The sequence below is a fragment of the Pseudovibrio ascidiaceicola genome (assembly GCF_900114245.1).
Lineage (GTDB): Bacteria > Pseudomonadota > Alphaproteobacteria > Rhizobiales > Stappiaceae > Pseudovibrio > Pseudovibrio ascidiaceicola.
This window is the reverse complement of the sequence record NZ_FOSK01000018.1, coordinates 1-57671: the sequence shown is the minus strand read 5'-3', so window position 1 is coordinate 57671 and position 57671 is coordinate 1. Positions and strand designations below refer to the sequence as shown.

The 57671-nt window shown below is 52.0% G+C and carries 51 protein-coding genes, 1 tRNA gene and 1 pseudogene; 26 read left to right on the top strand and 27 right to left on the bottom strand.

What is annotated here, in order from left to right; all coding sequences use genetic code 11:
• The first annotated feature begins 92 nt into the window (after nt 1-92).
• Nucleotides 93-725 (top strand): hypothetical protein, encoded by a 633-nt coding sequence (locus BM231_RS24570; RefSeq protein WP_093523770.1) that lies wholly within the window; start codon nt 93-95, stop codon nt 723-725.
• A 106-nt stretch (nt 726-831) separates the two neighbouring features.
• On the opposite strand, the gene sctV is transcribed toward BM231_RS24570, so the two are convergent.
• Both sctV and BM231_RS24560 read right to left on the bottom strand, forming a co-directional pair.
• Nucleotides 832-2970: a type III secretion system export apparatus subunit SctV gene (gene sctV / locus BM231_RS24565; RefSeq protein ID WP_280142371.1), complete on the bottom strand. Its 2139-nt coding sequence runs from the start codon at nt 2968-2970 to the stop codon at nt 832-834.
• 149 nt (nt 2971-3119) lie between these two features.
• Complete coding sequence (locus BM231_RS24560; RefSeq protein WP_093523768.1) at nt 3120-3578, bottom strand: type III secretion system chaperone; 459 nt, start codon at nt 3576-3578, stop codon at nt 3120-3122.
• Between the two features lie 307 nt (nt 3579-3885).
• On the opposite strand from BM231_RS24560, the gene BM231_RS24555 reads away from it, so the two are divergent.
• The 10 genes from BM231_RS24555 (at nt 3886) to BM231_RS24510 (ending at nt 13435) form a co-directional block, all read left to right on the top strand.
• Nucleotides 3886-5118 carry a branched-chain amino acid ABC transporter substrate-binding protein gene (locus BM231_RS24555; protein ID WP_093523766.1) on the top strand — a complete coding sequence of 411 codons (1233 nt, stop codon included), beginning with the start codon at nt 3886-3888 and terminating at the stop codon, nt 5116-5118.
• 70 nt (nt 5119-5188) lie between these two features.
• Complete coding sequence (locus tag BM231_RS24550; RefSeq protein WP_063311704.1) at nt 5189-6121, top strand: branched-chain amino acid ABC transporter permease; 933 nt, start codon at nt 5189-5191, stop codon at nt 6119-6121.
• Entirely contained in the window at nt 6118-7395 is a 1278-nt protein-coding gene (locus tag BM231_RS24545) for a branched-chain amino acid ABC transporter permease (protein ID WP_093523764.1), read from the top strand. The genes BM231_RS24550 and BM231_RS24545 overlap by 4 nt, the downstream gene beginning before the upstream one ends.
• Nucleotides 7392-8162, top strand: a complete 771-nt coding sequence (locus BM231_RS24540; RefSeq protein ID WP_093523762.1) for an ABC transporter ATP-binding protein — start codon at nt 7392-7394, stop codon at nt 8160-8162. Before BM231_RS24545 ends, BM231_RS24540 begins: the two co-directional genes overlap by 4 nt.
• A 20-nt stretch (nt 8163-8182) precedes the next feature.
• Complete coding sequence (locus BM231_RS24535) at nt 8183-8878, top strand: ABC transporter ATP-binding protein (RefSeq protein WP_093523832.1); 696 nt, start codon at nt 8183-8185, stop codon at nt 8876-8878.
• A gap of 104 nt (nt 8879-8982) precedes the next feature.
• Nucleotides 8983-9795 (top strand): IclR family transcriptional regulator, encoded by an 813-nt coding sequence (locus BM231_RS24530; protein ID WP_093523760.1) that lies wholly within the window; start codon nt 8983-8985, stop codon nt 9793-9795.
• A gap of 200 nt (nt 9796-9995) precedes the next feature.
• The gene (locus BM231_RS24525; RefSeq protein WP_093523758.1) at nt 9996-11192 is read left to right on the top strand and encodes an acyl-CoA dehydrogenase family protein; all 1197 of its coding nucleotides are present in this window, start codon (nt 9996-9998) and stop codon (nt 11190-11192) included.
• Between the two features lie 9 nt (nt 11193-11201).
• Nucleotides 11202-12341 (top strand): acyl-CoA dehydrogenase family protein, encoded by a 1140-nt coding sequence (locus BM231_RS24520; protein WP_093523756.1) that lies wholly within the window; start codon nt 11202-11204, stop codon nt 12339-12341.
• Nucleotides 12338-13120 (top strand): oxepin-CoA hydrolase, alternative type, encoded by a 783-nt coding sequence (locus tag BM231_RS24515; RefSeq protein WP_093523754.1) that lies wholly within the window; start codon nt 12338-12340, stop codon nt 13118-13120. Before BM231_RS24520 ends, BM231_RS24515 begins: the two co-directional genes overlap by 4 nt.
• Before the next feature lie 54 nt (nt 13121-13174).
• The gene (locus tag BM231_RS24510; RefSeq protein ID WP_342029955.1) at nt 13175-13435 is read left to right on the top strand and encodes a TfoX/Sxy family protein; all 261 of its coding nucleotides are present in this window, start codon (nt 13175-13177) and stop codon (nt 13433-13435) included.
• A 60-nt stretch (nt 13436-13495) separates the two neighbouring features.
• Here the strand turns inward: BM231_RS24510 and BM231_RS24505 are convergent, their stop codons facing one another.
• The 4 genes from BM231_RS24505 to BM231_RS24490 form a co-directional block, all read right to left on the bottom strand.
• Entirely contained in the window at nt 13496-14809 is a 1314-nt protein-coding gene (locus BM231_RS24505) for a TRAP transporter large permease (RefSeq protein ID WP_093523750.1), read from the bottom strand.
• A gap of 23 nt (nt 14810-14832) precedes the next feature.
• Complete coding sequence (locus tag BM231_RS24500; protein ID WP_093523748.1) at nt 14833-15330, bottom strand: TRAP transporter small permease; 498 nt, start codon at nt 15328-15330, stop codon at nt 14833-14835.
• 45 nt (nt 15331-15375) lie between these two features.
• Nucleotides 15376-16380 (bottom strand): TRAP transporter substrate-binding protein DctP, encoded by a 1005-nt coding sequence (gene dctP, locus BM231_RS24495; protein WP_093523746.1) that lies wholly within the window; start codon nt 16378-16380, stop codon nt 15376-15378.
• Nucleotides 16381-16683: 303 nt separating this feature from the next.
• Nucleotides 16684-17355: a TetR/AcrR family transcriptional regulator gene (locus BM231_RS24490; RefSeq protein WP_093523744.1), complete on the bottom strand. Its 672-nt coding sequence runs from the start codon at nt 17353-17355 to the stop codon at nt 16684-16686.
• A gap of 65 nt (nt 17356-17420) precedes the next feature.
• Here BM231_RS24490 and BM231_RS24485 point away from each other — a divergent pair, with 65 nt between their 5' ends.
• Genes BM231_RS24485 through BM231_RS24470 form a run of 4 tightly spaced genes read left to right on the top strand, consistent with a single transcriptional unit; the run spans nt 17421 to nt 21359 of the window.
• Entirely contained in the window at nt 17421-18737 is a 1317-nt protein-coding gene (locus BM231_RS24485; RefSeq protein ID WP_093523742.1) for a flavin-containing monooxygenase, read from the top strand.
• A complete protein-coding gene (locus BM231_RS24480; protein ID WP_093523740.1) occupies nt 18734-19654 on the top strand; it encodes a bile acid:sodium symporter family protein in 921 nt (306 codons plus the stop codon). Before BM231_RS24485 ends, BM231_RS24480 begins: the two co-directional genes overlap by 4 nt.
• A complete protein-coding gene (locus BM231_RS24475; protein WP_093523738.1) occupies nt 19651-20589 on the top strand; it encodes an SDR family oxidoreductase in 939 nt (312 codons plus the stop codon). The genes BM231_RS24480 and BM231_RS24475 overlap by 4 nt, the downstream gene beginning before the upstream one ends.
• Nucleotides 20589-21359 (top strand): SDR family NAD(P)-dependent oxidoreductase, encoded by a 771-nt coding sequence (locus tag BM231_RS24470; protein WP_093523736.1) that lies wholly within the window; start codon nt 20589-20591, stop codon nt 21357-21359. The genes BM231_RS24475 and BM231_RS24470 overlap by 1 nt, the downstream gene beginning before the upstream one ends.
• Before the next feature lie 13 nt (nt 21360-21372).
• Here the strand turns inward: BM231_RS24470 and BM231_RS24465 are convergent, their stop codons facing one another.
• From BM231_RS24465 to BM231_RS24440, 6 genes are all read right to left on the bottom strand, one after another.
• Nucleotides 21373-22770, bottom strand: coding sequence for a glutamine synthetase family protein (locus tag BM231_RS24465; RefSeq protein ID WP_093523734.1), 1398 nt, complete (start codon nt 22768-22770; stop codon nt 21373-21375).
• Nucleotides 22771-22804: 34 nt separating this feature from the next.
• Nucleotides 22805-23791, bottom strand: a complete 987-nt coding sequence (gene speB, locus BM231_RS24460; RefSeq protein ID WP_093523731.1) for an agmatinase — start codon at nt 23789-23791, stop codon at nt 22805-22807.
• Nucleotides 23792-23805: 14 nt separating this feature from the next.
• A complete protein-coding gene (locus BM231_RS24455) occupies nt 23806-24624 on the bottom strand; it encodes an ABC transporter permease (protein ID WP_063305225.1) in 819 nt (272 codons plus the stop codon).
• On the bottom strand, nt 24621-25577 hold the full coding sequence (locus tag BM231_RS24450) for an ABC transporter permease subunit (protein ID WP_208860623.1): 957 nt from the start codon (nt 25575-25577) through the stop codon (nt 24621-24623). The genes BM231_RS24455 and BM231_RS24450 overlap by 4 nt, the downstream gene beginning before the upstream one ends.
• Before the next feature lie 8 nt (nt 25578-25585).
• Nucleotides 25586-26734 carry an ABC transporter ATP-binding protein gene (locus BM231_RS24445; protein ID WP_093523729.1) on the bottom strand — a complete coding sequence of 383 codons (1149 nt, stop codon included), beginning with the start codon at nt 26732-26734 and terminating at the stop codon, nt 25586-25588.
• Between the two features lie 90 nt (nt 26735-26824).
• Nucleotides 26825-27931, bottom strand: coding sequence for a polyamine ABC transporter substrate-binding protein (locus BM231_RS24440; RefSeq protein WP_093523727.1), 1107 nt, complete (start codon nt 27929-27931; stop codon nt 26825-26827).
• 187 nt (nt 27932-28118) lie between these two features.
• On the opposite strand from BM231_RS24440, the gene BM231_RS24435 reads away from it, so the two are divergent.
• The 3 genes from BM231_RS24435 (at nt 28119) to BM231_RS24425 (ending at nt 31750) form a co-directional block, all read left to right on the top strand.
• On the top strand, nt 28119-28799 hold the full coding sequence (locus BM231_RS24435) for a GntR family transcriptional regulator (protein ID WP_093523725.1): 681 nt from the start codon (nt 28119-28121) through the stop codon (nt 28797-28799).
• A 186-nt stretch (nt 28800-28985) separates the two neighbouring features.
• Nucleotides 28986-30377: an aspartate aminotransferase family protein gene (locus tag BM231_RS24430; protein WP_093523723.1), complete on the top strand. Its 1392-nt coding sequence runs from the start codon at nt 28986-28988 to the stop codon at nt 30375-30377.
• A gap of 23 nt (nt 30378-30400) precedes the next feature.
• Nucleotides 30401-31750 (top strand): NAD(P)/FAD-dependent oxidoreductase, encoded by a 1350-nt coding sequence (locus BM231_RS24425; RefSeq protein ID WP_093523721.1) that lies wholly within the window; start codon nt 30401-30403, stop codon nt 31748-31750.
• Here the strand turns inward: BM231_RS24425 and BM231_RS24420 are convergent.
• The 10 genes from BM231_RS24420 to BM231_RS24375 form a co-directional block, all read right to left on the bottom strand.
• Entirely contained in the window at nt 31742-33148 is a 1407-nt protein-coding gene (locus BM231_RS24420; RefSeq protein ID WP_093523719.1) for a GH1 family beta-glucosidase, read from the bottom strand. The genes BM231_RS24425 and BM231_RS24420 overlap by 9 nt on opposite strands.
• A complete protein-coding gene (locus tag BM231_RS24415) occupies nt 33129-34793 on the bottom strand; it encodes an amino acid ABC transporter permease (protein ID WP_093523717.1) in 1665 nt (554 codons plus the stop codon). The genes BM231_RS24420 and BM231_RS24415 overlap by 20 nt, the downstream gene beginning before the upstream one ends.
• A gap of 123 nt (nt 34794-34916) precedes the next feature.
• Nucleotides 34917-35669: a basic amino acid ABC transporter substrate-binding protein gene (locus BM231_RS24410; protein WP_093523715.1), complete on the bottom strand. Its 753-nt coding sequence runs from the start codon at nt 35667-35669 to the stop codon at nt 34917-34919.
• Nucleotides 35670-35732: 63 nt separating this feature from the next.
• On the bottom strand, nt 35733-36761 hold the full coding sequence (locus BM231_RS24405; protein WP_093523713.1) for a LacI family transcriptional regulator: 1029 nt from the start codon (nt 36759-36761) through the stop codon (nt 35733-35735).
• Nucleotides 36762-37113: 352 nt separating this feature from the next.
• Nucleotides 37114-37971 (bottom strand): carbohydrate kinase family protein, encoded by an 858-nt coding sequence (locus BM231_RS24400; RefSeq protein WP_093523711.1) that lies wholly within the window; start codon nt 37969-37971, stop codon nt 37114-37116.
• Complete coding sequence (locus BM231_RS24395) at nt 37968-39026, bottom strand: ABC transporter ATP-binding protein (RefSeq protein ID WP_093523709.1); 1059 nt, start codon at nt 39024-39026, stop codon at nt 37968-37970. Before BM231_RS24395 ends, BM231_RS24400 begins: the two co-directional genes overlap by 4 nt.
• Nucleotides 39027-39030: 4 nt before the next feature.
• Nucleotides 39031-40518, bottom strand: coding sequence for an argininosuccinate lyase (argH, locus tag BM231_RS24390; RefSeq protein WP_093523707.1), 1488 nt, complete (start codon nt 40516-40518; stop codon nt 39031-39033).
• Nucleotides 40515-41393 carry a carbohydrate ABC transporter permease gene (locus tag BM231_RS24385; RefSeq protein ID WP_093523705.1) on the bottom strand — a complete coding sequence of 293 codons (879 nt, stop codon included), beginning with the start codon at nt 41391-41393 and terminating at the stop codon, nt 40515-40517. The genes argH and BM231_RS24385 overlap by 4 nt, the downstream gene beginning before the upstream one ends.
• A gap of 1 nt (nt 41394) precedes the next feature.
• Nucleotides 41395-42288, bottom strand: coding sequence for a carbohydrate ABC transporter permease (locus BM231_RS24380; protein ID WP_063289273.1), 894 nt, complete (start codon nt 42286-42288; stop codon nt 41395-41397).
• A 192-nt stretch (nt 42289-42480) separates the two neighbouring features.
• Nucleotides 42481-43734: a sugar ABC transporter substrate-binding protein gene (locus BM231_RS24375; RefSeq protein ID WP_093523703.1), complete on the bottom strand. Its 1254-nt coding sequence runs from the start codon at nt 43732-43734 to the stop codon at nt 42481-42483.
• Nucleotides 43735-44049: 315 nt separating this feature from the next.
• On the opposite strand from BM231_RS24375, the gene BM231_RS24370 reads away from it, so the two are divergent.
• Nucleotides 44050-45099, top strand: coding sequence for an ROK family protein (locus tag BM231_RS24370; protein WP_093523701.1), 1050 nt, complete (start codon nt 44050-44052; stop codon nt 45097-45099).
• Nucleotides 45100-45108: 9 nt separating this feature from the next.
• On the top strand, nt 45109-47502 hold the full coding sequence (locus BM231_RS24365) for a PIG-L family deacetylase (protein WP_093523699.1): 2394 nt from the start codon (nt 45109-45111) through the stop codon (nt 47500-47502).
• A 54-nt stretch (nt 47503-47556) separates the two neighbouring features.
• Here the strand turns inward: BM231_RS24365 and BM231_RS24360 are convergent, their stop codons facing one another.
• Genes BM231_RS24360 through BM231_RS24345 form a run of 4 tightly spaced genes read right to left on the bottom strand, consistent with a single transcriptional unit; the run spans nt 47557 to nt 51248 of the window.
• Complete coding sequence (locus BM231_RS24360) at nt 47557-48687, bottom strand: ABC transporter permease (RefSeq protein WP_093523697.1); 1131 nt, start codon at nt 48685-48687, stop codon at nt 47557-47559.
• Nucleotides 48684-49601 (bottom strand): ABC transporter ATP-binding protein, encoded by a 918-nt coding sequence (locus BM231_RS24355; protein ID WP_093523695.1) that lies wholly within the window; start codon nt 49599-49601, stop codon nt 48684-48686. Before BM231_RS24355 ends, BM231_RS24360 begins: the two co-directional genes overlap by 4 nt.
• Complete coding sequence (locus BM231_RS24350) at nt 49598-50548, bottom strand: HlyD family secretion protein (protein ID WP_093523693.1); 951 nt, start codon at nt 50546-50548, stop codon at nt 49598-49600. The genes BM231_RS24355 and BM231_RS24350 overlap by 4 nt, the downstream gene beginning before the upstream one ends.
• Nucleotides 50541-51248: a CerR family C-terminal domain-containing protein gene (locus BM231_RS24345; protein WP_093523691.1), complete on the bottom strand. Its 708-nt coding sequence runs from the start codon at nt 51246-51248 to the stop codon at nt 50541-50543. The genes BM231_RS24350 and BM231_RS24345 overlap by 8 nt, the downstream gene beginning before the upstream one ends.
• Nucleotides 51249-51459: 211 nt before the next feature.
• Between BM231_RS24345 and BM231_RS24340 the strand changes: the two genes are divergently transcribed.
• From BM231_RS24340 to BM231_RS24330, 3 genes are all read left to right on the top strand, one after another.
• Nucleotides 51460-51549 (top strand) — tRNA-Ser (locus BM231_RS24340).
• Between the two features lie 143 nt (nt 51550-51692).
• On the top strand, nt 51693-52007 hold the full coding sequence (locus BM231_RS26895) for a DUF6538 domain-containing protein (RefSeq protein ID WP_139226399.1): 315 nt from the start codon (nt 51693-51695) through the stop codon (nt 52005-52007).
• 266 nt (nt 52008-52273) lie between these two features.
• Nucleotides 52274-52843, top strand: a complete 570-nt coding sequence (locus BM231_RS24330; protein ID WP_093523687.1) for a site-specific integrase — start codon at nt 52274-52276, stop codon at nt 52841-52843.
• A 241-nt stretch (nt 52844-53084) separates the two neighbouring features.
• On the opposite strand, the pseudogene BM231_RS24325 reads toward BM231_RS24330, so the two are convergent.
• Nucleotides 53085-53243: pseudogene (locus tag BM231_RS24325) on the bottom strand (IS6 family transposase); the annotation flags it as partial.
• 286 nt (nt 53244-53529) lie between these two features.
• Between BM231_RS24325 and BM231_RS24320 the strand changes: the two are divergent.
• From BM231_RS24320 to BM231_RS24310, 3 genes are all read left to right on the top strand, one after another.
• A complete protein-coding gene (locus tag BM231_RS24320) occupies nt 53530-55986 on the top strand; it encodes a hypothetical protein (protein ID WP_093523685.1) in 2457 nt (818 codons plus the stop codon).
• 478 nt (nt 55987-56464) lie between these two features.
• Nucleotides 56465-57097, top strand: a complete 633-nt coding sequence (locus BM231_RS24315; protein WP_093523683.1) for a tyrosine-type recombinase/integrase — start codon at nt 56465-56467, stop codon at nt 57095-57097.
• 158 nt (nt 57098-57255) lie between these two features.
• A partial coding sequence (locus BM231_RS24310; RefSeq protein ID WP_139226398.1) for a Crp/Fnr family transcriptional regulator occupies nt 57256-57671 on the top strand: 416 nt, incomplete at its 3' end.

The following is a 57671-nucleotide window of genomic DNA, read 5'->3' as shown; positions in this document are numbered from 1 at the left end:
CAGCTCAGGTTACTGATGAGGAGCAGGATGCGATTGGTGATTAGCCTGACGGTGATGACCAGCAAGAACTGAAAACCGGATCCCAGAAACAAGTGGAAACTAGCAGCCAGGTGCACGTTAAGGTTGAGGAAAAAGCTGAGGAACAAGGGACGGGTGACGTCCACGAGCAAGTTAAAGATGACGTGCAGGAGCCTGAGAAAATAGCTGCTCAAGAAAATGTGGAAGCAGAAGTTCAGGAGCCGTCTAAGCCTGAAGACATTCCTGCCGTTGATGGTGATGTCTCCAAACCAGATCTGATACTGCCGGAAGACGGAAGTCTGCAAGAAGCTTCGGATGTAATGGCCATAGCTGAGCGAGAAGTTGGATGCGGTGAAGGGGAAATCAAGTTCACCGGCTTCAGTTCTTGCATCGGTGTTACCGTGCGAGACGGCACCAAGGTAAAAGGCGTGCATCTTGCACTGATTAAACCAGACGGAAATCCATTCAACAAAGATGATGCAGCAAAAGTGCTTACGTCTTTAGGAACTTACTCAGAAGCAATGATTTTTGGCCAGATTGTATTTTGGAAAAATCCTGCAAATCAGGTTGCTGACGCCTTTCAGGTTCTGGAGGAGGGACTAAAAGCTGGAGCGACCAAAGAGGATGGTTATAAGGATTTTCAGTTTGATGACGGGGAGTACGGTGCTGAGATTAACGAGGATGATGATTTCTTCCCGACATTTTAAGAATAGGTGGAACCCGATGACCCGAAGTTGGGGCTTCTGATTATGGTTATTCGGGTTCCACCTTTACTGCCCGGGCAAAGGGCAGGCTTTACGCGGTATTCGGGGATCAGGCTGGTAGGGTGCCAACCTTGCCGCGTAAACTGATTTTCTCTAATGGTTGGATGTTGGCGTTTGGTGCCAGTTCCTGGAAGGACAGCACAGCCAGATCGGCATAGTCGCGCTCGATCACTTTTCTGAAAAAGCGGCGAATGTCCATTGGGACCAGAATGACTGGAGCTATGCCGTTGTGCGCCAGATTATCGCCAATCGCGCTGCGCATGACAGTGATGAGCTGACGGTGTGTATCCGGCGAAAGCGCGAGGTAAGATGCGCCACTGGTTTGCCTGATAGCACCGCGGACCTCATCCTCGATGTCCTTGTCGATGAGGTATGCCGGAATGATGTGCTGGCCTGCAGAGTATTTATGCGTGATATAGCGGCTCAATGCCATGCGGATATGTTCCGTCAACATGAGCGGATCTTTTTCCTTCTGGCCCCATTCGACGATGGCCTGCAGGATTGTGCGCATATCACGGATGGAGATGTCCTCTCGCACCAGACGCTTGAGAACATCGGCTAATGAGATGAGAGGGACGGCGCGGTTCACTTCGCGGACCAGCTCGTCAAAGTCGCCTTCCATGTGCTTGAGCAGGAACATGCATTCCTGAATGCCGAGGAATTCTGCGGCGTGCTGTTTAAGCACATGAGCCAGATGCAAGCTGAGCATGCCGGTGAGTGTCAGGGTCTGAATACCAGCGCGAGTTGCTTGCTCGAAGTGCCTGTTGTTCACCCAGAAAGACGGGGTGTTTGGCAGGAAGCTGTCGCCTTCCTCGTAAGGAATGTTGAACATAGCGAGGTTTGGCGGCGTCTCGCGGGCAATGAAATAGCCGGAGCGCGCTGCACCGCGGGCAACAGGAACTTCGTTGACGAGGATACGATATTCGCCTTCCGGCAAGCTCTCGTTGAGGCGTAGTTTGATGCCCGGGAAGGGAACGCCGAGGTCGAAATAGAGAGCTTTGCGCACTTTGGCGACTTCTCTGTCGAGCTTCTTTGGATTGAGCGTGGACCTGACAGACGATGAGATATCGACAATGAGCGGTACGGTGATTGTAATGGCCAGATCCTGAGCAGCTTCCACCTCGGTCGCCATGTCCTCATCTGGCATCATCATAGCTTCACCTTCAGGCGCTATGGCAGGCGCAAAGGCTGAGAGCTGCTGTGAATCCTTTCTTGCGGACTGAGACTTGGTCTTCCGCATGGCGAAGAAAGAGACAGAACCGAAGATTGCTGCAAGGAGCAGGAAGATGAAGGTTGGGAAGCCAGGAATAAGCGCGAAGCCGACCATGATTGTCGCTGCAATCATGAGCGCTCTAGGCTCACTGTTCAACTGTTTGGCAATGTCAGATCCAAGGTCGCTGGAATCTTCTGTGCTCACACGGGTGACCATGAAGCCAGCTGTGATGGAAATGAACAGCGCAGGGATCTGGGCAACCAGACCGTCACCGATAGTCAAAATGGTGTAACGATCCAGAGCATCAATTGCACTCATGCCATGCTGGGAGGTGCCGATGATGACGCCGCCAATAATGTTGACCGCGGTGATGATCAGGCCTGCGATTGCATCGCCCTTCACAAACTTCATGGCACCGTCCATGGAACCATAAAGCTGGCTTTCTTTCTCCAGCTTGGTACGGCGGCGCTTGGCTTCATCCAGTTCGATCTGGCCAGCGCGCATGTCGGAGTCGATCGACATCTGCTTGCCGGGCATTGCATCAAGGGAGAAGCGGGCGGAGACTTCTGCCACGCGTTCGGAGCCCTTGGTGATCACCAGGAAGTTCACGATGGTCAGGATCAGAAAGATAACGATACCGACGACCAGATTGCCCTGAACTACGAAGTTACCGAAAGTGTCGATGATTTCGCCAGCGTCGGCTTTGAGCAGGATCAGACGGGTCGTCGTGATGGACAGTGACAGGCGAAAGAGGGTCGTCAGAAGCAAGATAGAAGGAAAGGCCGAGAGGGCCACAACATCTTTCAGGTAGAGTGCAGCCATCAGCAGGATTGCCGCAAGGCTCAGGTTGATTGCAATGAGCGTATCCACGAGAACCGTCGGCAACGGAAGGATCATCATGAATACGATTGCGATCAAAAGAAATGCCAGGAGAACATCATTTCTCCCTGACAACATTTGAAAGATTTTTTGCACGTCCTGCTCCTGATTTCAGCCTGCTCTTGCTTTCAGGCCAATTCACCTTTCGCTTCTAACAATTGGAAAAAGCCACAGGTGTGCCGCAGCAAACACTTGAGTAAAAATTTAAAGGAAGATTTGGAGTTATCCTTGCTTGGAAACGCTTATCAGGCGGGTAAAATGATTTCGCCGGCGTTTTCTGTCAGGGAGATCTGTGGTCTGGGAGTGGTCTCAATCATGAGATTGAGTTTACTGGCTTCGCTCAGGAAGCCTTTGAGCGTGGTGTAGAGTTTGTTTTTATCCAGATTGTTGGTGTACTCGGTCTTGATCAATGCGAGGTCACCATCTTTCTCAACAAGGCCAACACGGTAGTTGTTTTCCGCCTGTTGTTCCCCTGAGTAGCGTAGGGCACTAAGATAAGTATCCCTTCGAGCTTCAGGCGCAGGGCTTGCTAAAATGGTAGAGATATGAAGGATGTTATTATCTTCGTCGCTTTCCAGGATGATCAGGAAATCTTCCAGTAGAACAGTCCAGGTTTTGGCTTCTGCGTACTCTGATATCTCCAAGGCTTCCAGAAGCGGTCCGACTTCAACCATCAAGTCGTGAATGATTTTGAAGTTGCCCATTCAGCTGTCCCTAACTCTACTGATTTAACTGGGATATTCTGTAGGGGCGGTATCAAGGGCGTGTTGTGCTGTTTGATACAAAGTACAATCAACTGAAGAATAAATTTGCAGACTGCATGCAATGTTTGTTGGGGGCAGCTTTTGGTGAAGTTTTGAAACAGATGACTCGGTGCTGTATTCGTCTGCGAAATTGCTTAAGTCACTATGCGGAATTGGGTTTTACTTATTGCTTGACAATATAGTCTGATGAATATCTCATTACCTTAATAAAATAATAATGAAAAATCATTTTGGGGGAGGGGTTGTTTTGTCTAAAGGTATTTTTGGGAAGTCTAGTCTAGCCGCACTTCTGCTTTCTGGCAGTGTTCTCTCTGCGGAAGCTGAGGTAATCAAGGTCGGATATATTGATCCGCTATCAGGTCCGTTCGGGAGTACGGGCGATGCTGGAGTGAAACACTTCCGGTATGCTGCTGATGAAATTAATGCGGCTGGTGGCATGGGCGGCATGCAGGTGGAAGTGATTGCGTTTGATAATAAAATCAATCCGAAAGAGAGCCTCGTACAGCTGCAGAAGGCGATTGATCAGGGTGTTCGCTTTATCGCACAGGGGAACGGGTCGAGCGTTGCAAATGCTTTGACCGATGCGATAGCCAAGCACAACAAGCGTAATCCGGGAGAAGAGGTTCTTTTCCTTAACTATGCGGCGGTTGATCCGGCGCTGACCAACAAGAAGTGCAACTACTGGCATTTCCGGTTTGATGCGCATGTAGACATGAAAATGGCAGGTCTGACTGACTGGTTGCGGGATCAGAAAGACATCAAAACGGCCTATATTCTGGCACAGGATTACTCCTATGGTCGGGCGTTTACGGCTGCTGCAAAGTCCATGATTGAGGAGAAGCGTCCAGATATCAAGATTGTTGGTGCGGAGCTTCATCCTATTGGCAGGGTTAAAGATTTTACGCCATACGTGCAGAAAATGATGAGTGCGAATGCGGATGTTGTGTTCACCGGAAACTGGGGAACAGACATGACGCTGCTTGTGAAAGCGGCGAATGCCTCCGGTCATACGGTGCCGTATCTGACGTTCTATGGCGGCGGTCTGGGGGCTCCGACTGCGATGGGGCAGAGTGCTGTTGGACTGGTGAAACAGATCACTGAGTTCCATGAGAATATTGAGGCCTCTGAAAAGCAGATGGCTCGGGTGGATGATTTTGAGAAAACCAATAATCTCGATTACTATTACGAGCGGGTTTTTACCTTGATGAACATGCTTGATAAGGCTGTTGATGCGGTCGGTTCCGTGGATGTGCCCAAGGTTGCGGCTGAGCTGGAAGGCATGACTTATGAGACGCCCTATGGGGAGGTTACCATGCGGGCGGATGATCATCAGCTGATGCAACCGCTTTATATCTCAACGTTTTCTGAGGGCGTGGTCCGTGATGTGGAGAATACCGGCTTCGGGTTTAAAACAGATATCACCATTCCGGCAGCGGCGACTGAAACTCCGACAACGTGCAGGATGCGTCGTCCTTCCTAACAATCTTACTTGAACAATGGCATGCTCGGGCAATCGGGCCTGAGCATGCTCTTTTCTTTTGAGGGATGTTATGGAGACGGTTGTTTTTGCTCTGCTCAACGGGCTGATCTACGGTCTGTTGCTCTTTATGCTGTCCAGCGGATTGACGTTGATTTTCAGTATGATGGGCGTTCTCAATATGGCCCATGCCAGCTTTTATATGTTGGGTGCCTATTTTGCTTTTACGCTTGGCCAGCATACCGGCTTTTGGTTTGCGTTATTTCTGGCGCCGATTTGCGTTGGAGCGGCTGGTGCCTGCGTTGAAAAGTGGGGCCTGCGCAAAGTGCATGCCAGGGGGCATGTGGCAGAGCTGCTGTTCACGTTTGGGCTGGCTTATGTGATTGAGGAGCTGGTGAAGATTGTCTGGGGCAAGTTTGCGGTTGCCTATGAGATTCCGCCGGAGCTCAATTATTCACTCTTTGAACTGTTCGGTTCTCAATATCCGGCTTACCGGATTTTCATGTTGGCTGTGTCCATCGCCATGCTGGCGGGACTTTGGTACCTGCTCAAGAGAACACGGATCGGGTTGATCATTCAGGCATCGCTGACACATCCACATATGGTGTCTCATCTAGGGCATAACGTTCCGCGGATCTTCATGCTGGTGTTTGCTGCCGGGTGTGCGTTGGCAGGTCTGGCCGGGGTGATTGGCGGCAACTATCTGGTGACTGAGCCGTCCATGGCATTTTCCATTGGGCCTATTGTCTTCGTGGTCGTTGTTGTCGGCGGCATGGGCAGTCTGGAAGGGGCGTTTATTGCCAGTTTGCTGATTGGCTTTCTTCAGACCTTTGCCATTTCAATTGATAGCAGTTTTGCCGAGATCTTTTCGTTTGCCGGATTGAGCGCTGATGGTGATATCGGACGTATTACGATTGCGTCTTTGGCTCCCATGTTGCCGTTCCTTCTTCTGGTGCTGATGTTGATGCTGCGTCCGCGTGGCCTGATGGGGGAGCGTGAGTTTTGACCGACTACAGTCTTGACCGGGTGCCTGATCTGGCACCGAGTGTACGCTACAAGTTTGCAACACGGGTTCTGCCGCTTTTGCTGCTTGCCTTGATCCTCTTGAGTATTCCACTGTTTGAGCCATCCAGAACATGGCTGTCGCTGTTCAATGCTATCGGCATCAATATGGTTTTTGCTCTGTCCTACAACATGTTGCTAGGGCAGGCGGGCATGCTTTCCTTTGGTCATGCTGTCTATTTTGGCCTTGGTGGGTATGCTGCCATGCATGGGATGAATGCGATTGAGAATGCCAGCTATGACGGGGGGCTCTGGGCAGCCTTTCCTATGTTTGCTCTACCACTGGTGGGCTTTGCGGGCGGAGCCTTGGCAGGTGCTGTGATTGGTTGGCCGTCCTGCCGGAGGGCGGGTGTGCCGTTTGCCATGATTTCGCTTGGCATTGCCGAACTTGTTGCTGCTGCCGGTTTCATGTTCATCAGCGTCTTCGGTGGTGAGGAAGGCATCACTGGCGATCGCATGAATGGTGTTGAGCTGTTCGGGTTGTCTCTTGGGCCTTTGGGCGAAGTGTACTGGTTTATCGCGTTCTGGACCTTTCTTGGAGTTGCGCTGATGTATGCGTTCACCCGCACGCCACTTGGCAAGTTGGCGCAAGCGGTGCGGGATAATCCAGAGCGGGTTCAGTTTGTGGGCTACAACCCAAACCGTGTGCGCTATCTGGTGTTTATTGCTGCTGGTGGTTTCGCCGGATTGGCGGGCGGAATGTCTGCGGTGAACTATGAGATCTTTACGCCAGAAAGCCTGAGCGTGATCCCGTCGGGCCTGGTGTTGTTAATGGCGTTCATTGGTGGTGCTCGCTACTTTGCAGGCCCTATTCTTGGGGCTGTGGTGTTGACTTACATGCAGTCCAACCTCTCAGATTATTCGGAAGCATGGCTGCTTTATCTGGGTCTTTTGTTTATCGGGATGATCTTGTTTGCGCCGGGCGGGCTTGCTGGTTTGCTTTTGAGCGGGACGACTGCCTTAAGGCAATCACTGAGTGGCAAGGGGCTTGTACGGGCTGGGGCGTTTGCTATTTCGGCCCTGCTGTCTGCAACTGGCGTCATTGTGCTGGTTGAGTTGGCTGTGAGGCATTCCAATGGGTTTGGAGAGGCTTTTGAACCGTTTAGTTTCCATCTTGCTCCTGACCAGATGATGCCATGGGCAGTTGGTTTGGTGCTTGCTGGTGTTGGCATTGGTTCGCTCAAAGTGCTTTCCAGGCAGGGAGGAATGGGCTCATGAGTGCTCCTGCTTTACAGTTGACGGACCTGCGCAAAAACTTTGGTCCGGCGAAGATCATTGAAGGGGTTTCGCTGGACATTGCCCGAGGGGAGCGGCATGCGATTATCGGTCCCAATGGAGCTGGCAAGTCCACGCTGTTCAATCTTATCTCCGGTCTGTTTCCGCCAAGTTCGGGAACAATAAGTTTGGCTGGGCGGCAGATCTCTGGTCTGAAACCTCACCAGATTAACCGGCTTGGATTGTCGCGTAGTTTTCAAGTCTCCAACATCTTCGCCAATATGTCGGTGCGCGAGAATGTGCGCTGCGGAGTGTTATGGTCGCTTGGGTATGGGCACAGTTTCTGGCGGAATATTGGTAACCTGAAGGAGGTGCAGCGCAAGACTGCTGAGGTGTTGGAGAAGGTGGGGCTGACGGATAAAGCCGATGTGCCTGCTGTGCTGCTGACCTATGCGGATCAACGCACGCTGGAGATTGCTATCACCATTGCAGGTGGGGCAGATGTGATTTTGCTGGATGAGCCGACGGCTGGCATGAGTCACTCAGAAACTGACAGGGCGATTAAACTCATCGAGATGGCAACGGAAGGTAAGACGCTCTTGATCGTGGAGCATGACATGGGGGTTGTGTTTGGGCTTTCTGACCGAATTTCAGTGCTTGTTTATGGTGAGATCATCGCAACAGGGACGCCAGAGGAAATTCGCGGCAATGCACGGGTGCGAGAGGCTTATCTTGGGGATGAGACAGAATTTGCGGAGATGAGCGCATGAGTGGAACTGCTGGAGGTGAAATGCTGAAGGTCCGAGATCTGCATGCGTTTTATGGTAAGAGCCATGTGCTGCGCGGTGTGAACATGGATGTGCCCAAGGGCAGTGTGACGGCGCTGTTAGGGCGCAACGGTGTCGGGCGGTCCACCACGGCCAAGGCGATTATGGGTGAGGTGGCACCCAAAGGAGATATCTGGTTCAAGGGTGAGGCTATCTCTGGTCTGCCGAGCCATAGCATTGCGTGTAAGGGGCTTGGGTATGTGCCGGAGAACCGGGATGTCTTCCCCCTGATGAGTGTGCGGGATAATCTTCTTCTTGGTATCAAGGACATGCGGAAGCCGGGTAGGTGGAGCATTGAGCAGATGCTGGACATGTTCCCCAATCTTAAATCTCGCGCTGATACGGCAGCTGGTGTGCTTTCTGGCGGGGAAAAGCAGATGCTCACCATCTGCCGGACGCTGATGGGAGATCCTGACCTGATTATTATTGACGAACCGACTGAAGGGCTTGCACCTAAAATTGTGACACAGGTTGGTGAACTGATTGCAGAAATCGCGCGAGCTGGTGTTTCTATTTTGCTCGTTGAGCAGAAGCTTTCCATTGCCCTGAAGATCGCCCGGCAGGTTTATGTGATGGGGCATGGGGAGATTGTTTATCATGGGACACCGGAGGAGTTCCGTGAGCGCGATGACATCCGAAGGGAATGGCTGGAGGTCTGAGCGGCATTTGTCTTGGAGAATTGCTGCTGGATGCCGTGCTGGTGTTCTTTGAGGTGAATGATGTGTGTTAGGCAAGGGATGTAAATGATTGGGGTGGGGTTTTAGTGTTGAGCGGACATGAAGAAAAAGACCGGCGGTTTGCGACAACGCTGGCGCGAGGGCTGCAGGTTTTACGGGCATTCCGGGCTTCTGATGATGGGCTGGGCAACCAGGAAATCTCTCAGCGTACCGGCATTCCCAAGTCCACGGTTTCCCGCTTAACTTTCACCCTTCAGCAGCTGGGCTATCTCAGCCATGCGCGTCGTCATGACCGGTATCGCTTTGGTCCCGCTGCTCTGGCGCTGGGTAATATTGCCAGTGCTTCTGTATCTTTCATTGAAGCGGCAAACCCGATGATGCAGCAGCTTGCTGATGAGACAGGTACATTGGCTTTGCTGGCAGTGCTTGATGAAAACAAGATGTTGCTGACTAAGACGTGGCGCCCGCAAGGCGCACCTGCCATCTGGTTGGAAGTGGGACATCGCATTCCGATCACTGGCTCGTCCTCTGGTCATGCTTATCTGGCAAGCGTAACAGACCACGAGTTTGCTCAGGTTTGTGAGCGTGTGCAGGGGCGGGACGACAGCATCGGTGCGGAGACTTTGCAGACTGCGAGAAATGCGGGTTACTCGCAGTTGTTGGCACAAGGTTTTGTCATTGTTGATGAAGACAAGCGTTATGCGGAAAACATCAATGCTGTTTCGACGGGGTTTCGCTCTCATGATTTTGGTGAGCCGGTTGCAATCGGCTGTGGGGCGACGCCGGACATGCTGAGCTATGAGCGTATGCAGAATGAGGTTGGGCCTAAACTGCGGGACCGAGTGAAAGAGCTGGAACGCGCACTGGGCTTGCCCTCGGTTCTGATCAACCGCGGCTAACGTATTTCAGGAACTTGCAGCACGAGGAAATGGCTCAGGTCGAAGTAGTTGCTTACTGTTAATTCTGCATGGTGGAATTATAAATTACATATTGAAATAATCTGGGTGCGCGATACTCTGATCTCATGATGGAGATGAGGTGGGGCATGCGTTCCACGTCCTCCCGACAGTTATGTCCAATGAAGCAGGGAGGGCGGCATATGGACTTGAACTATTCAGCTGATGAGTTGGCGTTTCGCGATGAGGTGCGATCGTTTTTGAAAGAGAACCTTTCGCAGACGCTCTCAGAAAAAGTCAGATTGGGAAAGCGGCTTTCCAAGGCGGATCATGAAGAGTGGCATGCCACGCTGAACAGGCAAGGGTGGCTGGCGATCAACTGGCCGGAAGAGTATGGCGGAACTGGCTGGAATGCAGTTTATCGGCATATCTTTGAGGAAGAGCTTTGCCTTGCCCATGCGCCGCGTACGATCCCTTTCGGGCTTTCCATGCTGGCACCCGTTCTTTTGAAGTTTGGAAGCAAGGTGCAAAAGGATCGCTTTTTGCCACGTATTCTGGATGGCACGGACTGGTGGTGTCAGGGGTATTCCGAGCCGCAGGCGGGGTCCGATCTTGCTTCCCTGAAAACTCGTGCTGTGCGTGATGGTGAGCACTATGTTGTCAACGGTCAGAAAACCTGGACTACACTGGGACAGCATGCGGATTGGATCTTCTGCCTTGTGCGTACGGATCCGGAAGTCAAGGCGCAGGAAGGCATTTCGTTTCTGTTGATTGATATGAAGACACCGGGTGTCACAGTTCGGCCCATTACGTTGATTGATGGTGGGCAGGAAGTGAATGAGGTGTTTTTTGAGGATGTGCGGGTGTCGGTCACCAACCTTGTTGGGGAAGAGAACAAGGGCTGGACCTACGCCAAGTATCTGTTGACCCATGAGCGTACCAACATTGCAGGTGTGGGCTTTTCAACGGCAGCTCTTGTTCATTTGAAGGATGTTTGTGCCAAGCAGATGTCTGGCGGCAAACCTTTGCTGGACAATCCTTATTTTGCTGCAAGGGTTGCACAAATCGAGATTGATCTGATGGCTATGGCAACAACGAACCTGCGCATGATTGCCAAAGCGGCTGCGGGGCAGGCTCCGGGAGCGGAGAGTTCCATGCTGAAGATTAAGGGAACGGAGATCCGGCAGGCGATCAATGATCTGACACGCCGTGCGGTTGGGCGCTATGCCATGCCGTTTGTGTCTGAGGCGTTGGACAGCGGTGCGAATGCTCAGGGTGTTGGACCGGATTATGCTGCAGCTGCGAGCCCGAGCTACTTCAACAACCGCAAACTTTCCATCTTTGGCGGGTCTAACGAGATCCAGCGTAACATCATCAGCAAAGCCATCCTCGGCCTTTAGGAGCGTTCCATGGATTTCAATCATAGTGAAGAACGGCGGATGCTTCAGGACACGCTGCATCGCTACCTGTCAGATAACTACGATGCAAAACAATGGGCTACCTCTGTTGGGCATGTACAGGGTTGTTCGGATAAAATCTGGAGTGATTTTGCCGAGCTGGGCGTGATCGGGGCGCTGTTTGCGGAAGAGCACGGGGGCTTTGGAGGCGGTGGCTTTGATATTGCCGTTGTTTTTGAGGAGCTGGGGCGGTTTGTCTGTGTGGAGCCTTTGATGGCCTCTGGCGTTATGGCCGGGCGATTGCTGAGCGAGCTTGGGTCTGAGGAGCAGAAGGTGCTGATCGGGGATGTGATTGGAGGGCAGCTCAAGATCGTTCCCGCCTTGGAAGAGCCTCAGTCGCGCTATGACCTGGACGCGGTGGAGACAACTGCGGAACGGGTTGAAGGTGGCTATCGGCTCAATGGGACAAAGTCTGTTGTGATTGGCGGACCAAGTGCGGACAAGCTGATTGTGAGTGCTCGTGGTGCTGAAGGGCTACAACTGTTTCTGGTTGATGCCGGTGCTTCGGGCGTGGAGCGGTATTCTTACCCTAATCTGGATGGCTATCACGCCAGCGATATTGCATTGGTGAATGCGGTGGTTCCAGCCTCTGCTTGTCTTGGAACTTCGAAGGCCGTTCTCCCTGCTTTGGACGCAGCTCGGGCAGCAGGTGTGGTTGCACTGTGCGCCGAGGCTGTTGGAGCGATGGAAGCTGCGAAGGATTTGACAGCTGAGTATTTGCGCGTGCGGACGCAGTTTGGTCGGGCGCTGGGCAAGTTTCAGGCACTTCAGCATCGGATGTCTACTGTCTTGATTGAGATTGAGCAGGCCCGCTCTGCGCTTATTAATGTGGCGGGGCATCTGTCTGCAGAACCTTCCCTGAGAGACAAGCATGTGAGTGCTGCTAAAAACCTGATTGGACGTGTGGCGCAGCTGGTGTGCGAAGAAACCATTCAGTTGCATGGCGGTATTGGTATGACTGAGGAATATGCTCTGGGACATTATGCCAAGCGTTTGATGATGATGGATCACCAGCTTGGCGATGTAGACTACCATCTGGAACGTTTTGTTGGAGCTATGCAGAGGGAAGCTGCGCGAGAGGCAATGTCATGAAGCGTGCTTCACTTGTCAGCGTTGAGCGCAAGGCGGATCGTCTTATCGTCACCAATTGCAACTCCTCACGCCGTAATGCTCTTTCGCCGGAGTACTATGATGGGCTGTCACAGGCTCTGGATCTGGCCAATCAAGAGGCAGAGATACGCTCTGTCATTTTGATGGGAGAAGGTGGGTACTTCTGTGCTGGCGGTGATTTGAACACACTGGTCAAACGCCGTGAGATGACGATGTCTGAGCGGAAAGATAATATTGAAAAGCTCCATAATCTAGTGAGACAGGTGAAGGGTTGTTCGAAGCCGGTGATTGCGGCAGTTGATGGAGGAGCAGCGGGGGCTGGGGTGTCTTTGGCTCTTGCTTGTGACTTCCTGGTGGTGGGGCGGCAGGCTCAGTTTACGCTGGCTTATGTGAAGGTTGGACTGACGCCGGATGGTGGGGCTACCGCTTCATTGTCCAGGCTTATTCCCCGTCAACTGGTCTCTGAAATGTGTTTGCTGGGACAGCCTGTTTCTGCTGAACGGCTGCATCAATTGGGTGTAGTGAACGTGATCAGTGACAGGCCAACTCTGGCTGAGGCTCATTTGCTGGCGGACCGCATTGCACAAGGTCCGGCGGGTGCGCAAGGGGCGATCAAGCGACTGGTGGAAGCCTCAGCTGATTACAGCTTTGACACTCAGATGGATCTGGAACGGGATAGCATGGCAGAGGCTTTAGGCAGCGACGAAGCGCAGGAGGGGATTAATGCGTTCTTGGAACGCCGGTCTCCAAATTATGCGTAGGGCGTGGTGTCTTGATCAGGTGAAACCTCAGCAAAACAGCTGGGGTGATGCGTTTTGAACAAGCCGGTCAGTCACTTGAGAAACCTGGGCCCAAAGACTGAGTATATGCTGTCTGAAGTTGATGTTTGCAGTGAAGATGATCTGCGTGAGCTTGGATCTGTGCAAGCTTATCAGCGTTTGAAGTTTCGGTTTGGTCGTGGCGTGTCCATCCTCGCGCTTTATGCCATGGAGGCCTGCCTTCGAGATTGCGACTGGCGAGATCTTTCAACTGAAGACAAGAAAGAACTGAAAGCAAAGGCAGAGTTGGCAAGCTGAGCGGTTGGAGAAAAATGCCTTGAAGCAGATGTTCCGCTTCAAGGCAAAGTAAGCCCATTCTTATCTCATGATTTGAGGTAACCACGTTGCCAGCTCAGGGAAGATGGCAAGAATGACAATCAGGGCAAGTGTGCAGAGGATGTAAGGCAAAGCGGCCCATGCCACGTTGCCGATGGTTGTTCCTTTGGGGCTGACGCCCACCATCACAAACAGCAGCAGGCCGAATGGCGGCGTTGCGAGGCTCAGTTCCAACGCAAGCAGCATGACAACGCCAAACCAGACCTGATCAAACCCGTAGAGACTGACCAGTGGCATGAAAACTGGCAATGTGAGCATCATGATGGAGAGCTGGTCCATGAACATGCCGAGGAACACCAGTGTCAGGAACAAAATGGCCAGCATAGTGTAGGCGTTCAAGTCAAAGCCGGAAGACCACATGATCAGACCGGAAGACGCACCGGAAAACGCGAGTATCTGCGAGAAGGTGGTGGAGCCGATGATGATGGTCAACATGAGCGTTGAAACGATCAGAGCCCCTCTGAGTGACTTTGTGATCGCTTCAATGGTGAGTTTTCGGTAGAGCGCTGCAAGGAAAGCCACGGCAAGGACGCCGAAGGCAGCTGACTCAGATGGAGTTGCCCAACCAAGCAGGATCAGGCCAACAACGGCAAAAATGACCAACCCCATAGGGAGAACGTCAAACGTCACGGCTTTGATCATCTCCGGCACAGATGCTCTGACATCTGGATGACCGGGTGCTGAGGCAGGATCCAATGTGATCTGGGTGCGGATGACGAGAATGAACATCAGGGCCAGCAAAAGACCGGGGATCATGCCCGCGATGAGGAGTGCACCTACATCAATGCGTCCGATTGAGCCCAGCAAGACAGCAAGAGACGAGGGCGGAATGATCATGGCAAGACCGCCAGTGGCCACAATCGGCCCCATGATCATGTGTGGCTTGTATCCTCGTTTGACCATGTCCGGCATCAAGGTTGAGCCAAGCATGGCGGTGTTGGCCATGGAGGAGCCGGAGAGTGTGGCGAAGACTGTTCCGCCGACCACTGTCATGTAGGAGAGACGGCCTTTGATGCCGCCGAAACATTTGTCGAGCGCATCGAACACGCGCATGGCAAGGCCGGTGTGAAACAGGAGTTCGCCCATGACCAGAAACAGCGGTACGGGCACTAGTGAGAAGTTGGTGATGGATGTGGTGGAGTTGGCGATGAGCTGATCAATGCCATTCAACCCGCCCATAAAGTAGAGCGTGCCCAGTAAATTGATCGTCAAAAAAGCGACAGCAACGGGCATGCCGATGGCCATCAGTGCCAGAATGGTAGTGAACATTGCGACCAGAGAAAGGTGCCAGTCCATGGGTTTGGTCCTTTTCTGAGGTGTTAATGCTGCGCGCTTTCGCCGGAGTAGATATCTCCGCGAATGAGCAACCTGAAGAACTCAAGTGCCATTAATCCGAAGCCTGCAGCGAGGAAGGCGTAGAGGACCCAAGAGGGAATGGCGATTGAACGGATGTCATAGGTGCCGCGTTCCCACATTTGCGTTGTGAGTAGCGTGGCACGCCAGCTTAAGAGCGCGAGAATTGCAACTGAAGTGACGAGCACGATGCGCCCTAAGGCTGTTCTCATGACTGGTGGCAGGAAGTTGGTGAAGGACGTGATTGCGATGTGCCCACCCTGACGCGCCAGCCAGGGAGCTCCGGCCATGGTGGCAAACAGCAGAGCGTATTCAATCAGAGCTGTAGTGGCCTGAATGGGGTGTTGGCCGGTGTTTCGCAGGATCACGTTTATTACGATGGCAAAGGTCATGAAGACGAAAGACAGCGCACCAGTCACCGCAAGGCCTGTGATAAGGCCGGAGTAAAGTTTTGGAAGAGACATGGGTTCTCTCAATAAGGGAGAAAGGGGCAGGTGCCCCTTCCATGTTTAACGCTGGTAGTAGGCTTTCTTCAGCTCGTCATAGAGAGGCGAGTTGCTGGCTTTCATTCGGCTCCAAACGGCCTCATAGGCTTTGTCCAGATAATCATTGGCAGCCTGACCCTCGAGGCGGACAATAGTCATGCCGTCTTCCTGCACCTTGGTGTCGGTTGCTGCGATGATTGCTTGGAAGTTGTCGTAGGATTTCTGTTCATACTCGATCGCTGCATCCTGAAGGATCTTTTGCGCTTCCGGGCTCAGGCTTTCCCATTTGGATGGGCTCATAACGATGGACAGGTCAGTTTGTAAGAAACCGGGATCAACACGGTATTTCAGGAACTTGTCCCATGAGAGATCCTGAATGGCGACAATTGGCCAGCCTGCGCCATCAAACACGCTACGTTCCAGTCCGGTGTAAATATCCGGGACCGGTGCAGAAACTGGAATCGCATCAAGCGCTTCGAAGAAGCTTTTGTAAACAGGAGAGGTGCGCAAGCGCTTGCCTGTCAGGTCGACACTTCCATCCGCTTTCTTTTGCGGTTCTTTGAGCGTGTAAATGTGGAACTTGATACCGGAATCAATATGGGCCATCAGCTTGACGCCGAGCCGGTCCTGGAAGGCCTTCTCCATTAGGGCGAAGCCGCCGTTCTTGCGTCCTTCTGCAGCTGTTATGGTTGATCCGAGCCAGGCATCTGCTTCTGGCATGGAGCCGAGATGGTATCCGGCCGGGCCATAGTGGATGTCTACGATGCCACGCTCAACTGCGGCTACCTGCTGGTTTGATGGGAAGACCTCTGGCCCGCCAATATGCTGGATCTGGACAATGCCTTTTCCGCGTTCGTTGACCAAATCAACGTACCCAAGAAATGATTGGGTGAAAGCAAGTGGTTTTGGAAAGGCTGAGACAGCTTTGAGTATTTCTTCTGCCTGCGCAGAACCGGCAATTAGTATGGATGGCAGTGCTGCTCCCATTATAACAGATGCAAATGCACGCTTTAAAGATTTGAATTTCATAGATCCCTCCCAGATCACGCCACTGCTCCGTCCGTGTGGCGCAGGTGTCTGCGGGCTCCCGTCAATGCTGGATCCAAATGCTCTGTTGAGCTCAGTCTAACGCTGATTTTTCTTTATGAATCTTGAGTGGTTTGCCAGTTTGCAAAATCGCTCTTAATACGTCTTTTTATCTGAAATGCGCTCTGTAACCTATTGCTTGAGCCCTGATAATAGATGGAGGGTACATACAAATACATATATATTCAAGCTTAAAATATTTAAGTTATTGGTGTGTATCTATGCATTTGCAGGTATTTTAGATTTCTAATTGGATAGGGCGTTATGGATGCCGGAGGTTGCATAGTCCACGAGTAATGTTTTCATCTCAGCTATGCCAGAGGTGTGGTCTTCTTCTGCCATCGCATCAACACGCCAGGCTGAGGTGCATAGGGCGATTTGTGAAGAGATGGAGAAGACAAAGGTTGCGGAGACTTTCCTGAGGTCGGCAGTGGGGTAGAGCTTGGCGATTTCTGATAGAAACACTTTTGCTGTTGGATCGAAGCAGGCCTGTGAGATGACGCTCCAGCGTTCTTCTGCAGAGACCATTGCGACCAACCTTGCGTAGGCAAGCCAACCGGGACCGCTGTTCTCAGCCTTGTCCAGATATGGATAGAAGAAACTCTCCAGAATGCCTTTTAGGGTGATGACTTCTTCCGACGCCTTCAGCTGTTCCAGCGCGTCAAGTCTGAGACGGGCAAGTTCTTCGGCACGGCGCTCGACGGTTTTGAAAAACAGGTCCTCTTTGGAGCCGAAATGGTGGTTCACAAGGCCCAACTTTACGTCTGCTTTTTGGGCAATGTCCCTGATGGACGCAGCGTCATAACTGCGAAAGGCAAACAGGTGTTCTGCGGCATCGAGAATCTTTTGCCGCGTCTCCAAAGAGCTTTTTGAGGGAGCTCTTTGTCTTTGTTTTTCCTGCGAAATCTTCTTAATCATAAAAAGAGCTTGCCTTATTTTGTACGACTGTTCAATCTAATTGTAGTTCTGAGGGGGGACGAATAGTGAATATTTCAAAGGGGAGCTATGCCTTAATTGGGGCAGGGCCGATGGGGCTTGCCACGGCCAAGACACTTATTGAACAGGGAATAGAATTTCAGGGTTTTGAGTTGCATGAGGGTGTGGGAGGACTTTGGGATATTGATGGACCGAAGTCGACCATGTACGAGTCTGCGCATCTGATTTCATCCAAGAAGATGACTGAGTTTGCAGATTTTCCGATGGATGATCATATTGCAGAGTATCCCGGTCACCGCGAGCTGAAGACGTATTTTCAGGAGTTTGCTGAAAAGTTTGATTTGAAGCGGCGCTATCGCTTTGGAGCAGAAGTGACTTGCATCGTGCCGCTGGGAGGCGATGGTGAGGGGTGGACGGTTAACTGGAGAGATCAGGACGGAGATCATTCAGCTGAATTTGCCGGGGTGCTGATCGCCAATGGTACGCTTTCTGAACCCAATATGCCAGAGTTTACGGGGGAGTTTTCTGGCGACCTCATTCATTCGTGCCACTACAAGAGTGCGCAGCAGTTTGCTGGCAAGCGGGTGCTGATTGTTGGGGCGGGTAATTCAGGTTGTGACATAGCGGTGGATGCGATCCATCATGGGGTGCAGTGCGATATTTCCATGCGTCGTGGCTATTACTTTGTTCCCAAATATGTTTTTGGGAAACCGGCAGACACGATGGGCGGGGCGGTGAAGTTGCCGCTATGGTTGAAGCGGCGAGTAGATCAAACATTGCTCAAATGGTTTGTTGGTGATCCGCAGGCCTATGGGTTCCCCAAGCCAGATTATGAGCTTTATGAGAGCCATCCCGTGGTGAACTCGCTTATCCTTTATCATGCAGGCCACGGGGATATTGGTATTCGTGCTGACATCAAGGAACTGGATGGGAATACGGTTCGATTTCGTGATGGAGAAGAGGCTGAATATGATCTCATTGTTACGGCGACTGGCTATAAACTGCATTACCCCTTTATCGACAAAGAACTTTTGAACTGGCAGGGCGATGCTCCACATTTGTTTTTGAACTGTATGCATCCAAAGCGGAACGATCTGTTTGTGATGGGTATGATTGAGGCAACCGGTCTTGGTTGGCAGGGGCGTCATGATCAAGCAGAACTGGTTGCGCGTTATCTGAGAGGTCTTAAGGACGGAAGTACTGCAGCTGAGGCAATCAAAGCTGAAAAAGCTGAGGGATTTGAGCGTGAGACAGGGGGGATGAACTACCTCAAGCTGGCGCGGATGGCCTACTACGTGGACAAGCAGAGTTATCGCTCCGCACTGAACAAGCGCACGCAAGCGTTGAAGAGGGAAATGGCATGAGTGACATTGACCTTGTTGTACTCAATTTCAGTTCCGGTTCGCTGACCCTGCTCAATGGTATTCTGGCTGTTGTGATGTTCTCTATCGCGCTGGACCTGTGCCCTGCGGATTTTAAACGACTGACGCTGTCGCCGAAGCCTGTGGTGATTGGGCTGTGCTCTCAGTTTCTGGTCTTGCCAAGCCTTACGTTTCTGCTTGTTCTGATCGTTCAGCCCCGTCCTTCAATTGCTCTGGGGCTTATTCTGGTGGCGGCGTGTCCGGGTGGGAATATCTCGAATTTCATCACTCATCGTGCGGGTGGAAATGCGGCATTATCGGTTTCCATGACGGCCTTTGCCACAGTGGGGGCTATTGTGGCGACGCCTTTTAATATCGCATTTTGGGGCAGTCTTTACGGACCGACACGCGCGATTTTGCAAGAGACGCATATCGATAAACTGTCAGTGGCAATTACTGTTTGCTTTATGTTGGTGTTGCCATTGTTTCTCGGGATCTTGCTCAATCGCCTCAGACCACGGCTGGCAGCCAAAATCAGACAACCGCTGCGTATGGCGTCCATGGGCATTTTCATTGGCTTCATCTTTATCGCGCTGTTCGCCAACTGGTCGTTTTTTCTCGCCTATGTGGGTGCTGTGGCATCTCTCGTGATAATTCATAATGGGTTGGCATTGGCAGCTGGGTATACTTTGGCGACAGTTGCTGGTGTGTCTGCTTATGACCGGCGGGCGATTACGATTGAAACAGGCATTCAGAACTCCGGTCTCGGACTGGTTCTGATTTTCGGTTTCTTTGGTGGACTTGGCGGAATGTCTGTTGTGGCGGCTACCTGGGGGATCTGGCATGCGATCAGCGGGCTGGTGCTTGCCAACTTTATGGCGCGCAAGGCAGTCAAGATTCCAGCGGAGGTAACGTCATGACCAAGCTGCTTATCACAGGGGCTGCAGGTGGTGTCGGACATGCATTTCTTCGGCAATTGGCGGGCTCGGAGCTAGAGGTTGTTGCGACTGATATTCGTGAACCGAGTGATCTCCCAGCTAACGCTCGTTTTAGAACGCTTGATGTGACTACAGACAGGGTATCGGCACTGATTGAAGAGGAGCAGCCCGATGTGATCGTGCATCTGGCTTCCATCGTCACACCATCTGCTGAATCCACGCGAGATATCGAATATCTGGTTGATGTGGTTGGTACTCAGTCCGTGATTGATGCTGCGATTAAGACCGGGGTGAAGCGCCTTGTGGTGACCTCTTCCGGAGCAGCCTATGGGTATCATGCGGACAACCCTGTACCGTTGCGTGAAGATGATCGCATTCGCGGCAATAATGAGTTCGCCTACTCTTATCATAAGCGTCTGGTTGAAGCCGCTTTGGCTCAGGCGCGTGCGGAGGCACCGCAACTGGAACAGGTTGTGCTGCGGGTTGGGACGGTTCTTGGTGCGGGTATGAACAACCAGATCACCGCATTGTTTCATAAACAGGAGCTACTTGGTGTGGCAGGATCAGACAGTGCGTTTGTGTTTATCTGGACGGAGGATCTTGCGCGCATTCTGTTATTGGCTGCGACAGAGGCTCCCGAGGGAATATACAACGTCGCGGGAGATGGAGCGTTGTCGATGCAGCAGCTTGGACAGGTGCTCAATAAGCCTGTCCTTAAGTTGCCGTCCTGGTTGTTGAAACTCGTTTTAGGTGTGGCGAAGCCTCTGCGTCTCTCCCGCTATGGGCCGGAGCAGGTTCGGTTTTTGCAGTACCGTCCGGTTTTGGCCAATGAGAAGTTGAAATCTGTGTTTGGCTATACTCCCGAGAAGACGAGTGCAGAAGTGTTTGAGCACTGGCGGGTATCTGTGGGGCTTTGATGAAAACAGCGGTTATTACAGGCGGTGCTGGTGGTTTAGGGCAGGCACTTGCAACCCGGCTGCAGCGTGAAGGCTGGCATACGGTTTTGCTGGATTTGCCCGGTCCGGGAGTGGATGAGTTGCCACAGAATGAGCAACAGAGCATCTATGCCTGCGATTTGACCGATGGGGGTGCAGTTGAGCAGGTCGCTCAGCAGGTTCTTGCCGAGCACACCAGTATTGATCTGGTGGTCTACAATGCAGGCATTACGCATATTGGATTGTTTGCTGATATGGGCCTTGAGGCGCATCGAAAGGTGCTGGATGTCAATTACTTTGGAGCAGTGCATACGGCGCGGGCGTTTTTGAAAGCAGTGAGGGCATCTAAGGGATGTCATCTGGCAATCTCGTCTGTTGCTGGGTTCTCTCCTTTGATCAAACGGACGGCTTATGCGGCAAGCAAGCATGCGTTGGAAGGCTTTTTTGGCTCGTTGCGGTCTGAAGAGAAATCTTATGGTGTTCATACGTTGATTGCCGCGCCTTCGTTTGTTGCAACCAACGTTGGGCGATCGGAGACGCAAGAGAATGGTTTGGCCCGTCCGGGATCGTCAACAGATGGCGTCGATTATATGAGTGCGGAGCGGGCGGCGGACATCATCTACAAGGCGTATGTGCGTAAGACGGAGATGAAACCGGTTGGCCGTGTTGCCAGTCTGGCGTGGTGGCTCAACCGGTTGTCACCCAAAGCCTATCAGTTGCTGATGGAGCGCAACATCAAGGAGACTTCTTAGTCTTCATGCAATGTCAGACCTTCTTGGCGTAGGTCTGACATTCAAAACCGGTTATGGTGGTTGCAAACACGTCGTACTCAGCTTTCCGGCTGATGCCGTACAGGTGATGAAACTCTGCTGTACTCATCTGCTTTGCTGTTTCGCTTTGCGACCATCTCTGAATTGCGACCTCCCAGTTTCCTGTCAAATGATCATACTGGGTGAGGTCCGCTTCCGGTGTGATCGGAATGCCAGGGTTGCTCTGGTTTTCCAATCCTTGATGAATGCCTTCAAGGATAGCGGAGACGACCAGATACGGGTTGGCATCAGCGCCAGAGACGCGATGCTCCAGCCTTGCGCCTTTGCCATGTGTGGCTGGTACGCGAATCGCTGCAGCGCGATGATCATAACCCCAACAACAAGTGATTGGGGCATAAGAGCCCGGCTGCAGGCGGCGGTAGGAATTGGCATGTGGGGCAAACAGAACTTGCATGTCCAGCATGGTGTCCAACAGGCCACCTATAGCATTGCTCAAGGTTGGGTTTGCTTCTTCGGCGGTGCCGCTGAAAACATTGGTACCTTCTGCATCGAGCAAGCTGGTGTGAACGTGGAAGCCGCTGCCGGTTTCTTCTGCGTAGGGTTTTGACATGAACGTGACATCCATGCCGTGTTTGCGGGCAATATGGCGGACTACGCGTTTGAACAACAAGCAATGATCGGCTGCTTCGACGGCGCTGGGCACGTGCAGCAGATTGATCTCAAATTGGCCGTGACCGAACTCGGAGATGGTGGTGTCCGCAGGGATATCCTGAATTTTGCAGGCTTGGTTGATCTCCATGAGGATCGGTTCGAACTGAGCCATGATGTCCAGATCATAGATCTGTGAGGCCTCGAGGCGTTGATTGGTACCGGGGATGTAGGGAGGGAGTGGCAAGCCGGTTGGGCCGGACTCAATGTCGATAAAATAGAATTCCAGCTCTGTGGCGACAACAGGTGTCAGGCCTTTACTTTGAAACTTCTTTTCAACGGTTTCAAGAACATACCTTGGGTCCAGCGGGTTTGGTTTCTGATCTTCAATTTCGAAGAGGGTGACAAGGATTTGTGCTGTTGGCACCTTAGCCCACGGCACAGGCTTCAGTGTTCCTGGAGCTGGGATGCAGATGCCATCAGGGTCCCCGCGTTCAATAGCAAGGCCGGTTGCTGGGACATCAATGCCCCAGACGTCCAGTGCGACCGTAGACAGCGGCAACCGGACACCGCCTTCCGCCAGTTTGTGCAGCATTTCTGCCGGAAGCCATTTGCCTCGGAGCGGGCCACAAAAGCCAGCATAGAGGACCTCGATCTTTTCGAGGTCGGGATGTTGTTTCAGGAAGGCGTCGGCTTCAAGTCGAAACTGTTCCAATTGCGGCTGTACTGCTGTCAGGGTGGGCATGCGAACTCTTCTGGTCGTGATCTGATGTGTTGTTTTATCTGGTGTTCTGATTGAACTGGCTGGCATAGATGCAAAGTAAATCCAAAGCTAAAGTGGCTCCGGCCAGCGCTGTAATTTCTGCGTGGTCGTAGGCAGGTGCGACCTCTACAAGGTCCATGCCTTTCAGGTTTATGCCAGCGAGACCACGCAGGATCTCACGTGTCTCTCCGGTATTCAGGCCGCCAACTACAGGTGTTCCTGTTCCCGGTGCAAAAGCAGGGTCGAGGCAATCGATGTCGAAGCTGATGTAGCTGGCACTTTTTCCAACCACGTTGTGAATGCGTTCAATCGTTGCCTCTGCCCCGTTATTACGGACCCAGTCCGCCGTAATTGTGGTGAGGCCCTGTGTGTTCTCGTTGTTGGTTCTGATACCAACTTGTATCGATGTCTGTGGGTTGATGAGACTATCTTTTACCGCTCTATAGAACATGGTGCCATGGTCAATACGGTTGGAGTTGTCTGTCCATGTGTCGCTGTGTGCATCAAACTGGATGAGGGAGAGTGGCCCGTGTTTTTGGGCGTGCGCTTTGAGCATAGGGTAAGTGCAGAAATGATCTCCACCGAGCATGAGTGTTGCTGTACCCGCGTCCAGAATGGCAGAGGCCTGCTGCTCCAGCTCGTCTGGGACGCTCATGGGGTAACCGGGATCGAAGATGAAGTCACCATAATCTGCGACTGCCAAACGGTCGAACGGGTCAAATGACCAACCCCATGCGTGGTCCCAAGCCAGAATGGAGGAGGCTTGTCTGATGGCTCTTGGGCCGAAGCGGCAACCCGGCCTGTTGCTGACTGAGGTGTCAAAGGGGATGCCACAGACGGCGACATCTATCCCTTTAAGGTCCTTGGTGAATTTGCGGCGCATAAAGCTGAGTGCTCCAGCATAGCTGGATTCAGCTATGGTCCCGTAAGGGGTGGAGCGAGTGTAGGCCAGATCACCTTGCGAGTATTCATCCAGCGAGGATGGGTGTTTTGTATCAGACACGTGTACTTCCTCGATCAGATTGAGCTTATCGCCAGTCGTTCTTCTTTCATGCGCTTGACCTGTGCCTGTTTTGTGACCAGCGAAGCGGTGACCACGCCAACGGCAACAACAGCGATGAGAATGGATGACAGGGCATTGATTTCAGGTGAAACGCCAACGCGGACCTGAGAATAGATCTTCATGGGCAGGGTGGTGGCGCCGGGGCCAGAAGCAAAGGAAGCAATGACCAGATCATCCAGCGAGAGTGTGAAGGCCAGCAGCCATGCTGCCAAAATTGCGGGAAAGATGATGGGCAGCGTTACCTGCATGAAGGCGGAAAAACGAGTGCATCCAAGATCAAGCGCAGCTTCTTCCAAACTGCGCTCAAAGGTCACCAAGCGGGCAGAGACGACAACGGCGGCGTAGCACATAGAGAACGTGATATGCGCCAGTGTGACTGTCCAGAAGCCTCGGGTGAAATCCAGTGAGACGAATAGCAAGAGTAGTGATAGCCCCGTGATGACCTCAGGCATGACCATTGGCGCGTAGATCATGCCAGTGAAAAGCGTTTTGCCATGGAATGGGCCGGCGCGATTGAGCACAAGTGCGGCCATGGTGCCGAGCACTGTCGCGACAGATGCAGAGATGAAGCCGACCCGGAGTGTCACCCATGCGGCATTGATGAAACTCTCATTGAAGAAGACTGATTGATACCACTTGGTGGAGAAACCAGCCCAAACGGTGACCAACCTAGATTCATTAAAGGAGTAGATCATCAGCAGGATGATCGGCAGGTAGAGGAATGCAAAGCCGAGTGTGAGCGTTGTTGTGTTGAACCAGTTGAAGCGGGTCATTGACTGGCCTCCGCTTGCTTCTCCTGCTGTTTCTGGAACAAGATGATGGGTAGGATCAGCATGAGCAGCAGCAGAATTGCGACTGCAGATGCGACTGGCCAGTCTCTGTTAGAGAAGAACTCCACCCAGAGCGTTTTGCCGATCATAATGGTACTGGACCCGCCCAGAATGTCTGGAATGACAAACTCACCGACAGCAGGGATAAAGACAAGGAAGCAGCCTGCCCAAACACCCGGTAGTGACAGTGGTAGGGTAATGACCCAAAATGCTTTCAGGGGCGAACATCCCAGATCCGTTGCTGCTTCCAACAGCGAAATATCGAGTTTTTCCAGAACTGCGTAGAGTGGCAGGACCATGAAAGGCAGGTAGGAATAGACGATGCCGATGTAGATGGCAGTGTCGGTGTTGAGGATCATCAAGGGTTCATCAATGACGCCTGTCCAGAGCAGGAAGTAGTTGAGGAAGCCTTCTTTTTTTAGGATGCCAATCCATGCATAAACGCGGATGAGAAAGCTGGTCCAGAAGGGCAGGATTACCAGCATCAGGAGGGTTGCTCGCCACTCTTTCGGGGCTTTGGCCATAGCATAGGCAATGGGGTAGCCAATTACCAGAGTGAGCAGAGTTGAGATGGAGGCGATCCTGAGGCTGCTCAGATATGAGTTGAGGTAGAGTGTATCTTCCGTTAGCCAGACATAGTTTTCCAGATCAAACGCCTGAAGCATGGCGAGCAGACCTTGCCAACCCTCTGAGATGTCGAAGTTTGGAAAATATGGCGGGCGGGCCAGTATGACGTCTGACAAGGAGATCTTCAGCACGATTACAAAAGGTGCGAGGAAGAAGATCAGCAGCCAGATGTATGGGATCGCTATGAGCAATCTGCGCCCCCAGCCAGAACTTAGGCCGGATGTTTCCTGTATTTCTTCTGAAGGGGAGGTAATGTCTGCAACTGCCATTGATTACCTCACGCTTCCAGAAAGACGCCAGCGCCTTTCTCCCAGTAGACGTAAACATTGTCTTCCCACGTGATTGAGCGGTCGGCGAGATGCTCCCTGTTGGAGACCTGTGCTTTCAAAATGGCGCCATTTGAGGCTTTGACATGATACGTTGAGATGTTGCCAGTGTAACCGATGTCCCAGACTTCACCTTGAATGCAGTTATCGACGTTCTCTGGCTTTTCTTTAGAGATGCGGAGTTTTTCAGGGCGAACTGCGAGCCAGGCGGTCGTTCCGGTTTGAGGGCGAAGTTTGGTTGAGATCGCCAAAGGAGTTTCACCTTCAGCCCATGCTAAGCTCACCGTTTCGCCAGTGGTAACGTCAATCTGGCCTTCAATGATGTTAACGTCGCCGAGGAAATCAGCAGAATAGCGGGAGTTAGGATACTCGTAGATTTCAGCTGGAGTTGCGACCTGAACGATTTTGCCGTGGTCCATCACGGCGATGCGGCTCGCCACTGTCATGGCTTCTTCCTGATCGTGAGTGACGATGACGAAGGTGAGGCCGAGCTGCTCCTGAATGTTCATCAGCTCAAACTGGGTTTGCTCGCGCAGCTTCCTGTCCAGCGCACCAAGCGGCTCGTCAAGCAGCAGGAGCTTGGGCTTCTTGGCGAGGGAACGGGCAAGGGCCACGCGTTGTTTTTGGCCGCCGGAGAGTTGGTGTGGCTTGCGCTTGGCGAAAGGTTCCAGCTGGACCAGTGACAGCATTTCTTCAACACGTCGCCGGATCTCGGTCTTGGGTGTCTTTTCTTGTTTGAGGCCGAAGCCGATGTTCTGTTCCACTGTCATATGCGGAAAGAGGGCGTAGGACTGGAACATCATGTTGACGGGCCGCTTGTGCGGCGGAGCTTTTTGTAAGTTGCTCTGGCCGAGCATGATGTTGCCAGCTGTGGGATACTCAAAGCCTGCCAGCATGCGCATCATAGTCGTCTTACCGCAACCGGACGGGCCGAGAAGGGCGAAGAATTCGCGCTCATAGATGTTGAGGGTTAGGTCCTCAATGGCAGTGAAATCGCCAAATTTCTTTGTGACGCTTTCAAAGCGTACCAAAGGCTCCTGAGCTGGATCTTCCCAAGGTGCGAATTTGCAGACTGGCTGAGTGCTTACCAGAGTTTCCATCGTGGCCCGCTCTACCCTCTGTTGTTGTCCTGCTTCCAAGGAAACATGGGAGGCGCGCGGACAATTTGAGTTGCCCGCTGCTGCCGATGATTATTGGCCTGACTTCACAGCGGTCCAGGCACGGGTCACAATCCGCTGAATTTTTGGCGCATAAGGCGTTGTGACGTATAGTTTTTCCATGGTTGCCTCGTCAGGGTACACGGCGGGATCTTCCAGCACTTCTTGATCCAGGTGCTCGTGGGAGGCTTTGTTGCCGTTGGCATAGACCACGTAGTTAGAGGCTTTTGCGATGACCTCCGGGCGCATGATGTAATCCAGGAACATATGCGCTTCCTTGGAGTTGGCTGCATCTGTCGGGATTGCCATCTGGTCAAACCACATCAACGCACCTTCCTTTGGAATGATGTAGTTGATGGTGACACCGTTGTCGGCCTCTGCTGCTCTGTCTCGCGCCTGAAAGACGTCGCCAGACCAGCCGATGGCTAAGCAGATGTCACCGTTCGCGAGTGCGTTGATGTATTCGGAGCTGTGAAACTTCTGAACGTATGGGCGGATGGTTTGGAGGAGTGCTGCAGCTTTCTCAATATCAGCCTTGTTGTGGCTGTCAGGGTCTAGTCCGAGGTGGTTGAGTGCGGCGGGGATGAGCTCTGTTGGAGCGTCCAGCATGTGGATGCCACAGTCCTGAAACTTGGAGAGGATTTCGGGATTGAAGATGATTTCCCAACTGTCGACCGGTTTGCCATCCAAGCGTTTTGCGGCGGCCTCTACATTGTACCCGATGCCGGTGGTACCCCATAGGTAGTTTATGGAATAAGCATTGCCCGGGTCATAGATAGAAGTCCTGTCGGAGACGAGCGACCACATGTTTTTCAGGTTCGGGAGAGCTTCTTTGTCCAGCTTCTGGAAGACGCCAGCTTGAATTTGCCGGGAGAGGAAGCTGCCTGTTGGAACGACGATGTCGTAACCGGTGGTGCCTGCGAGCAGTTTGGTTTCCAGGACCTCATTTGAATCGAAAACGTCGTAATTGACTTTGATGCCGGTCTCGTCTTCGAAATCTTTCAGAACGCTTTCGTCGATGTAATCAGACCAGTTGTAAACGTTGACAGTACCTTCTGCGTGCGCTGCGCTGGCTGCAAATGCAACCATCATTGCGGTTGCCATTGTGCCCGTCAGTCTGGACTTGAAGTTTGAACTCATTTCATCTTCCCCCCTCAAATTCTTGCACAGCATTGGTGCTGGCTTGTCTGGATCTGGCTGTCTCCGTTGTTCTTAATTGTGTGCCTGTTTTGAAAGATGACCACAGAATTCTCAGCTAAGCAATAGTTTGTGATCAAATTATCTTTGCAGCTGGTTCGGGTGCTTCTATAGTTCCTTCATGAGTAAGATGACTTTTAAAAGCGCTGTTCTCCCTGATGTCGGGATCCCTGTTCATGAGCAAGTTTACCGGCAATTGAGAGAACGGATCCTGTTTGGTGGCTTTCTCCCGGGCAAGGCTGTGACCCTGCGCGGGTTAGCTGACGAACTGGGTGTGAGTGCTATGCCTGTTCGTGAGGCTGTGCGACGTCTCATTGCAGAAAATGCATTGGAATTACACGGCAATAGACGAGTTTCTATTCCGGATGTCTGTATTGATATAATCGATGAAATTTGGTCTGCGCGGCGACTTCTGGAAGTTGAACTGGCATCCAAAGCTCTGGATAATTTGGAAGAGGAAGATATTCTGGTTCTCCAGGACATTGATGATCAGATTGATGTTGCTCTGGAAACTGGCGATGTGGAAGGGTACATGCGCGGAAACTATGAGTTTCATTTTTACCTTTACTCAAAAAGCCATTCCGAAATTCTTATCAAACTTGTCAAAAATCTATGGGTTCAGTTTGGTCCATTTATGCGTCTTGTCTATGGGCGGTCTGGTACTGCGAATCTGGAGGACCAGCATAAACAGGCTTTGGAAGCACTAAAATCGCGTGATCAAAACGCTCTGAATGACGCCTTGGAAGCGGATATCGCACAGGGAATGGGTTTTATCAGAGAGTCCCTCAGTCTTGTGGGAAAAGCACGATGATCTGCTGTTTCGTCTGTTGAGTTCACAAAGTTGAAGGCACAGATAGGGTAGACTGAAAGCAAAGGCAGGCAGTGTTGTCATTGAAGTAAAGATTGACTCTCCTACATTTGTGATCACAAAATAATAGGGAGTTTACTTCTATTGCCCGGTTTGCAGGGCGTGCCTCTTTTCGGAAGGACTGACCCCATGGACTATATCGCTAATCTTCCGCCCACTCATGTTTTGCAAGAAAAAGATGCCGCTCATCATCTGCATCCATTTACAGATACCAAGTCCCTGAATGCTAAAGGGACGCGCGTTATCACGCGGGCTGATGGTGTTTATCTTTGGGATTCTGAGGGCAACAAGATTCTGGATGGTATGGCCGGGCTTTGGTGCGTGAACGTGGGGTATGGCCGTCAAGAGATTATCGATGCGGTTCACCGGCAGATGCAACAACTACCCTATTACAATACGTTTTTTCAGAGTTCTCATCCGCCTGCGATTGCTCTTGCTGAAAGGATCTCCAGTCTGGCACCAGATCATCTGGACCATGTGTTCTTTGCAGGCTCGGGCTCTGAAGCCAATGACACCGTGGTGCGGATGGTGCGCCATTACTGGGCTAGTGAAGGCAAGCCGACCAAGAAGACGATCATCTCACGTCACAATGCTTATCACGGCTCCACTATGGCCGGTGCGAGCCTGGGCGGTATGAGTGCTATGCATGCGCAGGGCGGTCTACCTATTCCTGACATCACCCATATCAACCAACCTTATTGGTATGGTGAAGGCGGAGATATGGACCCTGCCGCGTTTGGACTGATGCGTGCACGTGAGCTTGAAGCTGAGATTGACCGGCTTGGAGAAGACAATGTAGCGGCCTTTATCGGGGAGCCTATTCAGGGTGCGGGTGGTGTCGTCATTCCGCCGGAAACATATTGGCCCGAGATCCAGCGTATCTGCCGTGAACGCAACATCCTGCTGATTGCAGATGAAGTGATTTGCGGGTTTGGGCGTACGGGTAACTGGTTTGGGTCACAGACTTTCAACTTCAAACCGGATCTGATGCCGATTGCCAAGGGGCTTTCCTCAGGTTATCTGCCGATTGGTGCGGTTGTGGTGAGTGAGAAGGTTGCCAAGGGCTTTATTGAGCATGGCGGCGAATTTTATCATGGTTTCACTTACTCGGCACATCCGGCAGCTTGTGCAGCAGCACTTGCGAACCTTGATATTATTGAGAATGAGCGACTGCCGGAAAAAGTGGCGAATGATACAGGGCCGTATCTAGCTGAGAAATGGAAGACTCTTGGCGAGCATCCGTTGGTTGGTGAGGCGCGTATCTGCGGGCTGGTTGGTGCTTTGGAACTTTCGCCTGATAAGGCACGCCGTGCTCGTTTTGAAGCTGAAAAAGGCACTGTTGGAACGATCTGCCGAGATCATTGCTTTGAGAGTGGTTTGGTGATGCGCCATGTTGGTGACAGCATGATCATCTCACCGCCACTTGTGATCTCGCGCAGTGAAGTTGATGAGTTGATTGAGAAGGCGCATCGTGCATTGGACCTGACGGCTGCTGATGCAACTGCTCAAGGCATCAAATAGGATTTGAGGAGGCTCAGGCTCGGTTGAGTTTACACCATATATTTCAAGAGGATGCATATGGAGATCAACCGGTTGCTGAGAATTTCTGGCACCGCTCGTTCTCTAAGCAAGCTCTTGGTGAGGTGCTTTCGGATGAACAGTCCTGTGAAGTGGCTGTTGTTGGAGGTGGATACACAGGGCTGTCTGCTGCGTTGAAGCTTGCTCAGCAGGGTGTCGATGTTGTGGTTCTGGATGCTCAACATATCGGGTGGGGTGCTTCTGGTCGCAATGGTGGCTTCTGCTGTCTGGGCGGGACGATTGCGGATGATGCTGACTTGATTGATCGCTATGGGGAAGCGGATGCACGGCGGTATTTTTATGCAGAGCGTGCCGCCATTGATCTGGTTGCTGAGCTGTTGGAACAGAATTCGATTGATGCCGATGTTGTTTCCAAAGGCGAAACGGTTCTTGCACACAAAGCTCGGCGTGTTGATCAGCTGAAAGATACGGCTGCGGACATACAAAAGCGCTATGGGATCAGCTGCAGCTTTCATGACAAAGATGAACTTGCAGAGCTTGGGATGACGGCTTCAGGGCTTGCATCTGGGCTGACAATTCCGATCGGGTTTGCGCTGCACCCTTACAAATATGCGCGTGGTCTTGCGGAGGTTGTGAAGGCGCAAGGCGGTCGGTTTTATGAACAGACCACAGTGCTTGGTATTACTTCTGCTGCTGATGGGCAGTATGTTCTAAAGGCAAGAGCAGGCCAGTTGCGTGCGCAAAAAGTGCTTCTGGCGACCAATGGCTATTCCTCCGAAAATATGCCGGAGTGGATGGCTGGAAAATATCTTCCAGTACAATCTAACATACTGATGTCGCGTGTTCTTTCTGATGAAGAGCTGAAGCGTCAAGGTTGGTTCTCCAATCAGATGGCTTATGACACCCGGACCTTGCTGCACTACTTCCGCTTGCTCCCAGACAATCGGATGTTATTTGGTATGCGGGGAAGTGTGAGTGCTACGTCACATGCACGAGAGCGTATGCGGGCAGTTGCGCGGCGTGACTTTGAACGGATGTTCCCTGAATGGGCAAAAGTGGAAACGCCAGACTTCTGGTCTGGTCTTGCCTGTCTGACCCATAAGTTTGTGCCATTTGCAGGCCAAGTCCCCAATACGCAAGGGATTTACGCTGCCTTTGGCTATCACGGTAATGGCGTTGCTATGGCGACTTATGCCGGACAACTGGTGGCCGCTGAGATCCTGGGGGAGGCGACAAAACTGCCATATCCGAACTTTATGAAGGTGGCGCCGACAGAGTTCCCTTTTAGGACTATGCGCCGTCACCTTCTTGCTCTCAGTTACACCTGGTTTGAGTTGAAGGACAGATTATTCTGAGGCTTCTCGCATCTCACTCTGCAGTTGATCGGCGACCATGGAGTAAAGCCTGCCGCTCTGCTTGATGGTGCGTTCTTGGGTTTCAAAATCAACGTGGATCAGGCCGAAGCGCGGTAGATACCCTTCTGCCCATTCGAAGTTGTCCATGAGTGTCCAACAGAAATACCCTTTTAACGGTATTCCATCTTCAATCGCTCTGGCTGCCTGCTTCAGATGGGACAGAACGTAGGTGCTGCGGTCGCAATCCTGAATGCTTCCATCTGTTTCCAAAGTGTCGGAGAAGGCTGCTCCGTTTTCGGTTATGAAGAGCTGTTTGGGAGCATAGTTGGTGTTTACATACTGCAGAATGTCATAGAGGCACTCAGGATGAACTTCCCAGCCCATTTGGGTGTATTTGCCTTCTGGTAGATGGCGCTCGAAGTTGACTGGTGCGAACTCGGTTCCATCCTTGATAATTGATCTGCGGTAGATGTTGATGCCGAGGTAATCCAGAGGCTGCGCAATTTCGTGAAGGTCTGTCTCCTCAATGTAAGGAAGAACAGTCTTGTAGGTCTCAAGCATGTCAGCTGGATATTGACCGTTAAAGATGGCATCCAAATACCAGCGGTTCTGACAGCCTTCAAAACGTCGAGCTGCTTCAAGATCTGCAATGGTATCGCTGGCTGGGGTGACTGGGTTCAAATCCAGAACAATGCCGATTTGGGCGTCAGGTACGTTCCTTCGGATGATTGGAACGGCTCTACCATGGGCGAGGAGGGCGTGGTGACTTGCCGCGAGAGCTGCTTTTGCACCGCCGCCGAAGCCTGGAGCGTCCTCTTTTAATCCATAGCCCCACCAAGTGAAGGTGAAGAGCTCGTTGAAGGTGGTCCAGTGTTTGATTTTGCTACCTAATCGCTGCGTGGTGATATCGACGTAATTGATATAGTCGTCGACCAGTCCTCTACGCAGCCAGCCGTTGCCTTCTTCTTGTAGGGTAAGAGGTAAATCCCAGTGATAGAGCGTTGCGTATGGTGTGATTCCTGCTTTGAACAGCAAGTCAGTCAGACGCTCATAGAAGGCCACTCCCTCTTCATTGATTGGGCCACGGCCATTGGGGAGGATGCGCGACCAGCAGATGGAAAAACGGTAGGCCGTGAGACCCAGCTCTTTCATCAAAGCGACGTCTTCTTCCAACCGATGATAGTGATCACAGGCTATGTCGCCGTTGGTGCCGTCTGCGATGTTACCGGGGATGCGGGTGAAATGATCCCATACACTTGGACTGCGACCGCCTTCGTTGACAGCACCTTCAATTTGGTAGGATGCGGTGGCGGCTCCTAGAACCATGTTTCTTGGGAACTTGATAGAGTTTGCCAGCTGTTGGAGATGCTGCAGTTTACTAGTGTGATTTGCGCTCATAACGTCTCTCAATTGATTTGATTATGCTGGCAGCGCCCAGAGTGAGGACGACATAAAGAATTGCAGCGGAGTTGAATGGGGCAAATGGCAGGAAGCTACTCGCCTGAAACTCTCTCATACGCTGTGTAACGTCGCGAACAGAGAGGATCGACAACAAAGAGGTATCCTTCAGCATGGCGATGAACTCATTACCAAGTGGCGGGATCACAATGGATAAGGCTTGCGGGAGCACGACAAAGCGAGCGACTTTCCAGCGGCTTAAGCCCAGACTTCTTGCAGCTTCGATTTGCCCTTTGGGGACAGCTAGAATGCCTGCGCGGAAAATCTCGGCCATATAGGCGGAGTAGCCGATGGAAATGGCAACGATGCCGCGGGTCATGTTGGACAGATTGATCATGCCATCCGATGCGCTTTTGAGGGCTCCGCTGAGAGGCAGACCCACGTAAAGGATGATCACCAACATTGGGATGCCGCGGACGGTGTCTATGAAGAACTCTGCCGCAATGGCGAGTGGATGTTCGTTGCGGAAAACAGAGCAGATCACCAATAATGTCGTGAAGAAGCCAAGTACACCAAATGTGATCGCCGGATACTTGCTCTCATCCGGCAAGAAGGATGTCTGCCAGAGGAGATTTGCATTTCTTGGAACGGCTTCAGTTGGAATGAATGCTGCTGATACACGTTTGTTCTTTTCAACGGTGAGCAGTGCATGGCTTGGGTCCTTCACACTGCGGATGTCAATGCTGGTGTGGCCAGCACCGTCATATTCGCCAAAGCGGATCTGGTCGGTGATTGACTGCGGGGTGCCTTTGATGATGGCGACGCGGCCTTCCAAGGTTCCGATCAAGCTGTAGGAGTGCTGCAGTTGCATGGCGAAAAAAGTACAGAGACCGAAGAAGATGAGAGCGGCAACGGCGTAGAAGAGGTTGGTATGCTTCTTCTTCTCCAGACTTTGCAGACCTGCCCAGATGAGACCTAAGACCATTGAAGCAAAGTAGGCGAAGAATGCTGCGCGCAGGGTGACCATCAAACCGGCAGCGAACCCAGCGTGGGCGACAAAGAGAATGTAAAAAGCACCGAGCAAGTTGGTCAGGAGTAGCAGGGCCAGCGTGTATCTGCTTATGGAAACAAAAGCTTGCTTTGATTTGCTGAGGTAATGAAACAGTAGGATGCCAAGTGAAGCAATCAGGTAAATGAAGGCGGTTTTGGAGAAAATGCCAAGCACTAAGTTTTGAGCTTCTGGTGTGAGTTGGCGTGGTCTGACGGCTTTTTGAATGAGGTCGGATGAGTAAGGATCAACACTGTTGGCGACGATGGAGTCTACGAAGATGGAAAGGTCTACGGCATTGGTAGCGATCAGTGCCAGGAGCGTAAAGTAGACTATGAGGGCTGCATGCTGGCCGAGTTGGCTGGCTTTGCTTTTCTCTGAATTTTTCAGCAGAGAGTAGGCCAGCCAGAAGCCTGCGCAGAAGACGGCTAGTGCGCAGAGGAAGCTTGCGAACAGCGTGCTGGCGTTCTCTCCGATGCCGACAATTGCGAAGATTGAGCGCTTGTAGTTGTTGGTTGAGACAAACAGATAGATGATGAAGGGCATTGCAGCAATGAGGATGACATTACTGGGCCGCAGTGTTCTTAAGACATTCACAGGATTCCTCCACTCACATCAATGGCTTGATGCGTTCCGTGGATCGCTTCGAAAGACTGGGAGAGCGGGCTGCTCACTTTGCACAGACCCGCTCGGAGGTTTAGGCATGTTGCCTAAAGGAGATTAGTTCTCAACGCCCCAGTATTTGGCGGTGAGGGCATCCCATGTGCCGTCTGCTTTGATTTGTTCGAGACCTTCGTTGAAGGCGTCAACCATTGGTGAGCCTTTCTGGAAAACGATGCCAAGTGGGTCGGACTCCAGTCCTTTGATCGCGGCTGTCAGTTCGCCTGCAAATTCCTGCTCGTAGGCATGAGCGGAGGTGCCATCGATGATCACGCCGTCTACATCAGCGTTCTGAAGGGCGAGGATGGCGGCTGCGAATGTGTCGTAAAGGCGTGTGTTGTCACGTGTAACGAGTTTTTCAGCCAGCTGAGCGTTGGTGGTTCCGGTCTGTGCGGCCAGCGTTTTACCACCGCTTTGGAATGCTTCAAGAGAGGTGCCTTCGTCTTCTACGCGCAGCAGGATTGCTTGGCTAACGATCAGGTAAGGCTCTGAAAAGTCCATTGTTTTCTTGCGTTCTCCGGTGATGGAGACGCCTGAGACAACTACATCAAACTCACCTTGAACCAGAGCAGCGAAGATGCCGTCCCAGGCGGTCGTCACGAACTCGGCCTTGCAGTTAATTTTTGCGCAGATGGCGTCCATGATGTCTACGTCAAAACCAACGATTTCGCCGGTTGTCTCATCAACAGTTTCCATTGGAGGGTAGGTTGTGTCTGAGCCTACTTTGAGAACTTTCCCTTCCAGATCAGCGGCTTGTGCGCCTGCAATCATCATGGTTCCAAATACTGTCGCGGCAATAAATTCACGTAACATATTATGCTCTCCTCATAATGTTGTTTGGCTCAGCCAGAGCGCTGGGCCGCGTGTGCCTGAAGTCTATGGTTTCAGGCGGTCGTCCTGCCGTTCGATCAGTTGTGGCATGACCATTCTTTGGAGGTCTTGTGCCGGTTCTCCCTCTATGCGGCGAATGATGAACTCGCCGAGAGCCTTGCTGGTTTCTTCAATGGGCAGGAAATATGTCGTGATTGGTGGGGTGAAGTATGCACTGACGTTGATGTCGTCGGTGGCGTTCACAATCGCATCCTTGCCGAACTTTATGCCCAGTTCGTAAAAGGCGGAGAGCACGCCGAGTGCGCTTGCTTCGTTGGCGCAAATATAGGCGGTTGGTTTTTTGTCGTTATTATACAAAGCTTTAACAGTCGCCTTGCCAAACTCTGGTGTGAGCGGGCCTGTTGCGATGAATTCTGCTTGGACTTCTATCCCCGCATCTTGCAGGGCGCGGATGTATCCGCGTTGGCGTTGTTTGGAGTACATCAGCTCGTCTGGTGGGTTGATGGAGACGATGTTTGTGTGACCGAGCTGGATGAGGCGGGTGGTGGCTTTTTGGGACATTTCCTGCGAGTTCGCATCCACATAGGAGTAGGGGGTGAAGTGCTCGCTCATGCCGTAGGTGACGAATGGAAAGTCCTTTTCCAGCATATAGCTGATGCGGGCGTCATCTGGGCGGGTGCCTGAAATGATGATGCCATCGGCTAAACGCTGTTCCACGATATTGCGGATTTCCTGAAAGCTGCTGTCAAAATCATCAACCGGATAGATTGCCGCTCGGTACATAGTGCCGCGCAAGGATCCCATTATACCATTGAGAATGTTGGTGTATTCGACGCCTTCCCATTCATGGCTGCCGGTGGTGGGGGTGGTCATGACGACGGCGACAGAGTAGGTGCGACCGGTGCGCAGGCGGAGGCCGTCGAGATTGCGGACGTAGCCAATTTCCTCGGCGATTTGGCGAACGCGCTGCTTGGTCTTGTCCTTAACTGAAGAGCAATCCTTCAAAGCTCTTGAGACAGTGCCAACTGAGAGTTCGGCTTTTTGAGCGATGGTTTTGATTGTTGCGCGTGCCACTTTTTGAAATCCGACAGATTGCGCTCTTCCAGACTCAGAAAAGCAATAATTGAAACGTTTGTATTTTAGGAATCAAAATTTTGATCTGTCAATAATGGCTGAAAATATAGATTTTTAAGATATGTGTGCAGTTATGTAGGTATGTAAGAAATACGTTTTAATTTTTGCGTTGCAATGTGCGTTGCTATGTAAAATTTGCGCTGAAAGGGCAGGAGGATGCGTTCATCGGTATTGCATTGAGGCGCGCATATGTGCTGCGACTGCAAGTGGTGTTGAGGGAAGATGAAAGCGGGGATAAAAGGGAGAGCTGAAGGGGATAAGGGCCACAGCGTGTGTGACCCTTTTGTTTGGTTTAAGGTGCGCCGCCGACGCGCATGACGGCTGCTGCACCGCACTTGTTACCGTCGTGTAGGCAGGTCTCGATATCTGCACCGCGGAGCCATGAGCTCAAGAAGCCGGCGTTGAAGGCATCTCCGGCGCCTGTTGTGTCGACAACAGGGACAGGGTCTGCAGCAACGGTGATCTCGCCGTCCTTAGTGATGGCGGTTGCGCCTGCCTTACCCTTTTTCACGACTGTGAGTGTTGGGCAGTTGGCTGGCTCTTTCAGGTAGCCCAGATGTTCTGCTTCCATCTCGTTGGGCAGGAACAGGTCTACCTGCGCGATGAGGTTCTGAACGTTGCCATTTAAGAGGCAGTTCTGATCCCATGAGCAATCCAACGAGACTGTCATGCCTGCGGCTTTGGCGATCTCCAGAAGTTCCGGAAGTTCCTGCAGCGTTGCCAGTTCTCCAATGTGGAGGTGTCTGGCTTTTGATGTGCTGAATGCGTCCAGCATGTCTCTTGGGACTGCGGTACCGTTGCGCTTTGTCAGGAAGGCGCGGTCTTCCTGACAGCCGATGACGGCTGTTACCTGAGCACCGTTTGCGGAGTTGAATGGCGACAGGCTCAGGTCAACGCCGCTGCGCTGCATCTTGTCTAAAATCGCAGAGCCAAACGGGCCGCCTGGCATGGAGGCCAGAAGGGCCGTTTTATGGCCCAATGCGGAAAGGTTGGCAGCGGTGATGAAACCGCCGCCTCCGGGTTCAACTGCCAGTTCTTCGGCGTAGGTTTCTTCGCCTAGTCTTGGCAGTTCGGTGAGCCCAGTAAAGATGAGGTCGCAATAAACTCGTCCCGCACAGACGATTGCCCCATCGGTTTGTTTTGAGATCACCGGATAGCCTCCCCGGTGTGTGCATCAAACAAATGAATGGCTTCAGGTGCTGCATGCAGGTTGACGGTGTCGCCAACGGCAGGCGGTGTTCTGCCGGAGGCTTTGGCGATGACTTCCTTTTCGCCCACTTTTACATAGGCGAGGGTGTCTGTGCCGAGTGGCTCGATCACGGAAACCTCGCCGGAAAAGAGGCCTTCGCCTTCCTGAACCAGCAGGGCATCTGGGCGCAGGCCAACGGCGACCTGCTGATTTTCACTGAGCTTGGTGGTTGGCACCTGAACTGAAGTGCCATTGTCCAGAGCGATCGTTTCTCCCTTCACAATGCCATTCAGCATGTTCATGGACGGAGCGCCGATGAACTGAGCCACAAAGATGTTTGCAGGCTCATAGAAGACTTCGAATGGTGTGCCGACCTGCTGGATGTGACCGTCTTTCATGATCACGATACGGTCTGCCATGGTCATGGCTTCGACCTGATCGTGTGTCACGAAGATGATGGTGTTTCCAACGCGCTGGTGAAGCTTTTTGATCTCCAGTCGCATCTGGGTGCGCAGCTGTGCGTCCAGATTGGATAGAGGCTCGTCAAACAGGAAAGCAGCTGGATCACGCACCATGGCGCGGCCAATGGCGACGCGCTGGCGCTGTCCGCCGGAAAGCTGGTTTGGCTTTCTGTCGAGCAGGTCTGTTAGTTCCAGAATGCCGGAAACTTCATTGATACGCGCGTCCTTCTCGTCCTTGGAGAGTTTGGAAGTGCGCAGTCCGAAGCCGATGTTTTTTCGCACCGTCATATGCGGGTAGATCGCATAGTTCTGGAACACCATTGCGATGTTGCGCTCTTTGGGTTCCATGTCGTTGACCACATCACCGCCGATACGGATGTCGCCTGCGGAAATTTCCTCCAGACCTGCGATCATGCGCAGGGTGGTGGATTTGCCACAACCGGACGGGCCAACCAGAACAACGAACTCACCGGACTGGATGTCCAGATTGATGCCATGCAGGACCTGAGTGTCCCCGTAGGACTTAACGAGATTATTTAGGGATACGGTGGTCAATCGATCACTCCTGCACTAGTTTTGCAAAAGCAGCGCTGCGCACTAAAGTGGCCTGCACGCTTTGATCTGCAAATGATTTGTTTTTGGCTCTCAGGGCTTTGGCGGACTGCTTGTAAGTTTCCAAAGCAGCATCCAATGCACTTGGAGCAGGTCCGCCGGGGCGGGTGCGAATAGCAACGAAATTCTCAGCACTGACAGCATGCATGAACTGGTCTTCGCTCATGTTGGATACCTTTTGAGCATGTGCCTCAAAGGCCTTGCCAAATGGGTCAAAGCCATCACGCAGTGGCTTTTGCTCTGCGATCACTGCCTTGGCTGTGTCTGCTGCAATCTCATGGGCCTGACGGAAGGAGAGACCTTCCTCACGCACCAGTGTATCCGCCAGTTCTGTGATGGTGATGCAGGAGGCGTCCGTGTTTTTCGCAACGCGCTCTTCGTTGATGGAGCTTGCTGCGATCAGTGCTGCAAAAAGATCCAGCACACGACTGCCGCTTTCAAAGGCGGCATACCCTGCTTGCTGCACTTCACCCTCACTGTCGTTCATGTCAGTGAACGGAGTGTTGTGCATGGTGCCGACAATTGCATCGCACCTGCCAACTGTGATCGATGCCAGATGGCGCAGGTGCTCGATTGGCACTGGATTACGCTTTTGCGGCATGATGGAAGAGATCTGCACCAAGCTGTTTGGCACGTAGAGCTGTCCTACCTCAAAGGCGCTCCAGAACTGCATGTCCTGAATGACACGGCCCAGATGCAGGAACATGAGTTTCATGGCCGAGTAGAGGCCCGTTACGTAATCTACTGAGGCAATGCAGCCATAGGAGTTGAGCAGAGGCTCACTGAAGCCCAGCAGCTCTGCCATGCGTTCGCGGTTGATCGGGAAGCCGGAGGTGGTGATGGCCGCTGCACCCATTGGGCAATGGTCAATGCCAGCTCTTGCCAGGTTCAAACGTTCCAGATCGCGCAGCAGCACTTCCAGCGCTGCGGACAGGTAATGGCCGAAGGTGGATGGCTGTGCCGGTTGCCCGTGAGTGTAGGCAACAATCAGCGTTTCCTTCTCGATCTCAGCTTTCTTGATCAGCACATCACACAGATGCAGAGCTTGCTGGGTGAGGGCGTCACAGCGTTTGGCCAGTGCCAGTTTAAAGACTGTATGGTCCATATCATTGCGTGAGCGGGCTGTGTGCAGCATGCCAGCAATGTCCGGGCCTAGACGTTTCTTCAGCTCAGCTTCTACGAGGAAGAAGTAATCCTCGTACTCACCGGTGTATTCTGGATCTGCGTCTGCCAGATCCTTTTCGATCTCAAGCAATGCCTCGGCGATTTGCTTGCCGGTTTCCAGTGGCACGATGCCAGTCTCGCACAGCATCACCAGATGCGCCTGATTGATCTGTGTGATCGAGGTGGTGTGGTGTGCTTTCACCCCTTCAAAGAGCGGTGCGAGCACGGTGTCCTTGTAGACCGGATGCGGGAACTTTGAACTGTCGATCATCCTTTGAGCCCTGCCATTACTACGCCGCGAATGATGTAGCGCTGGAATACCAGGAATACGATCAGGGTCGGGATGGTTGAAATTGCTGCGCCTGTCATGATCAGTTCCCACTCCACCTGCGCTTCTACTGAGAAGGTGGTGAGGCCAACGGGCAGGGTGTACATTTCCTGACTGTTGGTGACGATGAGTGGCCAGATGAAGGCTGTCCAGTTGCCGAGGAACACGAAGATTGCCAGAGCTGCCAAAGCTGGGCGTACCAGCGGCATAGCCACGGTCCACCAGATCTGAAGTTCGTTGAGGCCATCAATGCGCGCTGCTTCCAGGAAGTCGTCCGGCACAGTTTCAAAGAACTGCTTCATGAGGAAGGTGCCAAAGGCCGTCATGAGACCCGGGAACATGATGCCCCAGTAGGTGTCGAGCCAGCCGAATGTGGAGCTCATCAGGTACCACGGAATAACCAGCATTTCAGTCGGGATCATCAGCGTCGACAGGATGGCGATGAAGATGATGTAACGGCCTGGGAAGGTGTATTTGCACAGGACGTAACCGACGAGGCTGTCAAACAGCACGTTACAGATGGTTGTGATGGTCGCGATGAACAAAGAGTTGGTGAACCAGCCGAAGAAGCGGCCATCTTCCAGAACGTAGGTGTAGTTCTCTATGGTTGGTTCTTCTGGAATGAGGTTCAGGTTGTAGACCTCAAACGGGTATTTGAATGAGGTAGACAGCATGAAGATGATTGGCATGATCATGGCGATGCCGCCTGCAAATAGCAGGAGCCAACGGATGAACTGCGCCTGACTGCGTTTTCTGCGCGCGGAACTGCGCAGAGACGAGGCACTCTTGCTTGTGTTCAGTGTGTCTGAAAAAGCCATATTACTTATCCCTCATGACGCGCAGTTGCAGCAGGCTGACGACAAGCAAAACGGTGAACAGAACAACTGTTTGTGCTGCCGCATACCCCATGTCAAAAGAGTTGAAGGCCGTGTCATAGATCATTAGAACCAACGGCTTGGTGGAGTTGAGCGGGCCGCCCGGATCATTCGTGGTCATGTTGAAGACCTGATCGAAGATGCGCAGGAAGCCAATGGAGGAGAAGACAACCAGGAAGACGATGGTTGGCTTTAGAAGCGGAATGGTGATCTCGGTCAGGGTTTCCCAAGCGGAGATGCCATCAATGCGGGCTGCTTCATAATAGGTTTGCGGAATGGCGCGCAGACCGGCCATAAAGATGATGACCTGAAAGCCCAGTCCTGCCCAGATGGCCGGTGCCAGAATGGATGGCAGTGCAAAGGTGGTTGAGTTCAAAAACGGGATTTGCGGGATACCGAAGGTGGCCAGCGTGTTGTTGAAGACCCCGATTGGAACCGGCTGGTAGAACCAGCGCCAGACCCACGCCATTGCGACCGCGCTGGTCATGAACGGAAGGAAGTACAGTGCGCGGATCGTGCCATGCATGAAGCGTAGTTTGTCGAGATGGAACGCGATCACGAAAGCAAGAAGCAGGGAGCTTGGTGTTCCCAGTATCAGATAGAGGAAGGTGTTGCCGAACACTTTCCAGAATGTGGGATCACTGAACAGCTTTACATAATTGTCGAACCCGGTCCAATTGCGGGAGCCGAGCAGGTTCCATTCCTGAAAAGAGAGCAGAATAGCGTTCGCTGTTGGATAGAAGCGCACGACTACATAAAAAACGATTGGGATGGCAAGTAGCCCCCATGCCCAGACGATCTGCTTTTGCGAGATCGAGAGCCTTTTATAAATCCCCAAAACCGCCCCCTGGTTATAGTCGGAATTGCAGCAGTTTGCTCAGAGTATGAGTCATGAGACTGCTCTAACTATTTGTTTTAAGGTGTATTATGGCTCTGCTAAAAGAGCCTTTGCCCTACATGCTGTTTTAATGGTGTGGGGGCAAGGTGGTGCCCCCACACGCATCTGTTTTAATAGACTGTCACGTGATGCTTAGTTGTAGTAGTCGTCGAGGATTTTCTGCTCTTCGCCTGCTGCCTGAGCAAGGGAATCGTCTACAGACTGATCCTCAAGGCGCATGCGTCCAACCATGTCCATCAGAGCCTGACGCTGACCACTTTCGTTGGCAAAGATTGTTGTCTTCGCGTAGCCAAGACCTTTGATGAATGGGCCGTAGACTTCGTGGTTAGCATTGGCTTCTGTCATCGCCGCGGATGGCTTTGCAGGAAGCTCGCCAACGGTGTCGAGCCAGACTTGCATGGCCTCATCGGAGGTGACGTACTTCATGAACTTGACGGCTGCATCGTACTTCTCATCGGTGGCTTTGGACGTGATGCCGTTCACCCAGTAAGACGAGTAGTTGGAATGAGTGCCGTCTGCTGCGGCTGGCAGCTCTGCAACGCCCCACTTGAGGCCACGTACTTTGTTGAGTGCGCCGATGCGGAAGGAACCGTCGATGTGCATGCCTGCGCGGCCTGCCTTAAAGGCTGCTTGAGGCTCATCCATGAAGCCTGCGGCGGTCACTTTGTGGGTGAACTCAAGGTCGGAGTAGTACTTCAGAGCGGCTTTACCGGCATCTGTGTTGTAGTTCACCTTTTTGTAGTTATCCATGTACGGATCGCCACCGAATTGGCGGATAAGCACTTCGCGGAACCAGTGGTGGTCCTGTGCATTCATGCCCGTGGTGATGCCCACGGTGGACAGGTTGCCTGCGCCGTCTTTCTGGGTGAGTTTCTTCGCGGTTTCAACCAGCTCGTCCAGCGTCTTTGGCGGGCCGTCGATGCCGGCTTTGTCGAACAGGCGCTTGTTGTAGAACAGAGCCAGCGAGCGCACTGCTGTTGGCAGAGCCATGTACTGATCACCGCGCTTCATGGCCTGAACCATTGGGAAGAACTCAGCTTCGATTTCAGCTGGCGGGAAAACGTCGTTTGGAAGTGGCTGGATGAGCTGCGCGTTTACGTAGTCGTTCAACCAACCATAAAACAGCTGTACCACATCCGGGCCCTGACCTGCAGGGATTGCTGCTGCCACTTTCGTGCGGTAATCCGCATACGGGAAGTGGGTCATTTTCACGGTGATGTCCGGGTTTGCCTTCTCGAAGTTCTCGATCAGGGTTTCCATTGCTTTCACACGTGGCTCAAAGAAATATTGCCAGTACTCAATTTCAACTGCTTGTGCACTGCCTGCTGCATACATTGCGCAAGCCGCGGTGGTTGCCCCCAGCATCCACTTTTTCAACTGCTTCATAAGACCCTCTCCTAAGTCCTAAAGTCGGAGCTGCCCTCTATTCCTCGCCCCGGCTTCTTTTGATAAATTGCGAAAAGAAATGTTCTTCTCTTAATATTTCACAATGCTGAACAGATTTAATTCAATTAAGTTGAGTATTCAAGTGTTTTGATTTAATGGATAGATATGCATCGAAAAACACCACTTAAAATCATTGGCTCCAACGCCGAAAGAACTCGACTTCACAATAGGAAAGTCGTTCTCGGGCACTTACGTTCTCATGGCAAACTGGGGCGAGCAGAACTTGCGCGCCTGACCGGTTTGTCCACACAGGCAATGAGTAACATTATAGCTGAATTGGAGAGCGAGGCTCTGATTCTTGCGGGTGAGCGGCAAACAAAAGGGCGTGGTTTGCCTGCGGTGCAATACACTTTGAATCCGGCGGGCGCTGTTGCGTTGGGGGTGGAAGTTCGCCCCAATGCGATCCTTTGTGCGCTGGTGAATTTTCTTGGTGATACGCTTTATACCAAGCGCATACATATCGAGAGTAGTGCGCCCGCAGTGGTTTTGCCAGCCGTTAAAACGGCCTGCGATGAGGCTCTTTCATCCATTGGAAAGAACGCGCCACCTGTTTTAGGCGCGGGAATCGTTATGCCTGGTCCATTTGGCCGTGTGGGATTGACTGGAGCTGGTAAGGCCGAGTTGGTTGGCTGGGACGATAAAGACCCGCAGGCACTGTTTGAAGATGTGCTGCAGGTGCCGGTGCGCGTGGAAAATGATGCGACGGCGGCGGCTATTGCAGAGCAGACCACTGGCTCGGCAACTGACCTGCAATCCTTCTGTTTTGTTTATTTTGGGACAGGTCTGGGGCTTGGTGTGATCTCCAATGGTGAGATCCTGCGCGGTGCGTTTGGCAATGCGGGGGAGCTGGGGCACGTTGTTGTGGAGCGAGGCGGACGGCTTTGTTCCTGTGGCAATCGTGGGTGCCTTGAAACTTACACCAGCCGTATGGCGGCTCGTGAGTTTTTGCAAAAGCGCGGCAAGTCAGCGGAAAACCAGAAGGACCTTTCTGATCTGCTGGCCGTGAATGATCCTGATCTGGAAAAGTGGATTTGTGAGGCGGCTGACCCATTGGCGCAGGCGATCGGGACACTTGAGAACTTGTTTGATCCGGAGGCCGTTATTCTGGGTGGTGCCATGCCGCCGGAGTTGCTGGAACGGCTGATTGCTAAACTGAACCTGATTGATGCGACGGTTTCCGTTCGCGCTGACCGGACGTTGCCACGTGTTGTGCGTGGAGCGTCTGGTTGGATGACTGCGGCTCTTGGAGCAGCGGCGCTGATTATACACGACACCTATATTCCAAGTATTTCGAAGGTAGCTTGAGGGGACACGATGCCACTTTCAGAACAACAACGTATTGCCGCGCACAAGCAAAGTGTGCGGATGGTGAACCTTTGGCGGGCGCTGCAGCCGCTCAAGTCAACGGTTTCCTTTATGAATACGGGAGCTCATCCAGATGATGAGATTTCTGAAATGCTGGCAGCGATTGGCCTTCGCGATGGCATTGCCTTGTCTTATGCCTGCGCCAACCGCGGTGAGGGCGGGCAGAACGACATCGGGACCGAGGCGACTGAGAACCTTGGTGTGTTGCGCACCGCTGAAATGGAAAAAGCCTGCGATGTGCTGAATATGCGCATGTACTGGCTCTCAGAAAATGCTGAGGACAATGTTTTTGACTTCGGGTTTTCAAAAAGTGGTGTTGAGACACTTGGCAAGTGGGGGCATCAACGCACGCTGAAGCGGTTTGTTGAAATCATCCGTCAAGAGCGGCCAGACATCATTAGTCCAACTTTTCTGAATATTCCCGGCCAGCATGGTCACCACCGCGCCATGACACAGGCTGCGTTTGAGGTGATGAAAGCTGCGGCTGATCCTGAGTTTCCTGAGGTTGATCTGCCGTGCTGGACGGTCAAGAAGCTCTACCTGCCTGCGTGGTCTGGCGCGGGTGGGGCGTATGATGATGAAGTTCCACCACCACCTGTGACGCTTGAGTTTGATGGTAATGGTGAGGAGGAAGTCACCGGCTGGAGCTGGGCTCAGATTGGTGAGCAGTCCCGTGCGTTCCATAGAACGCAAGGCATGGGGCGCTGGCAAGCGTACAGCAATAGCAACGTCTGGCCGTTGCATCTGGCGGAAAGCACCGTTGGCGCTGAAGAACAGTCTTTAACCGATAATCTTCCGAAAGACCTTTCCGAGCTTGCCTCCTTTGCAGGTGCTCCAGCACTCTCAGCATTGTTGGACAAGGCGCATGATCATTGTTTGGATGCGATTGAGGCGTTTCCGAACCGTGCAATGATTGGCGCGGCTGCGGCCCAGGCGCTGAAGTTGTTGCGTAAAGCGATGGAGGAGTGCCCTGAGGCCGCCCGTGATGAAGTTCTGCACCGTCTGGAGCGCAAGGAATTGCAGCTTGCTAAAGTGCTTGAGCTGGCAGAGGGCATTGTTGCCTCTGTGCGGTTGTCTCAAGATCAGTTGAAGCACGGTGAGAGCGCTGAGGTCGCTTTTGAATGCAATCGTGAAGCCGTGAGCTTTGAACTGGATCTGCCGAAGGGGTGGGAGCAGCAAGACGGGGGCGTCCAAGTTGGGGCTGACGCTGACACCAGTGATCCGTATCCGGCTGTTTATCGTCCTGATGCAGTTCAGGCGCCATGTGTGAGGCTTCGGTTTGCATCTCATGGTGTCGAGGTTGAAACGCGACTGCCGTTTGAGGTAGAGCCGATTGTGCTTCCGTCTCATGTGGTCACATTGGACGACACGGGGTTCGTGCTCAACAGTACGTTGGAGAACCGGTCTTTGAGCATCCCGGTTGGTGGGAATGCGGACGGATTGAGCCTTGATGTGCCTGAAGGATGGACGGCGCAGTTTGACGATGGTGTTTTCCAGATTGCTCTGCCTGATGGTGTTGCCAATGGGCTTTATGAGTTGCCGATCCTGCAAGGAGGCGAGCAGGCTTACACCGTTCATGTTGTCTCTTATCCGCATGTAAGCCAGCGTGTGCGTGTTACTCCGGCGACAGTTCGTGTCTGTGTTGTTGATGCTCGCCTTGATGCGAAGCGTGTTGGTTATGTTGGGAGCGGTAATGACCGTGTTGCCAAATGGCTTGGTGACATTGGCGTTGATGTAGTGGATCTGCCTGTTGGTGAGTTGAGTGCCAAGCGCTTGCAAGGGTTGGGTTGCCTTATTGTCGGTATCTTCGCATTTCGTAACCGACAGGACCTGCATGATGTGATTGCGGATATTCATGCGTGGGTGAAAGCTGGCGGGCGCCTGATTACGCTCTATCACCGTCCATGGGATCGGTGGGATGCAGACAAACTCCCCCTTCAGCCGCTTGAGATTGGATCACCGAGCCTGCGTTGGCGGGTGACTGATGAGAATGCCGAGGTGCGCTATCTGAAACCGCAGCATGCTTTGCTCAATCAGCCTAATGAAATCGGTACAAGCGATTGGGCGAACTGGCATAAGGAGCGCGGGCTCTATTTTGCGAAGAGTTGGGATGCTGCCTATGAGCCGCTGTTGGAAATGGCGGACCCTGATGAAGCGCCTCACCAAGGCATTTTGCTTGCGGGTGACTTTGGGCAGGGGCAGCACATACACACCTCGCTTATCCTGCATCATCAGATGGAGAAGCTGGTGCCGGGAGCCTTCCGCTTGATGGCTAATCTGGTCTCAAGTGGAGCTGATGAGGCGAGTGTCTCTCAAAACGCTGAGGCTTTTGAGGCCAGTTGATAGATTTGAATGAGGCGCCGCGAAAACGGCGCCTCTTTTTTTTACGGGCGGCTTCTAGTCCAGCGTCCGCTTGAACCTCTTCAGGGCAAGCATCAGCAGCAGGCCGACGAACAGGAAGAGGGTGTAAACGCTCGCGGATACCTCGCTCCATTCTGCACCCTTCAACAAGATTGCGCGTACGACACGCAAGAAGTGGGTGAGCGGAAAGATCTCGCCCAGTGTCTGCGCCCATTCCGGCATGCCTGCGTAGGGGAACATGAAACCGGAGAGAAGCAGGGACGGCAGGAAGAAAAAGAACGTCATCTGCATGGCCTGCATTTGCGTGCGGGCGACTGTGGAAATGAAGTAACCCAGCAACACAAGTGCTAGCACGAAAACCAGTATGGCGCCGATGAGCAGCAGCAACCCGCCTTCAAACGGGATGTTGAAGAGCAGGCGGCCAGCAATCAATACAACGGCCACCTGAACCGCGCCTACTCCCAGATAGGGCAGGACTTTGCCGCACATGATCTCAAAAGGTGATGCGGGCATGGCCAGAAGGTTTTCCATGGTACCGCGTTCTGTTTCTCGCGTTAGTGCGATGCTTGTCATCATCACCAGTGTCAGCTGAAGAATGACACCCAGCAGGCCGGGGACGATGTTGTACTGGGTGATGCCTTCTGGATTGTACTTGCGATGAATGATGGTGCTGGACTTTAAAAGATCCTGCTTCAGGCTCGGGTTCTTTTGTTTGATGGATGCAACGGCATTTTCGATGATCGCCGGGGCGGAGGCGACAGCAGCGCCGGATGCTGCGGGATCTGTAGCGTCTGCTTCAATCAGCGCGTTGGGTGTTCCTGCTTCTGCCTGCTTTGCGAAGTTGCTGGGGAATGTCACCACAAACGTGACTTTACCTCGCCGGAGCAGGCTGCGGGCTTCTGATGGTGAGACGTTGACATCGGTGAACTTGAAGTACTGAGAGTTCTCAAGGGCTGTAACAGCGGCACGGGAATATGGGTCATTGGCCATGGCAACCAGAGCTGTAGGGAGGCCACGTGGGTCATTGTTGATCGCGTAGCCAAACAGCACAAGCTGAAGCAGGGGGATACCGAGCATCATGGCGAAGGTGATGCGGTCGCGGCGCATCTGGATGAACTCTTTGATGAGCATGGCAAAGAGCCGCTGAAGGGAAAATATTCTGCTCATTGCATATTGTCCGTGCTGTCACTCATGAACTTGATGAAGACATCCTCCAGGTTGGTTTCTGATTGTTCGATCTGGATGTCTTCGTTTTGCTCAAGTGGTTTGAGCACGCGCTTCAGTGCCTGTAGGTCTGTTCCTGTCACGTGCAATGAGTTGCCGAACGGAGTAACCTGCTGAACGCCATTGTTCTCCTGAAGTTCAGCTATGAAACGCTCAAGGTTGGGGCCAGTGAGTGTGTATGTGTATAGCCCTGCATCTGCAATAACGTCGCTCAAAGAACCATCTGCCAGCAGTTCGCCATAAGATATGTAGGTGATACGATGACAGCGTTCTGCCTCGTCCATGTAGTGCGTGGACACAAGAACGGTCATGCCATCAGCTGCAAGGCGGTGGATCTCCTCCCAAAAATCGCGGCGGGCTTTGGGGTCCACACCTGCTGTGGGCTCGTCCAGTAACAAAAGCTTGGGTTTGTGCATGGTGCAGGCCGCCAGAGCGAGGCGCTGTTTCCAACCACCTGAGAGTTCACCAGCTAGTTGATTGCGGCGGGAGAGGAGGCCGAGCTTTTCCAGCGTCTCGGTGGTGTGCTTTCTGAGGGGCGTCAGGTTATAAAGTCGTGCGACGAAGCTCAGGTTCTCTTCGATGGTGAGGTCTTCGTAGAACGAGAATTTCTGCGTCATGTAGCCGACCTGGCTTTTGATCAGGAGACGGTCTTTGATCAGATCATACCCCAGCACCTGTCCATTGCCTTCGTCGGGCTTGAGAAGGCCACACATCATACGGATGCTTGTGGTTTTTCCTGAGCCGTTGGGACCAAGGAAGCCAACAATCTCACCCGGTTTGACTTTGAGCGAGACATTATTGACGACCAGCTTGTCGCCAAAGCGTTTGGTCAGGCCTTTGACTTCAATTGCGTTCATTGCAAGCTGTCCAGATCAACGTCAAAAATCTGACCGGGTCTCAGTGGGGAGTGCTTGGTGATGGGTTTTGCCTGCACTTCATAAACCAGCTTCTCCCGCGTCTCCAAAGAGTAGATGACAGGCGGGGTGAACTCCGGGCCCTCTGCAATGTGGGTGATCTGCAGGGCTTGCAAGGTAGTGCAGCCGGAGCATCTGGCGTTGAATTTGGTGCCAACTTCAAGCTGGCCATATTGTTCTTCCGGTACAAAGAAATGAAGCTTGATGGAGTTGACGGGCAACAGGCTGGCAACCGGTGCTGTGGGGCCTGCCATTTCACCGGAGTGCAGGAACACGTCCGTGACCCTGGCATCTTCCGGTGCATAGATTTTTCGCTTCTCAAGCAACCACTCTGCCAGATCAACTTTCGCCCGCGCCATTTCATAGAGGCTCTCGGCTGCTGCTATCTGGTCTTCACGTGCCGGAAGTTTGGCAACGGAGAGCTGGGCCTGCAGTTCTGTTATGCGGGCCTGTGAAACGAGCAGGGCGGTCTCAGCTTCATCAAACTGCGCCTGAGAAATGACTTTGCGCCCGAGGAGGCCCTGATATCTGTCGTAGACGTTTTGCGAGTGTTTGGCCTGCGCTCGTGCTGAGCGCAGGGTTGCTTTCAAAACGTCGATCTCCTCAGGGCGTTTACCCAGTTTGAGGTCATTGAGTGAGGCGAGGGTCTGCTGCAGTTGGGCTTTGGCCTCAGCCAACTTCATGTTGGCATCAGAGGATTCCAGTATGGCGATGAGCTGGCCTTTCTTGACCCGCTCCCCTTCTTCTACCTGCACATCAGCAATTTCGGAGAGCTCTACAGGAGCCAGCTTGAGGTACTCGCCTTCAACATAGCCAGCTGTCAGGTTTGGTTCTGGTGCGCAAAAGGCGAACCAGCTTGCCACAACAGGAAGGGCGCAGACATTAAGCATGGTTCGAGCCTTTCGACAGATCATCCAACAAGGCGTTGATTGAGCGGTGAAGGATGGATTTGATCTGTGCCAGCTCATCAGGGCCTACGGCTTGCCAGCCCATGCGCTTGAGCACCAGCGGACGTGCCAGGCGGATGTAAAGCAGCTGACCAATCATGGCGAAGATTGCGAGCTTTAGTTCATCAGAACCAACAGGCTGCCCAGTTGCACGGCTGAAGAGCACGGTGACGCGGTCCATCAGTGGTTCAAAGATTAAGTGGTAAAGCGTGTCCACTTCCTCTGGTGAGTGCAAAACCTCCTTGAGCATAAAGCCAATCACCAGTTCAGCGCGCTTGTTTGTCTGGGTGAAGGTGATCATGCGGTCGATCATATCCAGAATCTTAGTGCGTGCGTCTTCAGGCGACAGATGCTCAATGTCTGAGAGCTTTCTGTTCAGCACAACAGACAGCACATCACCAATCGACATGGCAATGAAGTTGATGCATGCGCGCTTCAACCCGGCCTTGCCATCAAAGTGATAGGCAATGGAGGCGATGTTGGCCTTTGCTGTTTGCGCGATGGACCGCGTAGACGTGCCTGCATATCCCTCATGGCCGAAGTGGTAGAGAGCAGATTCAATAAGATCGCGTTTTGTTTTGGCCGATGGGGTGTCAGATGCCAGCGCTTCACGCAGTTCATTTGGGGTAGGGGAGTTTGTCATAATGGCACCCGTTGTTCAATCAATCGTTTGATTGAAAATCTACGCCTGTTTTAGAATTTTGTAAAGTGCGCGTCCAGAAATTCGTATTGATGGGAAATTGGGGGTGATATTTGGACTTTTGTAGTTTCTACACAGGGTATTTTCTATTTCCACAGCTACAGTTGCTACTTGCTCTTGAATTTCAGGTGGTTCGTGGTATCTACCCGCTCATGGACACGTGGCCGAGTGGTCGAAGGCGCTCCCCTGCTAAGGGAGTAGGCCCGGAAGGGTCTCGAGGGTTCGAATCCCTCCGTGTCCGCCATCTTCCCTTTTTGAAAATATGAATAGCTACGCTTAATCAGTAGGTTAAAGCGTCTTGCGCAAAGTGATTTAACGCTGGCGGACTGAGCTACATTCCATTCTACATAACAAATTGCATCACACTGCACGTAGGATGGGTAGAATATGGCTCATACGATCAGTCGTGGAATGTACTATTTTGTGAAGCGTGTTCCTAAAAGATTTGCGTCTGTCGATTTGCGTTCACGCACCCAGCTTTCCCTTAAAACTCAAAGCCCTGATGTGGCCCAGAAGAAGTCTCTCATTATTGAGGAGAGGCTTGCCGCGTACTGGGAGGCTCTGCTCGCAGAAGATCATGAAGGGGCAAAAGCTCATTATGAGGCTGTAGTCAATTTTGCAGAAGTGCAGGGTATGCCTAGCTGTCATAGGAAGAGGTTGTTGCAGTGCCTTAAGGTGGCCTGCTCAATCGAATTGAAGTGATCCCGGAGGATGAGCAATCCAAAATAGTTTCTGTTCTTGCGGATGGATTGTTAGGCGGAGCAGATAAGCCGATCCTGAAGGTCTCTGGGCTTTAAGAGGATTGTCTGGATCTCACGCCAGATCTCCTCCTGGGAAAGAGTGATGATCAAGTTCGCAAATGGAAGAACTCCCGACAAACAGCCATCAATAAATTGATCACTGTCGTAAGTGATAAAAATGTCCACGAGTTAACTTGTGATGGCGGATTGAAGCTTCGTGAGTGGTGAATGGACTGTGTTGTCGATGAAAGAAAGAAGCCCAGCACGGCGAACAAGGACTTCACGCACCTCTTAAAAATCTTTTCGACCTGGCGAGATCTGAAGCTGGAGCAGTTGGCCAATCTATTTCTTCCGCTTAGACTTGCGCAAAATGATTTGCAGGACCACAGGCCGTTATTCACACGCGATTGGCTCAAGACCGTTCTGCTGGCTCCGGATGCTTTTGGTGCGACCAATGAGGAGACTGCGCTGGTATTCAAGATCCTGATCAACACAGGACCTCGGCCTTCGGAGCTGTTGGGCACGAAGTTGGAGCACTTTGTTCTTGAGCATGAAGTGCCTCACATCCGTGTTGAGGAGTACAGTGACGGGGTGATCAAGCGCAAACTGAAGACCAAATGGTCAGAGCGAGAGATTCCACTTGTTGGCGTCTCGCTGGATGCAGCTAAACGGATCGTCACAATGGGCGGAGTTCAGGCTTATCACCTGAAGGCAGATCGCTGGGGTGCCCTGATCAACAAGGTTATGGTCGAGCGCAAACTGAAAGAAACAGAACGCCACACTCCTTACTCACTATGACACTCCTTCGAGGAGAGCATATTGGAATCAGGAGTTGACCATTAGCTGCCGTTCACATGGCTTAAAGCCCGTCCAAACTTTGGCCAGTGTTCAACTACAGGTGATTTTCATACCTTCAATCTTGAACATCAACTACTGGATGTTCTCTCTGAGTGTCTTTTGGTGCCACTCGGCACCTATCCAGGGATCGTATGAGGTTAGGGGTAGAATAGTACGCTAAGGATAGCCCTTCAGGGCTATCTTAATAGATTTTATCACTCTGAAGATGGTTTTCGAGCATAGTCATGGCTTCAGATCGAGCACTGGGGCAAATTCCAAAGGCCTGCTCAATGAGGCGGGCTTCACCCAGAACATCCTTCGAGAAGTTGAAGGCACCAGCCTGACCTATGCGCAGTGTCCTATGCTCTGTGAGGGAAGGGCCTTGTCAACAGTGCCTAGAGCTTTTCAGTCTCCTTGATCAATCTGTAAGGCGATGAACTTAAAGCGGGAATGCCGACCTATAGCGAAAACATATAGGCGACAAAACAATCTTGGGTTGTTCCACTTTCCAGCGAAAATATACTCCCGCCGACCAGCGCCTCAAGTACAGCACCTGTTATCGTAACCGATGATAGCAACGTGTCATGGCCCTAACCAATTAACGACATTATTTCGATGGCGGCGTATTAACTTTAGGGAGAGAGCCTATGCAAAAAGACCATCGCATTCGCTTAGAAATCACCAATAACAGCCCATCCATTTTCACTTTTGAGCAAGCTCACTTAGAATATGGTCAACTCGCAGATGATAGCGAGTGGCCAAAAGAAATAGCTGCCGATGGTGGTCGCGCAACCGTCGAGTGTGATGAGGCAGAATTGTCCGTCGCAGGGTGCGCTGGCTGGGTAAAATATAAATCTGCGTCGCCTGAAAACCCCATCAGCATCTATTTCACATTCGCCAATCCGATTGGGAACCTGAACAAAATCGATGCCGGCACAAGCGATCAGATATACGAAACTATGACTTCTCAGTTATTGCCGGTGCAGAGATTTTTCCCAACCAAAGGCTCCGAGGGACACTATTGGACGGTAGATGCGCGCAGCACAAATGGAAAAACCAACGATGCCAGATTTGTAATTGAAAGCGGTGATACCGCGGAAATTATTCCTGAGAACCCACGGTTGGTAAATGCAGCTGCTACTTTTGACAGTGTCAATGCAACCTCCGGCGGGACTGGCTACTATTTGACCATCCACACTTCGATCTACTCACATTTTAAAGGAGTTGGTGCTTATGGATCAAAGTTAATCTTCACGCACACAAACGTACTGCTTCCCCATCAGCAAGGTACATATATGATTGGAGATAAAATCAAGAAAAAATATGGTGGTAGCTCAACAATTAAAGCAACTTATAATACCGAACATGAACCCGCATGGGGTCATCCAGGAGGTGTTCAAGTATGCGGTAGCTATATGGCACTTGCTCTGGAGAAAAGTGACAAAAACAATAAATGCTCGGAAGTGCAAATCTACGATGTTCGGCCCACGGCAAAAAACAAACCGATGAAACTTCTGACCACGATCCTGAGGGACGATAGCGCGATAAATGGCGCTGGGATGACGAAAGAAAAGTCAGTAGGTGAAGAAAAAGGGAAATACATTGTCATTGCAGGGGATGGCCCGGGGCTAAGTGTCTATCGATCCAAAACTGCTGAAATCAGCACGCAACCCGACCAATTTGATCTCATTCAGTTGATTTCAAAGGAAAAACTTCCTGACACATTTAGTCCTGAGGGTGGTTTCGCTCTCGCGACACAAGAAGATGGCCAGCTCTTTATTTTCACGATGCACGGCACCGATAGAAGTTTTGGTTTATATCGGCTCCAGATTGAAGGAGATCATAGCGCAACTGTCACGCAAGTTCGTGCTCCAATACTATTGGAAACTGGCCCCTCCTCATCAGCCGGCACGGAAGCAAGACACGACGAGACGTCAGGTGCTATCAGCTTAGCTGGTCTCAAAGCGAATTATATGCCGGGTGTGGATATGATGTCACCGTCTGACCTGGGCGCCAATTTCAGATGGGGAAAGGGTCTTCAGATTACATCACCTACCAGTATTGAGGTTTTTGCAACATCCAGAAGTGCTTTCCCATACCCTCCTTTCTTCCCTGGAGTGTTTTCAGTTGCGACTTGGCAGGCGTACACCGCTATTGACGCTGTCTGGTGGCCTAGCATTTATTACACTACAGGCTCCTCGGTGGCGATCGCTACAGATTACAACTCAGGCTGCCTGGAAATGAACCGTGGCTCTGGTGGAAATAGCAACAAACTTTACTACCGCGTAGGACGGGCGCATTTCTCCGGTAATCGTATCGACTTTGGAAACGGTATATATTTTACAAGCAGCTCCGACTTTGCCGTATCTATGGACAATAAAGACCACTGTATCTGTGTGCATAGGGAAAGTGGGAGTGGCAATAAACTATATTATGCCGTTGGACTTGCAGATATAGGTGCCAGGACAGTCAATTGGGGCAATAATCAAAATTACGCCACCGGAACTAAAGTCGCGGTCGCCATGGATAATCTTGGTAACTGCGTTGAGTTACACACCGGTAGCGGCGACGACAAAAACAATCTCTACTACATGGTTGGGATCATTAACTCCACTGCAAAGACAATACATTGGGGAGATAGCGACAAGTATGACACGGGCGCTGACGTTGCCGTCGCAATGGATAATCACGGTAATTGCGTAGAGACACATAGAGGCAATCCGGCTTCTGGTAACGACGATAAACTTTACTACCGCGTTGGCAGAATAGACTTCAGCAAAAAGACCATAAGTTGGGGTGATAGTATCCAATACGATTCAGGCTCAGATCACTCAATAGCGATGGACAATAGTGGTAATTGTGTGGAGGTTCATCGAGGTTGCGGTAGCAGCGCTGACCTATACTACCGCACTGGAAAAATACAATTTGAGAAAAAAAAGATAGACTGGAGTGAAAGTAAACAATACGACCACGGCTCCAATCTTGCTGTAACCATGGATAATAATGGCCACTTAATAGAAGTGCACCGGCATTCGGAAGGTGGCGATGACAGCAATAAGTTATACTACAAAATTGGTTTGCCGGATCTGGACCCCGCTGACTAAGCTCTTCCCTTGCAAAGCACAGCGTACTTCAAACTCCCCGTAGTGACGGGGAGTTTGGTATATGCGTAGCGATTTGTGCGATGAAGAATGGTCATAGAAAAGTTGGAGCCCAGTGAGCGTTGCGAAGGTGCAGTCCGGTACACAAGAACTTACGCTTCATCAATAGTATGTTGTCTGTCTTGAGCACAGGTTACCCTTGGTGGGATATGCATGAAGGCTACTGTAAAAGCCTTAGGTTGGGGCTATTTCAATTCCTGATGGAAATGCTCCAATGTCTCCAAAGGCCCGATATCAAAGCGATATCACTCATCAAGAAGCTTTACCGAAAACTATACTACACATATTCTGGTCCTCTGAGTAACGCTTGGCAAGCAAACTAGTAGTTCGTTACCTTTACCAACCTGAAAATCAATACTGTTTTCTATCTGCTGTAAGATTAGCTAGATATGGTGGTTGAGGGTGGTTTGGAGGAACTGTCATGACCTTATCAAACCTTCCTATGATCAGACCAGTAAAACCAGCCTGGAATCGTGGCAGGATTGTCGGGCAAAAGCGCCCTTTGCTACCAAAACACGTTTGGGCCATTCGTGTTCGCCTTGAGCTTGCAGGCAAAGTACGTGAGCTAGCTTTGTTCAATGCAGCAATCGATAGCAAACTCAGAGGGTGTGACCTTGTACGTCTTAAGGTTGTCGATGTTTTTACTGCAGGGCGAGTGAAAAGGCGCACTTCAATAATTCAGAGTAAGACCGGTAAGCCTGTTCAGTTTGAACTCATGGAAGGAACCAGATCAGCCTTGTTAAAATGGATAGACAGTCCAGAAATGATTGGGTCAGCGTATCTATGGCCTGGTCGGTTTCATGACAGGCCACACATTTCGACGCGACAGTATGGCCGAATGCTGAAAGAGTGGGTTTTATCAATCGGGCTAGAACCAAGTTCTTACGGCACACACTCAATGCGCAGAACAAAGGTCGCGCAAATCTACAAGAAGACAGGTAACCTTCGTGCTGTGCAGCTTCGTCTTGGCCACACAAAGATGGACAGTACTGTCAGATACTTAGGTATAGATCTTGAAGATGCACTCTCGTTATCAGAGAAAATCGACATTTAGCAATCAAGGAGCTGGTAGGGAGCAACTCCGAACTCTTCAGTTGTCAGCGTGACCAATTGAAACACTGCAACTAACAGTATGGTGTGTTGACAACAAGGGCGGTGTTCAGGATACGTGATGAAGTTTATGCCCTCAACGTATTTCAAGGAACCTTGGCCATGACAGGAGTGTTGGATCACGGGAGCCTCAAGTTCCTTGACCTGCTCCCCCAAAAGGTCGAGGCCGCTTTTGCAGCTGTCGAGCAGCGCCACACCTATCAGGACGGCCGCACGATCTTCTCGACCGGTGATGATGGTGATCGCCTGCTCATTGTGCGTTCAGGGGCAGTTAGAATGGGGCGTTTCAGCCGCAGTGGCCGAGAAACAATTCTTGCGGTGCTTGGTGAGGGGCACTTCATTGGCATCATAGGCGTGCTAACCGGCCGCAAGCGTACGCAAAATGCTGTTGCAGTTGGTAAAACGACAGTTGGTTATGTTCACAAAGCTGATTTTCTGACGCTAATGGACGCTCATCCCGAAATCGCCCGCGCAGCTTTGCCAGCGACGTTGAGCCGTTTGAATGTGGCGCTGAACAT

Bases quoted from the DNA above. Each gene is read 5' to 3' on its own strand.
- BM231_RS24520 (WP_093523756.1), top strand. From the start codon at position 11,202: ATGGATTTCAATCATAGTGAAGAACGGCGGATGCTTCAGGACACGCTG.
- BM231_RS24315 (WP_093523683.1), top strand. From the start codon at position 56,465: ATGACCTTATCAAACCTTCCTATGATCAGACCAGTAAAACCAGCCTGG.
- BM231_RS24320 (WP_093523685.1), top strand. From the start codon at position 53,530: ATGCAAAAAGACCATCGCATTCGCTTAGAAATCACCAATAACAGCCCA.
- BM231_RS24375 (WP_093523703.1), bottom strand. From the start codon at position 43,734: ATGAAGCAGTTGAAAAAGTGGATGCTGGGGGCAACCACCGCGGCTTGC.
- BM231_RS24535 (WP_093523832.1), top strand. From the start codon at position 8,183: ATGCTGAAGGTCCGAGATCTGCATGCGTTTTATGGTAAGAGCCATGTG.
- BM231_RS24355 (WP_093523695.1), bottom strand. From the start codon at position 49,601: ATGAACGCAATTGAAGTCAAAGGCCTGACCAAACGCTTTGGCGACAAG.
- BM231_RS24435 (WP_093523725.1), top strand. From the start codon at position 28,119: ATGACTTTTAAAAGCGCTGTTCTCCCTGATGTCGGGATCCCTGTTCAT.
- dctP (WP_093523746.1), bottom strand. From the start codon at position 16,380: ATGAAATTCAAATCTTTAAAGCGTGCATTTGCATCTGTTATAATGGGA.
- BM231_RS24370 (WP_093523701.1), top strand. From the start codon at position 44,050: ATGAGTAACATTATAGCTGAATTGGAGAGCGAGGCTCTGATTCTTGCG.
- BM231_RS24410 (WP_093523715.1), bottom strand. From the start codon at position 35,669: ATGTTACGTGAATTTATTGCCGCGACAGTATTTGGAACCATGATGATT.
- BM231_RS24475 (WP_093523738.1), top strand. From the start codon at position 19,651: ATGACCAAGCTGCTTATCACAGGGGCTGCAGGTGGTGTCGGACATGCA.
- BM231_RS24385 (WP_093523705.1), bottom strand. From the start codon at position 41,393: ATGGCTTTTTCAGACACACTGAACACAAGCAAGAGTGCCTCGTCTCTG.
- argH (WP_093523707.1), bottom strand. From the start codon at position 40,518: ATGATCGACAGTTCAAAGTTCCCGCATCCGGTCTACAAGGACACCGTG.
- BM231_RS24480 (WP_093523740.1), top strand. From the start codon at position 18,734: ATGAGTGACATTGACCTTGTTGTACTCAATTTCAGTTCCGGTTCGCTG.
- BM231_RS24500 (WP_093523748.1), bottom strand. From the start codon at position 15,330: ATGTCTCTTCCAAAACTTTACTCCGGCCTTATCACAGGCCTTGCGGTG.
- BM231_RS24365 (WP_093523699.1), top strand. From the start codon at position 45,109: ATGCCACTTTCAGAACAACAACGTATTGCCGCGCACAAGCAAAGTGTG.
- BM231_RS24465 (WP_093523734.1), bottom strand. From the start codon at position 22,770: ATGCCCACCCTGACAGCAGTACAGCCGCAATTGGAACAGTTTCGACTT.
- BM231_RS24560 (WP_093523768.1), bottom strand. From the start codon at position 3,578: ATGGGCAACTTCAAAATCATTCACGACTTGATGGTTGAAGTCGGACCG.
- BM231_RS24525 (WP_093523758.1), top strand. From the start codon at position 9,996: ATGGACTTGAACTATTCAGCTGATGAGTTGGCGTTTCGCGATGAGGTG.
- BM231_RS24515 (WP_093523754.1), top strand. From the start codon at position 12,338: ATGAAGCGTGCTTCACTTGTCAGCGTTGAGCGCAAGGCGGATCGTCTT.
- BM231_RS24330 (WP_093523687.1), top strand. From the start codon at position 52,274: ATGGACTGTGTTGTCGATGAAAGAAAGAAGCCCAGCACGGCGAACAAG.
- BM231_RS24440 (WP_093523727.1), bottom strand. From the start codon at position 27,931: ATGAGTTCAAACTTCAAGTCCAGACTGACGGGCACAATGGCAACCGCA.
- BM231_RS24450 (WP_208860623.1), bottom strand. From the start codon at position 25,577: ATGGCAGTTGCAGACATTACCTCCCCTTCAGAAGAAATACAGGAAACA.
- BM231_RS24360 (WP_093523697.1), bottom strand. From the start codon at position 48,687: ATGAGCAGAATATTTTCCCTTCAGCGGCTCTTTGCCATGCTCATCAAA.
- BM231_RS24550 (WP_063311704.1), top strand. From the start codon at position 5,189: ATGGAGACGGTTGTTTTTGCTCTGCTCAACGGGCTGATCTACGGTCTG.
- BM231_RS24430 (WP_093523723.1), top strand. From the start codon at position 28,986: ATGGACTATATCGCTAATCTTCCGCCCACTCATGTTTTGCAAGAAAAA.
- BM231_RS24455 (WP_063305225.1), bottom strand. From the start codon at position 24,624: ATGACCCGCTTCAACTGGTTCAACACAACAACGCTCACACTCGGCTTT.
- BM231_RS24345 (WP_093523691.1), bottom strand. From the start codon at position 51,248: ATGACAAACTCCCCTACCCCAAATGAACTGCGTGAAGCGCTGGCATCT.
- BM231_RS26895 (WP_139226399.1), top strand. From the start codon at position 51,693: ATGGCTCATACGATCAGTCGTGGAATGTACTATTTTGTGAAGCGTGTT.
- BM231_RS24490 (WP_093523744.1), bottom strand. From the start codon at position 17,355: ATGATTAAGAAGATTTCGCAGGAAAAACAAAGACAAAGAGCTCCCTCA.
- BM231_RS24420 (WP_093523719.1), bottom strand. From the start codon at position 33,148: ATGAGCGCAAATCACACTAGTAAACTGCAGCATCTCCAACAGCTGGCA.
- BM231_RS24445 (WP_093523729.1), bottom strand. From the start codon at position 26,734: ATGGAAACTCTGGTAAGCACTCAGCCAGTCTGCAAATTCGCACCTTGG.
- BM231_RS24470 (WP_093523736.1), top strand. From the start codon at position 20,589: ATGAAAACAGCGGTTATTACAGGCGGTGCTGGTGGTTTAGGGCAGGCA.
- BM231_RS24350 (WP_093523693.1), bottom strand. From the start codon at position 50,548: ATGCTTAATGTCTGCGCCCTTCCTGTTGTGGCAAGCTGGTTCGCCTTT.
- BM231_RS24505 (WP_093523750.1), bottom strand. From the start codon at position 14,809: ATGGACTGGCACCTTTCTCTGGTCGCAATGTTCACTACCATTCTGGCA.
- BM231_RS24540 (WP_093523762.1), top strand. From the start codon at position 7,392: ATGAGTGCTCCTGCTTTACAGTTGACGGACCTGCGCAAAAACTTTGGT.